Origin of the sequence: Paenibacillus antarcticus, assembly GCF_001637225.1 — a bacterium.
GTDB classification, from domain to species: Bacteria; Bacillota; Bacilli; order Paenibacillales; family Paenibacillaceae; genus Paenibacillus_AQ; species Paenibacillus_AQ antarcticus.
In genome coordinates this window covers 115,343-173,013 of the sequence record NZ_LVJI01000048.1, presented here as the reverse complement: position 1 = coordinate 173,013, position 57,671 = coordinate 115,343, and the positions used below count along the sequence as shown (strand labels likewise).

The following is a 57,671-nucleotide window of genomic DNA, read 5'->3' as shown; positions in this document are numbered from 1 at the left end:
TACAATGACTTATTAACAAATTCCTTATGCGGTGCAGGAATGGACATTAGGGATTTGAAGCATGGCAAGCTCATGCTGAAGGTAGGCCAAGCGAAACCGGGAGACATTGTCCATATTCACTGGATGCACCATGCTTACCAGAATCATAACCCACTATTATTTATCGTGAAATCGTTCATTTTTATTATAACGATGATGTATTTGAAGATACGGAATATACAGTTGATCTGGACGATTCATAATTTGTACCCACACAACGCGAAGTATCATAGAATGGAGCGCTTTATGCGTCGCTTGATTTGTCGTTTTTGTAGTAAATTGATTGTTGCCTCCGAGTCTATCAAGCGAAAAGTAATGGTTGAATTCGATGTTCCAGCTAAGAAGTTATTCGTGGTGAAACATGGCCATTATTTGGGAGTGTACAAGCGTAATGGTACAAATTTCAGACAAGTCTATAACATTCCCAAGGATGCCGATGTCTACTTATTCCTCGGTGCAATTAAGGCATATAAGGGTGTCGAGGATCTAGTCGAAGCCTTTAATGCTGTGAAGTCGAAACAATCCTATCTAATCATTGCAGGTAAAGCAGACGTAGAGATGACGAAGTATCTGAAGTGTGTTAAGGATATCGATAATATCATTGTGGAGTTAGAGTTCATTCCCAATGAATCGATTGCCGATCTAATTAGCGCCGTGGATGTTATGGTGATGCCGTACAAAGAGATTACAACTTCAGGTTCAGCGATACTTGGTCTATCGTTCAAGAAATTGATCGTTATGCCTAACAATGACTTCATTGATGAATATTTCACGGAGAACATGGTCGTTAGTTATGATCCAACAGATGATAACGGACTAACTAACGCAATGAAAGTGGCATTGAATGTGAAAAAAGAAGACAAATCACCAAATTACGAAGAAGTACTGAAGGAATTGGAATGGAGCACCATTGCCCAAAAGATAAAAAACGTTTATCAAGGATGGGGATGAACGATGAAGATGAAGATAACGGTAACAGTTGCCATTTGCACGCATAACCGAGCGAAGGATACAGGAGAAGCCATTGAGAGCGCCTTGAATCAAAGTTTCCCTAAAGAGGAAATTGAAATTGTCGTCATCGATAATCGATCGACAGATAATACCGTCGAGGTAGTGAATAACTTAAGACTTAGGCACGGTTCAAAGATACGATATATATTCGAGGATACACTTGGATTATCCGTTGCACGTAATCGAGCTATTCGGGAGGCAAGAGGTAAGTACATTCTCTTCTTGGATGATGACGCTTTGGCTTCGAACGAGTGGGTATGCAACATCGTAGACGTATTTGAAAGTGATTCAGCCATTGGATGTGTAGGAGGAAAAATCGAACCGATCTGGGAAAACAAGGAACCGGACTGGATTCCGCAGGAGTATCGATCGGTATTCACTATTCTCGATTATTCGAGTGAGGTGATGGAAATGCCGACTCCAGCAATCCCATATGGGGCAAATGTTGCTTTTCGATTAAGCGTCTTCGATCACATTAAGCCATTTCGTGAGGATTTGGGACGGGTCGGAACAAACTTGTTGTCGAGCGAAGAAAGCGAACTGATCGCGAGATTACGTGAAGGATACAAGGTGTACTATACTCCCTTTGCCCCGGTCAAGCACAAAATAGCAAAGGAACGAACGACGAAGAAATGGTTCTTGAAAAGGATGTTCTGGCAGGGAGTGAGTGATGCGGTGAAACGGAAAGATAAGAGCTCCATAGCGATTCTGAAGCATACGATTCGTATGTTCCAGGCCATTCTTTCATCGATACTTACGATTTTTCATTTCAAAACGTTTATCCGACAAGTCGTAAAAATATGTTACCGCAACGGATCACTGGTGGGTATCTTGCGATATAACGGTAGGGGTTGAAGTTAGGTTATGGCAGAGCTCACCATTCACAAAGAAATGAAGGTTAGCGGACTATTTCAGACGATTCTTCGCACAAGCGCAACCAATCTCCTAGTCATGATCATCAGCACAATGACCTCGATTGTGACGGCCCGCATGTTCGGTGTTGTGGGTAAAGGAGAGTTCTCGGCTATTCTATTTTGGCCAACGTTACTTGCAGGTCTTGTAGGGTTTGGTCTTCCAACCTCATTAATTTATAACCTCAAGCAAAATAAAGGTAGTGCAGCTGATTTCGTTCGAGCGGGGTTTCTATTCCAGATTCCCGTCAGTGTGATTGTCGGGTTCGTCGCTTGGATGTGGTTGCCAGTATGGCTTGGTAATTATCCGGAGGCTGTAATTCAGACCGCTAGATGGTATACGGTGCTGATGCTTCCCATACTGCTTGCAGTCAATTTAATCTCGGCTCTGGCTCAGAGCACAGGCAAGTTCAACGTATATAATGGCGTTCGATTATATTTCCCATTGATCAACCTGATTGGACTTATGGTGTTATGGTCAGTGGGTAATTTAAGTCTTCATTCAGCTGCACTGGTGTTTCTCGTGACCAGTGTATTTGTTATATTGTGGGCTTTATACAGTGTAAGAGACGAGCTTCGAATTCATTGGTTCAAGGGCTTGGGAAATCTACAGGCAGCAAAGACGCTATTCGGATACGGTAGTAAAGTATTCGGAGTAGAGCTGCTAGGAACGCTGTATTCTCAGTTCGATAAAATCATTATCCTTTCTATGCTAACAGCAAGAGATTTAGGATTGTACACCGTCGTCTATGCATTATCACGTGTATTCAATGTTGTGCAGACAGCCATTACGAATGTTATTTTTCCTAAGGTCACTGGTATGGATAAGAATACGATTATATTAACAGTAGGTAGGGCATTCCGATTATCCATGCTCTTGATGACCATCGTCGTTATTCCGTGCATGTTCATCGGTCGTTATCTAATGGGTGTACTGTTCGGTGCACCTTTTCTAGAGGCGAGCGGAGCCTTTTATATTCTGTCTATTGAATGCATTCTTGGTGGTGGATCATGGATACTTGCCTCTTCGTTTAATGCGATGGGAAGACCGGGTCTTGTATTAGTTCGTCAACTGATCGCTCTAGCAGTAACAATCGGATTGTTCTTCGTATTGACGCCATTATACGGGTTAAATGGAATCGCATTTGCCTTATTAATGGGTGCTATCATCCGATTGGTGGTAACGATGGCTGCCATGCGGATCGTCTTTCACGTGAAGTTAAGTGGGATGTTATTCGATAAGGATGACTTTCGTTTTCTAATAGAGCGCATGAAAGAAAAAACTAAAAGTAAAGGAGCGCGCTAATATGCAAGTGAAACCTAATGGTCACCCGATGGATATATTGAAAAACGAGCTGCGTAAAATTCTGAATGTGATCCCGTCGGGATCAAGTATTTATTATATAGATTACCCTGTATATAACAATGGAGGGGACTTATTGATCATGAAGGGCGCCGAGGCGTTTTTTAGAGACCATAATATTCATGTTCAAGCGCGATACAGCGTTCTGGATTTTCCAGATGAACTAATCATACCGAAGGATCAGATCATCGTTCTTCAGGGCGGGGGGAACTTCGGAGACTTATACCCAGTCCATCAGAGATTGCGTGAGAGAATCGTTGCTGAGTATATTCATAATCGGATCGTATTACTTCCTCAGACGATCTATTTTAAGGAAGAATCGGAATACGACCGCACGGCGCAACTTTTTAATAACCATGGGGATGCTCATCTTTTTGTAAGAGATACCTTGACCTATGGGCTAGCTATACAGAAATTTCATAACTGTCATGTCTACTTATCACCTGATATGGCGCATCAACTGTGGCCGATTGCTCCGAAAAGTAGACCTGATAAAGACCTACTCTGTTTCTTCCGGACGGATATTGAGAAGACAATCGAGCAGTTACAATTCGAATCGGATGGACAGGGCGATTTCTTAGACTGGGCTTCCTTATATAATCGAGTGGAGAAAAAGGCTATCAACATGATCGCCAAAGCCATGAGAAAAGGGAGTAGCCCCCTACCGATGTATGTTATCTGGGATAAGTATAGTGATTACTTAGTGAACAAAGCGGTCAGACGCTTTAGCAGTTATCGCAACGTACAGACCTCAAGGTTACATGGTCATATTCTAGCCTGCTTAATGGACAAGCCAAATACATTACTCGATAATTCATACGGGAAAAATTCCAATTACTATAATACCTGGACTAGCGGAATCGAATCAACACAACTCGTAGTGAAAAGTTCTAAGATTACGAGATTATATGAAGAGGCGCTGCTTAAAAAAACGAAGCTGATGCTATCGAAGTAGAGTTACTGTGCGGAGATGTCCGCTACGGTGACGGATTGTCCTTACGATCGCTGTTGCCCTCTAATTTTTTTATTAGACCGCGATTGCGGTATAAATTAGAGGGCAAAGGCGAACGCTAGCGCTTCTCCAGGACAATTCCGCCCCCTTCGCTAGAATCTGCACGATATGAGAGATTAATGGTTCACAAGAAGAATTGCTCCACAAAAATTTAAGCTCATGCTAACGACGTAAGATTTGTTACGAAGATAATCAATGAAGAGATGCTAAACAAAAATTTAAAAACTATGCTTTCGAAGTGAATTTTTATTGCGAAGTTAATCAGGAAGCTAAGCTTCATAAAAACTAAGCATATGCTTACGACGTAAGTTTTGTTACGAAGTTAAGCGATGAAGAGATGCTAAACAAAACTTTTAGGAGGAGTCATCATGAAAATTGTTCTTCTGTCCGGGGGATCGGGCAAACGCCTGTGGCCGTTATCGAATGAATCACGTTCCAAACAGTTCTTAAAAGTGTTGGGAAATGCCGAAGGTGAACGGGAATCGATGGTACAACGCGTGTGGGGACAGATTTCTAATGCTGGACTTCGCGATCATTCATATATTGCAACAAGTAAGTCACAGGTTGAGATGATTCACAGCCAGCTTGGAAGTGAGATCGAAGTGATTGTGGAGCCGGAGAGAAGAGATACCTTTCCAGCCATCGCGTTGGCAGCTACCTATTTATATTCGGTGCAAGGCGTTAGCTTAGATGAGACTATCGTTGTGATGCCCGTTGATCCGTACGTAGAAGAGTCATTCTTCCACAAGACAAAGGAGTTAGAACATGTTCTTAACGAGTCGGGTGCGGATTTGGCACTTATGGGCGTGAAGCCAACGTATCCTTCTGAGAAATATGGATATATCGTTCCAAATGTCGGCACTAAGGCTGATGTGCCTTACATAACCGTTCAAAGTTTTCGAGAGAAACCCCGTGAGGAAGAAGCGGTAGCCATGATTGAGCAGGCTGCACTTTGGAACTGCGGTGTTTTTGCTTTTAAGCTTGATTTTCTCATTAACATTCTGATCGAAAAGGGTTATCCGATCCAATACGATGAGATGTCCAAACAGTATGGAAGAATTCCTAAGAACAGCTTCGACTACGAAATTGTGGAGAAAGCGACTCACATCGTTGCCCTTCCTTATGAAGGTGATTGGAAAGATTTAGGAACGTGGAACACACTGACTGAACAGATCGAATCCTCACTCATTGGTAAAGGAATTATCAGTGGTGACTCGACAAATACGCATGTTATCAATGAACTGGATATACCGATTACACTCCTTAACTTATCCAACGTAATCGTTGCGGCAAGCCCGGATGGGATCTTGGTGTCGGACAAGGCATCAAGTCCGATGATTAAGGAAGTGATGAAACATTCGGATCAACGACCAATGTATGAAGAGCGGCGTTGGGGACGTTATCGCGTACTCGATTACTTGAAATATCCAGACGGACAAGAAGTGTTGACGAAACGAATCTGTGTCGCACCGGGTCAGAATTTAAGCTACCAATATCACCTACTTAGAAACGAAGTATGGACTGTCGTTGCTGGTGAAGGTGAAATGGTGCTGAATGACAAGCACCTTCTAGTGAAGGCTGGAGACGTTTTAGTCATTACCAAAGACACTAGACATAGCCTACGGGCAAATACGGAGATGGACATCATTGAAGTGCAGACGGGTATTGAACTTATTGAAGAGGACATCGTAAGACTTGCGTTCGATTGGAACGAGATTATGCAACTGTGCACTGTGTAAATGAAGCAAACTTAATGAAGGAGTGATGACAATGAACATTACGGTTATCGGAACCGGTTATGTAGGTCTCGTGTCGGGCGTCTGTTACGCGGAGCTGGGCAACCAAGTCATATGTGTAGATAAGGATCCACGTAAGATTGCTATGTTGAATGCGGGTGGGATACCCATCTATGAACCGGGATTGCAAGAATTGGCTGCGGCCAATCGCGAGGCTGGAAAACTTTCATTTACGGGGGATTTACCCAGTGCTGTACGACAATCGGACATTATTATTATAGCCGTTGGAACGCCTCCATTACCCAATGGAGAGGCAAATCTTGCTTTTATTGATCAAGTAGCGCTTGAGATTGCAGAAGCGATGAACGGCTACAAGATCATTGCTGTGAAAAGTACGGTGCCAGTCGGAACAAATGAACGACTTGCTAAATTAATCCGATCCAAATCCGACAAGGTCTTTGACAGTATTTCATTGCCAGAGTTTCTTCGAGAGGGTTCGGCGATTGGAGATACCTTGCATCCAGACCGAATCATCGTTGGTGCGGAGTGCCAAAGAGCTGCTGACACGATGACTGAACTTCATAAGCCACTAACGGAACATATCGTTGTGACGGATATTCGTAGCGCTGAGATGATTAAATACGCATCTAATGCCTTTCTAGCGACAAAAATATCATTTATTAATGAGATTGCCAACATTTGTGAAAAGGTAGGCGCAGACGTGACCAAGGTGGCGGAAGGTATGGGCTACGATAAACGCATTGGTCCATCATTCCTGAAAGCGGGTATCGGATATGGAGGTTCTTGTTTTCCCAAGGATACCAGTGCACTAATTCAGATTGCTGGTCATGTGGATTATGAATTTAAGCTCTTACGCTCCGTTGTGGAAGTGAATCAGGGGCAACGCTTTAACGTCATTCGTAAGCTAGAGAATATATTTGACGGTAAGTTGGAAGGGAAGACGGTTGCTGTGTGGGGATTAGCGTTCAAGCCCAATACGGATGATGTTCGTGATTCGCCCGCCTTGGAGATCATTCAGCATTTAGTCGATAACGGTGTGAAAGTGAAAGCTTATGACCCAATTGCGATGGAAAGCTTCCAAGCTTTATTCGGTAAGGAGGGCGTCGAATGGTGCCATGGAGCGCTAGAAACTGCTAGAGATGCGGATGCTTTGTGCTTGTTGACGGAGTGGGATGAATTCGCAAAGGTAGATCTATTACAGCTACAAAATGTATTGAGACAGCCTATTCTCATTGATGGTCGAAATGTATTTAATGAAGAGCATCTGTTGGGAACAGATTTCATTTATTATTCGGTGGGTCGTCCTAATCTAAATCAAGGCGTCAAACAACAGATGCCCGTGCTACAATTTTAGATTACTAACCATATTCATATCCATATTAAGGGGTGAACGAAGTGACATTTACAAAGAAGATGACCGTATCCGTGCTCGTGCTATCTATGATTACTGTTTCTCTTGGAGGACTACCAATGAGTCAGAAAGGATTTACGAAGAAAGTAGGCTTCATTCAGAGTGCGAATGCTGCGGAATTGGAACCACGTTCGTTCCCCGTTTTTGACCGAATAAGTGAGTTGTACGCTACGTTGATATCTAGTGATCCAGCCGATATGCAGGCTGTAATAAACTTGAGGACTGAACTAAATGCGCTAGAGTTTAGCGAAAATCAATACCTCATTGACCCGATATGGAACAAAATTAGTGCTAAGATTCCACCATTCGTAGATCAAGTGGAATTGAAGGCGAGTCTATTCCGTCTTCTGAAGGCGATTGGTTCGATCCAGTCGTTGGCGGATGTGGAGGCATTTAAGTCGGATCCTGAGTTCCAAACAACGCTTAAATTGATATCAGCTGCTAGTGGCAATATGAATGCCAATATAGATGACCTTCTCGTCTTCCTATTTGGTGACGGCGGAAGCCGAGTTGGAGTAGAAGGAGCGGTGAGAAGTAGTCTGGCAAATATGCCGCTACTCCAATTGGTGGGATTAGTAAGTAACACCCAGGGGACTACGGAAATATTGCTACAAGCCATTGATAAGCAAATGAGCGAAACAGATACCTATAAAATGAGCGCCATTCTGAACAAACTGGACATTTCATCTCAGGATATCAGGACGTTAGTCACTAACGTTCAGGCTAAACTTACAAATGATGATGCCGCTCTTCAAGCGATAAGCTTCGCTTATATTCGTTCTGCCACACAGGCAACATTTGAGAATAGTGAGAACGGTCGTAAGCAAAGTTACAGCCTGAAGTTGTTCGAACAGGAAATTCCTTCTCTTGTATTGAAATGGAGTAAAGTTTCAGGAAGCAACGATGTGATAGTAGCTCCAAATGGTGTAATCACGATTCCCGAAGGTGTTCAAAGCGGATCAGCTGTTATTCGAGCGATGATTGTGAATCCGTATGGCGGATTTGCCAAAGTGATTTTTGAGAAAGAGGTCACGCTAGTAGATGACACCGTAGTGCAAGAGAATGTATTCCCTGTAGAGGAGTTCCTGCAACGGTGGAATAAGATAACTGATGCGTTAGTTGCAGGTGGCTCTTCGGATGTAAACAATGTCCGTAAGTTACGTGATGAATTGATCGGGCTAAGCTTCGCTAAAGATCAAGCATGGATTGATCGGATCTGGCATCCGATTGTTCAGAATTTACCGGAGTCTGTAGATCAAGTTGCGTTGAAGAACAGCTTGTTTGATATTATTAAATCAGTGGGATCCATTCAATATGACGTAGAAGCTGCTCAGATGGAGACGGTTCGAGCAAACCCAGAATTCAGAGCAACGTTGAAGACGCTTGCGATAGCTGCTGAAGTTCCAACGCTTACAATCGATGATATTCTTATCATGATGTTTGGTGATGGTCGCGAGAATGGTGGAGTTGAAAAAATCGTCCGAAATACGCTAGCGAATATGAGCTCGAATGAGTTGGATAAGCTATTAAGTAATAAAGATGGGCTAGATACAGTTAAAAGTTCAGCGTTGTCAGAGGTCCTATCGGACAAGAATGGTTATGCTGTAAGTGATGCAATGTACAATCTTGGTGTTAGACCGGATGATTTTGCTTCCATGGTAACTAAATTTAAAAGCAAACTTAAGAACGATGAGAAGGCTATTAAAGCAATGAATGCTGCTTTTATTCATTCTGAAGCTGAATCAACCGTTAAAATTACGGATAACGGACGTCAACATGTATATGGTATGACGTTTCTAGGAGTTGAGATTCCTGCATCTAGCTTGAAATGGAAGAAGGTCTCCGGAAGCAAAGATGTTAAGGTAGATTCGAAAGGTGAAGTTAAGATATCGAATAAAGTGGAGACGGGAACGGTAGTTATTCAAGCATCGCTGGCTCATTTCCTTGGAGGCAGTTCAAAGGTAGTCTTTGAGCAAGAAGTGACGCTTGTTAACGATGACTTCGGGAAAGACCCAGCTGCAGAGATTCAAAAGATCGTCAAGACATTCGATAGTACGGTTACCGAAATTAAAAAGAGACTTGGTGTTGCAACCACAGATGCGGAAAAAGTACAATTGCTTGTAGAAGTTATTCAAGCTGGAAATGATAGTTTTGAACAGATTAGCCCTATCGAAATTACGAAATCGATTAAGACTAAAGCCATTAATAATATCAAGAAACAGGTCACTCAAATGAGTAATCTCATCATCGAAAGTTTAATGAAATTCTAAATAGTAGCCAGTTCTCCTTTGAAAGGAGGGCTGGCCTATTTCTTTTACTATCCATGGTAACGTAAAATTCGGATTGGTTCCTACGGAAGTGGTATCGAGGGTATTGAAAAGATCGAAATTTGATAAGAAAGTGGTGTTTAACATAACGATGGGAACACAACGTATACGGAAAAAAAGACGTCGTCGAATTCTGAAACAGAATCCTCTTATAGTTATTTTGACCTCCATCACGATTATATTGCTTTTTGTATGGGGTGGATTGTATTGGAAGGAGTCTTCAGAGAAAGCTCAAATTGATGATCGAACCAATGGGGAAGACAGAAGCGAAACATCGCAGCTAGAGGCAGAAGAACGATCAACAAATGAACCGTTAGCCATGAATTTAGGGGTGGAAGAGGAACCGCTTATGATAGATGAGATGGGTGATTCTATTGGGATAACGGATGATCAACTGGAGGATAGCGGCGAATCCATAGCACAGTCTCCAAATGAAGCTGACGAGAATGTAAAAATGGGTGCGCAATCTATCATTCAGCCTCCAACGACGTCGGGTACATCTGTTCTAACTCAGCCCAAACCTCAGTCTCAACCTCAGTCTGGAACCCAAGCCACAGTTCAACCTCCAATAAAGTCTCAAGCACAGTCTCAACAACAAACCAATACTCAAAGCAACGCGCAGAACAATGCGTATACAACACCTACGACGAAGCCGGATTCGTCTAGTTCAGTGGAATTAGATTCGCCTAAAACAGGAGAAACGGACTTATCTAACAGTAAGCAAACCGAGGCGGTCGTAACTCCACTACAGAAATACGAACAAGAAATGAAAAATATTGAGGCGAATTGTAGGAAGGATATGAATGGGGTCTTACATGGTGCAGAGAATAGTTTCCAAAAGTTGGATGTTAGGGAATTTGTTAGCGTTCAATCATGGAAAGAAAATACAACCAAGGAGATAGCAACTGCAGAATCTACATGTGAAGTTACTTACCAAGATTTAATTCGAAACGCAGAGAAGGATGCTATATCTACAAGTGTAATTAATGAGTGGAAACAAACGTATAACATGTTAAAGGTAGGGCTTCAAGATGAATCAAGAGCGAAGATGCAACGATTAATGGGAGGATAAGTTATTCATCCTTTGGTAAGTTTCGGTCACGGATCACACGTTCAAGCAATATGCGTATCAGGTCGAGATCATCTTTTTCCAAGGGAACTCCATCCCAATGAAGCTGTTCGTAATTTAAATATTCTTTTGCATTATGATTGAGTTCTGCTGTGGGCTCAGGATAATCAGTCAGCCCAAGAAGGTAATCCGCAGAAGTACGTAACTTTCGAGAAATCGTATGAATGGACTCTAACGTTGGCTGACGGTATCCAGATTCATACCCAGCATATGTACTTTTTGCAACTCCAACATAATCCGCTACTTCCTGCATAGTCAATTTCCTTTGTTTACGCAACTGTTTCAGACGCTTGGCGAACATCACATGGCCTCCTCTCAAAAGAATTATAAAAGTAATTTCTTTAAGTGAGATACTAACAAGAACTCACTAGTATTAAATGCAACCATAATTATAGCATGTTCACCAGTTCTATGCGCAATGACTAGTGAAATATTTTTGAGTATTTCAATTTATGAAATATGAATAGAGCTATTCGAATCTCTCTGCTAGAGCCGCATGGGATAGACATCTTCCAAAGAGTCTTGGGAAACGATATATGCCAGTTGTCTTTCCACTCGGATATTCCTTTATGTTATGGGCTGTATGTTTGTCAGTGGTGGATCTTATGGAAGCTCCATACGGGGTATGCATACCTTCTTGCAAATCTCATTTCTCTCGATTAGTTTTATGACTTCATTATTGCAGGGTATATAGCTAGAAAACCGCTAAACACAAGTATTATTAAGTGTTTAGCGGTTTTCTTTGTGTTTTCAAATATGAATAGATCCTCTCTATTGTATCAGATCGTGATCTCTTTGCTTGTTAAAGACGACGAAGGTAGCGCATAGCAGTAGAATGATTCCTGTGATTGTAAACTCATGGACAATGGTGAAGGGGAGCCAGCCTAATACGGTAGATCCGGCAACAACACCTAGGGAGAAGCAGGCGTAAAAGTAACCATAAGCTTTCCCACGCATATCTACCGGTGTAGCTTTAATGAGCAACGTATTAATAGAAGGGAATAAGAATGCAAAGCCCACCCCATAAAGACCTAACACGAAGTATAGTTCTAATATCGTCGTTGATTGGCTAATAAGCAACTGACATAATCCCATTATTGCTATGCCGATGGCCATCGTTATTGATGGGGAAACACGATCGAATATACGATTAGTCGGAAGAACAAAGACCAGAATGGCAATGATTCCAAACATGCTCATTAATGTCCCGCTAATTTTAGAATCGAATCCAAGTGTCTGAACATGCAGGGGTAACAAATAAGCAATAACGCCTTGAGAGAACATGAGAATAAAGGCTCCGACAAAAGCTTTTATTACACCCGCATTGAAAATTGACCCGGAAGATGAAATAACATCATTGTCTTTCTCTTTCTTCGTGGGCTTGTACTTACTGAGAAAAATGGCAGATAGGATTGCAAGTGCAAATCCTAATATGGATACATAAGTAAAGACCGATGGTACGGAGGTTTTACTAGCCATAATACCACTGAAAGCAGGGCCGATAATGGCTGCTAGTCCCACGAATGTACCAATAAAGGCTACTTTTTGCCCTTGTTGATTGTTTAATGTTGAATTCGCAGAGAATGTAAACGCAGCTGGAACAATTAATCCGGCGACAAAACCATGTATGATGCGAACGATGATTAAAAAGTTGGGTTCCTCGACGAAATGGTAAAGTAGAAGGGCACTGCTTGATAAAAGCAATCCGACCATTAACATTCGGAAAGGCCCAACCTTATCAGTCATAATACCAGATAAAATATTACCTAGCGTATTAGATAACGAATACAGTCCTATAACAAAGCCTGCAATAAACGAACTGGCACCCATAGAAGTCGCAAATGTACTCATGACTGGCAGTTGTGCGAATAAATCAAAGAAAGAAAAGAACACGATACTATACACGAGCAGGGAGTGGTTGAAAGGCTTTACGTGATATTTGGTCTGGGCGTTCTTCAGCTTCCCATCCAGCAAAAAGTTGCCGAGTGGTATAAAAGCGGCACATAATGCTGCTACTGACCAAAGCAGGCTCCACTTTACTCGCATTGCAGCATAAAGTATGGCAAGTACATATAGGATGAAAATTACACCGTGAACACTTCCTATAATCGACACTGCTTTGTCTATTCCCCATATATATTTCAAGGGCATAGCAATACAAAATAAGACTAGTAATGAAATACCATCTAAAAGACCTGTTTTACGTAAGACGTAGATTGGATGTGACTGCACATTTACGCTCCTATTTATCATTTTGGACGAACTTACCCTAGTGTAACATTTTATTAGTTTAGAAAAATAAGAGTATTGAGTCAAGACGATGGCAATCTGATAAATTCTGTTATGTTTATTGAGTACAGTAGCATATAAAGCTCTAGCGGTTGAGCTGATCGAACCGACAACAATTCAGTTGCGGATGTTTCGACTGATTCAACAAAATAGCAGCAGCTAATGGCGGAAGAGCGCATCATAGCAGCGATGCGCTCAAGGTTTAAGTTAATCCTTCTTTATGAATCTGAAATCTTCGGTCAGTGAGATAGGAAAATGAAAGTAGAAACCTTTCGATAAATAATAATCTAAAGTTATATTAATGGCGGCTAGCGGACATTAGCTACTTCCATCAGTTTCTTGAGAAGTTGTATTTTACCACGTACTTCCGCTTTCTTGTAAATTCTGCCGAGGTGCTTCTTGATCGCCGCTTCGGTAACATTTAAGCTCTCCGCAATTTCCGCGATGGACTGGGTTGACATGACGAGTTGGGCTACCTCACGCTCTCTACCTGTGAAGTTGAATATTCCTTCAGGTAGTAATGGAGCCAAGGAGACACCGACCTGTTGGAGTAAGAGGTCGAAATACTTTCGTTGTCTTTCCCCACGCAGGTCGAGTAGATAAGTGGGTGACGGAAGATTTGGACCAAAGTCGAAATGGGTGGCACCTTCCACCTGATGAAAGCCCATCCGCTTCGTAATCTCCTGATGATAGGGAAGCGGGCTTAAGAACAGAAGTAATCCGCGCTTCATGAGCAAAGAGAGCAGTAGATGCATTAATGCCAAAAGTTAAGGTCAATGCGACGAGGGAGAATATCACTTTAAGCAAAGATGACAAAGAATTCACGCTAGTATTTAATAATCCTTCAGATGCGATCTATATCTCGAACAATCAATTATTTCTACCCATACGTGAGCTAGCTGAACAGCTTGGCATGGATGTAGAGTGGATTCAAGATCAGAAAGTAATGATCATCCGAGATTAATGGGGAGGGAAAAGGCGAATGTTGAATCATAATAATCATCGTAAGACTCCGTTGATGAATTCAACAGTGGGGATCGTCCTGGCAGCTGCTATTACGTTGCCTGTATGGTCAGTCGGAGCATAGGAAGCTGCTGCAGCTTCGATTTTAACACAGATATCGACCTCAGTTAGCCTGAAAGAGGGGGGCGTATTCTCAGCATCGGCTGCTCGCGGCATGACGATAGAGAGTATAGATGGAAGTGCATATATTAAGCAGGGTGGAATAAGTGAAACACCGGCATACCCTGGGATGGTATTACACAGTGGAGATTCAATCATCAGTGGTTCGGGTGGATTAGTACTTGTCATTAAGGACGAGGGAGATCGTATTACACTTGCGCCCTATAGTGAACTCCAAATTACGACATTAACGGCCAATGATGTATTTTCAACGACAATACTTCAGCTAGTTAAGGGTGGAGCTTATCTAAGTGTTCACGATTTAACGAAGACGAAAGACATATTTGAATGGAGCACACCTGAACAACAAGTACATGTGAAAGGGACACATTTCTATACGAGCGTCGATCCACTGACAGGAACGGCTATGATTTGGGTAGGAGCAGGAGTGGTACAGGTCAATTCAACAGACTCATCTGTTCAAAATGTACTCACGTATCTCTTACCAACTCAGCTGAGTTCGATAGATTCAGGAAAGACCCCTTCTATTCCCTCAATGATGGATATTGAAAGCTTTATTAATTCTGTTACTCCTGATGTGATTAAAGCCATTATCCAAGCTAAGGCGGATATTGATCAAGAAAATGCAGAATTTATTGCCAAGAAGAAACAGGAGATTGCTGGGGGAGCGACTGGGAATGACGCGAACACATCACTGTCGAATAAGGATGAGGCTGAACTAGCTAAAGTGAAAAGTAACCTAGATTCCCTGATTGCAAATATCGCCCTACAAGCTATTAAATCAAATAAAATATCCGTGACGGAAATGGATAAAATAATCCAAGAGGCCAATCAAAAGATTACAGATTCTAATCGGAAACTAGATTTGAATCACGTTACACCGTTAGATCCTTCTGCAGGAGTGGATACAGAACTTCAGAAGAAGAAAGAAGAGGAGCTTCGTAAATTAGCGGAGATGAAGAAGGCAGCAGAAGAGAAGAAACGCCAAGAGTTGCTTGAAAAGCAAGAGGAGTTAAAGAAACAGCTTAGTGCTACTGAAGAAAAGCGTAAGCAATTAGAGGGAAATAATCGAAAAGCCAAGGAAGAGGAAGATCGAAAAGCACAAGAGGCTTATTTAAATCAATTAAGCGAGTCCGAACAGGCTCGGTTTAAGGAAGAGGCTATGAGGCGGGGGCAGGAGCAAGCTCAAATACAAGGTGTGCAACTTGCACCACCATTGTCTTCAGGTCATAATGCTGGAGGCTCGACGGTTACTCCGCCAACAGGACCACCTGTTACTCCTCCGGTGATTCCACCAGTAGATCCACCAGTGACACCGCCTGTAGATCCACCGATAGTTGACCCAGTGCCAAAGGACTTTAGCGTTGTGATCGATTCGACGTTTCAGGATACTGTACAGTTGGGCAATGACCACATGTTTGATTTTGGCTTCAAATCAGACACCTTACCCGAGGAAACAAAGGTAAAGGTTAAACTCACTTATAGCACAGAGAAGGACGTAGATTTCACTGGACTAGGTTATTACTACAGTTTCAATGATAGAATCACTTCCGGGAACTTGACCAATAATGAAAGTGTTACATTAGGTACGTATGCGTTCAAGGACTTGAGCGGAACACCAATCAATTTCCGAACTCATTGGAATACGCTAGGCAAATATGACGTAACTATTGAATTAGTTAATGTCGAAGGAAGCGCCGGGGCTATGGTAGAAACATCTTTAGGATTTGTGAGGAAGAAGTTTGAAGTGACTGAGCCTGTTGAAGATATTATTGTTAAAGAGAACGCGGGCGAAACCCTAGATTATATATTGAATACACCCGATTCAAGCATGAGTTCTACTGAGCTTGGATTGGATTTAAGTATACGAACTGAAGAAGGGAATAAAGCACCAGCAGCGCATTTCGTATTATTGTATGGAGATACAATAATAGCAAATGCAGAAACGGATAACGATGGTAAAGTCAGTTTGTGGCCAAGCAGTGAAGAGGGGCGCATCTTAGCATCTATGGGGCTGTCTGATTCCCCTAAGCAGTATACTTTGCAGTGGAGAGAACCAGCGGTGGGTAATTACAAGGTTATGTTGCAATGGATAAATTTAAAGAATGAGAAGGCTTTTAATCCCATCCCCGTTCATTTTATTTTCTTTGACTAATTGGAAAGTCAATTGGTTACTGATTCGAGCGAGGACACTAGACATTTCCTAGGTCGGGTGTGAATGAGATTTAGGCGCCGCATACCGAACGTGAGTTGTGGTCGTTCATTAGACAGAGAGTAATTTTCGACAGATGAATAAGACTACGAGGGAAGAAGTTAAGGTATCCAACATAGAAACAAGACTAAATAGCAGGTCAAGGATAACACCTTGATCTGCTATTTGTAGTGAACTACTTTCTTTTAAGGATATCGGGTGTCTCATCAAAATATTGTATTTGTCCTTTGAGGACGCTGGCACTTTGACCGCGGAACTAGCAGAAGGAAGTAGTAGGTATGGGTATGGGGGGAGTTGCGGTAAAGGATAGAGTTATTTTATAATGTTAAGTAACAAAGGAGGCGATAGGAATGGCCAATCATTTAGCCAGATTAATACCGACTCATGCAAAGCCTAATATTAGGGCGATACTTTGTATGGGGTGAACAGCTATCGTTAGCATTATCGCCTAAGCGTGCTTATATCGTTTCTAATAGTGGGCTTTGCACCTTATTTTCTTGTTAATAAACAATAAGGAGCTGAAAAGCAATGGTCAATCCATTCATTAGAAACCATCAATATAACTTAATTAAGAAGCAGACTGGTCTGCTAGAACATGCTTGTAACACTGTTTCCGATCGCAAAGTAATAGACGCGGTAAGATATAGTGCGCAATCCAAAATTATGGAGGCATTACCAGATACGAATGATCTTCAAAAGCAGGTATTGGAGAAGATTTCGACGTTAAATACGCCTGGAGAATTCCAACATTATTTGAGTTCGTTGGTACCTTACATGGCGGAATTTGCCCCATTGACGGAATCGCAAGTTAAGAAGCTCTTTCCCAAAATCAAAAAGTTAAAGGTTCCCGAGTTAGCTGAAATCGATTACCGCTATATGACTTATCTTGGCTGGATCGATATCGCAACGAATAAATTGTTCATCGTGTATCATCTGAATGGGCAAATCGTAGGTGTAGTAGGAAAATATACTCCTGCGAATAAAAAAAGCTATTGCTGTTTATGTAATCGGCATGAAGAGGTTGCGTTTTGTGTGGTCACTACGAAATCGAAACCTGCTAACGCTTCACCGGATTACTACAAAGCAATTGGTAAATATGTGTGTCTAAACAGCGAGACATGCAATAAGAATATCACGGATGTTACCGCATTGGAGAAATTCATTCAAGACGTGGAATAAGAAATAGTTATACTGATCTTTGGGTTCAACCTCGTGTATACGTGGGTTGAGCCCTTTTTTCATTTAGCTGGGAAAAGGAGTGCTATGAACATGATTCCTAAGCGGTTGCATAGATGAGATCTTCTTTATTATGAATGAAGACAGGATGTGAACCTAGGATTTCAGTATGGACTTCGGAGTAATTTGCATGATTAAGACCCCTTTGAATTGAGTTTCAATCTTTGTTTAAATTCAGTTTACAAATGTAAGTTATCATCACGGTATAAACAGTTTATAGGAGGAATTGCAATGGTTCATGTACAGAAAAGGATAATAGAGCCAGACCGTGGTGATTGGGCCATCGAAGCGCGCGGACTCGTCAAGAATTTTGGAGACAATCGGGCGGTGGATGGCGTAAATTTAAATGTTCGTGCCGGTACAATCTATGGTGTGCTTGGTCTCGAATGGAGCAGGTAAGACCACAACAATTGGGATGCTTGCGACTTTACTTCGTCCGGATGCAGGTTCAGCGCGAATCTTCGGGCACGATGTGGTGAAGGAGTCGCAGATTGTCCGTCAATTGATCGGGGTCACAGGTCAGTATGCATCGGTCGATGAATCACTTAGTGCTACTGAGAACCTGATCATCTTCTCTCAGTTGCTAGGCTTGGGGCGTGTAGAAGCACGGCAAAAGGCAGACGAATTACTTGAGGAATTTGGCTTGATGGAGGCTGCGAAGAGACCGTTGAAGAACTTCTCCGGGGGCATGCGTCGTCGATTAGATCTGGCGGCAAGCCTCATTGCGCAGCCACCCCTTATTTTCCTTGATGAGCCAACTACAGGGTTAGATCCACGCACACGTACACAGATGTGGGATACAATTCGTCGGTTGGTGAAGACGGGGTCAACCATATTGCTTACAACACAGTACCTCGAAGAGGCAGATCAACTAGCAGACCGGATCGCCGTTATCGATCATGGCCGAGTTGTCGCTGAAGGCACTGTGGATGAACTGAAGGCGTCCGTAGGTACTTCGTCATTACAATTGAGTGTCCAGAATTTACAAGACATCGAGGTTGCCCGTCAGATCGTTGAACGGGTGCTCCAAATCCAGTCAAATGTATCGTACGAAGTCGGAAAGATTACAGCACCGATGGCGAACGCCGACCTAGTTACAGACCTTCTTATCGCTGTGCGTGAAGCGGGAATTCACTTGGCTGAGATGAGTGTACAAAAACCGACGCTTGATGAGGTATTTCTAATAACGATCACGGGTCATGGTGTTAAGGAGGATGCGGTATCGGCATCCTTTGAATCGAAGAAAGTGAAGGTTGGAAAAGCATGAAAAGTACTTTAATTAAATCGGGTTTCGATCGTGAACTAAAAAATCACACGAGCTTCAGACAGACAATTCGCAATTCGTTGACGATGGCCTATCGAGGTCTACTGAAAATTCGACGTACACCGGAACAATTATTTGATGTTACACTTCAGCCAATCATATTTACCCTGATGTTTACCTACATTTTTGGTGGGGCAATCTCAGGTGATATCGTGAGTTATTTGCCCGTCATCATTCCAGGTATACTCGTACAGACCGTAATTACTACCTCAGTTGTCACAGGTGTCCAATTGCGCGAGGACATGGATAAAGGTGTATTTGATCGATTCAAGTCATTGCCTATTGCGCGTATTGCGCCATTGGCAGGAGCATTGTTGGCAGATACCATCCGATATAGTATTGCTACTATTCTTACCTTAACCATGGGATATATCATGGGCTATCGGCCCGAGGATGGTCTGGAGCACGTCGCTCTTGCTGGGATTCTTGTAGTTTTCTGTGCCTGGTCGATTAGCTGGATTTTTGCCTTCTTCGGCGTAATAGCTCGTACTGCCTCAAGCGTACAGGGTATATCGATGATAGTGCTGTTTCCGCTCACATTTCTATCCAACGCCTTCGTGCCAGTCAATACCATGCCGAACTGGCTTCAATGGTTTGTTAATATCAATCCGATTTCGCATCTCGTCACTGCAGTAAGAGATCTTGCCAACGCTGGAACGATAGGGTGGGATCTAGTCATTTCTCTGATTGGATCTGCGGTTATTGTTGCGATCTTTGCACCCATTACGGTACGTGCATACATGCGTCGGACATAGTAGATCGACTCTCAGCATTATCAACTAAGGAGCAGTGATGCTATTTCTTATAAATATCATGGTAATAAAATTGTCTATTTCTATTATTTCCGTTCAAGCTACTGAATGGTATGATAGAAAGTGGGGTGAATATAAAATGAATATGAAAATGAACAATGAGACAACCAGCGAAGAAGAAAACAATAATCAAGAAACGATGTCTGAAGAAAACATGGTTGAGCTTCTAAAGGCTGTTCACCATAACGGCATCGTATCTTTGAAAAAGCACTTTAAAGAAGTCCAAGGACAAGTGCTGAATCTGGATGCTTATGGTCCTGTTTTTGTGTATCATGTGAAGGATGATTCGGATGATGTGTATTCCTGTGGTTTCTTCCTTCGAGAATTGGTTGCAAGATTCCAGTCAGGCAATGATCCGGCAATTTGGATGGCTTCTTTCTTCTTTGAGTTGATGAAGATTAAGGGAGGCAAAACCCTACCAGAACCAGCCACAAGCGAAGACGAAGCGAAAGCAATCATTGATAACGTGTTAGTTCCCAAATGTATACAAGAAGTACGTGAGGAATTTGCACCCGAGGAAGTACATGCGGGTCTAGGCTGGAACCAAGAGTACGGCCCGATCTTCGAAGCTGGATTCCCTGCGATCAAAGAAGGAAATAACGTGTGCGCTTTCCCATTACATCTATTGTTCACACATTTGCAATTGAATCGTGACCCATCAGAGCTACTACTTCAAGGATTGTATAAGATCCGTAAAGAACATGGTATGGACTAAGATGTTAACCTAGGGAATCTCGTTGTTCTACTAGTAGCGATGAAGTAAGCGGAGAAGGTTCATTAGGTTCCATAAAAATAAAAGTCGACCTTTGGGTCGGCTTTTATTTTTATATATTCGTAGGGGTGTGCCGTACTAGTGTGCATAGGCATTTCCTTAGTTATTTCATCAAATTCCTCCGATTTCAATTGTTCTGAATACCATAATGCGGTCACATATGCTCGCAACTTGGGATTACTGTAATCCTTTCCTCTATAGCAAGCTCACAATAGTTTCAATAAACAATACTTTAGTATCTATATTTCATTACCGGGTTGCATATATACTCAATGCAAATTGAAATTTAGGGAGGTAACTCGTGATGAGAGCTATTATATGCACAAAATACGGATCACCAGATGTTCTTCAGCTTAAAGAGGTAGAAAAACCTACACCCAAGGGCAATGAAGTACTTGTAAAGGTTCATGCGACAACGGTAACAGCAGGTGACATTCGAGTTAGAGCCTTCAATAGTCCAGTCTTACTTTGGATTCCTATGCGTTTAGTATTAGGGATTATAAAACCAAGAAAACCAATTCTTGGTGTGGAGTTAGCTGGAGAAATCGAAGCGATTGGTAAAGATGTACAACGATTCAAGAAAGGTGACCAGGTTTTTGCATTTAGGGGTATGCGATTTGGTGCATATGCGGAGTACATTTGTCTGTCTGAAGATGGAATGATAGCAATTAAACCGGTCAACACCTCCTATAAGGAAGCCGCTTCTGTTCTTTACGGAGGAACTACAGTATTACATTTTTTTAGAAATGGTAATATCCAGAGCGGTCAGAAGGTGCTCATCTATGGGGCTTCTGGTGCGGTTGGAACTGCAGCCGTACAGCTTGCTAAGTACTTTGGGGCAGAAGTTACGGGGGTATGCAGTACTACGAATATAGAATTGGTGAAATCACTAGGAGCCGATCATGTTATAGATTACACGAAAGAGGATTTTGCGGAAAGAGAAGAGCGGTTTGATATCATCTTTGATGCCGTTGGGAAAATCTCGAAATCGAATTGCAAGAAAGCACTGACACGAAACGGGACATACTTGACCGTAGATGGTCAGGGGATCGCAAAGGTCCTTAAGGAAGATATTATTTTCTTCAAAGAGCTTCTGGAGAAGGGGAAGATCCGATCAGTCATAGATAGATGTTATCCACTGGCACAAATTCCCGAAGCACATCGATATGTAGAAAAAGGACACAAAAAAGGAAATGTAGTGATTACGCTGGAACAAGATAACGACATCTAACAAAGCCGGTATAGATAGCTTCGCCAAAAGTACGACATGGGATTCTTTATATTTAAACAACCGAAAATGCGAGTTTAATTTACCGCCTATTTAAGTAGGCGGTTTTCTTTTGTTAGAAAATTAATATGAAGCGCAAATGATCCATTTGGATTACGATTGGTTAATCGCGGTCTTTCTACGATCTGCATTCATTATCATTCATAATGTGCCGATAATAAGTATATGCTTTCACACATTTTTCACATCTAAGATCCGAAGGAAGGGAAAAGTCGATGAATCACACGATGGAGCATTTACAGGGCACTTATAATATGTCGATTGTAGCATTGTCCTATATAATTGCGGTCGTATCCTCATATGTGGCACTAGATTTAACTGGTAGAGTCAGTGCATCCAGAAGTAGAAATATTCGAATGATATGGCTTATTGGTGGTGCAGTTTTTATGGGATTTGGGATTTGGTCGATGCACTTTGTTGGGATGCTTGCCTACAAATTCTCCACACCTGTCTCGTATGATTTCGTATGGGTTGTTATATCAATTATTACTGCGATTCTATCGTCGTTTATTGCACTATATGCCGTTGGAAGAGATAAGCTTGGCTTCAAGAGATTATTAGTAGGTGGAACGTTAATGGCGATTGGTATTGCATCGATGCATTACATTGGGATGACAGCAATGAGAGTAAGTATTTATTACGAACCTCGGTTGTTCAGTTTGTCCATTGCCATCGCCTTTTTCGCTTCAGTTGTGGCCTTGTGGCTCTCGTTCTTTTTTCGTAAGGAACATTCATGGAAAGGTGTACTTTATAAGCTGGGTAGCGGGATAGTCATGGGCGCGGCAATTGCCGGCATGCACTATACCGGAATGGCAGCGGCTCGTTTCCGTCCTGGGAAAAGCGTAGAAATATCGAGCATGAAGATAGATCAAGAGGTACTTGCCTACATTATCGCTTTAGGGACGTTAATTATTCTGGCTTTTGTCATGTTCGGTATATTTCTTGATAAGCGCCTAACAAGCAAGGACGATGAGATTATCAATTATGAAAATTGGTACAAATCATTATATGATAATCATCTGGATGGGATTATTACCGTGGATATTTACAGTAATATTATCGATATTAATCTTTCCGTCAATCGTATTATGGGAATCACTATGAACGATTATCTCAATAGGCCTGCTTCTGTATTATTAGAGCTTTTTGCAGTTCAGTATCGAGAGCGGGCAAGAGAATTATTTATGTCCTCTTTGCAGCAAGGGCAATTACAGACGATGGAAACAGAGATTATTCATCGCGATGGTCATCTTATTCAATTGAATTCAATATGCGTTCCAGTTATTGTCGAAGGAGAAGTTAAGGGAACATACCTCATTTTTAGGGACATCAGTGTGGAGAAACGGTCGAAGGCAAAGATTCAGCATATGGCCTACCACGATGAACTGACAGGCTTACCCAATCGAAGGCTATTAAAAGTAACACTTGAGGAAGTAATCCATCATTGTAAACTGGGGAACACGCAGTTTGCTCTGCTGTACTTGGATATTGATCGATTCAAAATCATTAATGACTCGCTAGGACATTCTTACGGCGATCAATTTCTACTGATGGTATCCGAGCGTTTGCACAGTGCTACCACGGGTATGCAGGTGACGATTGCTAGAATGGGGGGAGATGAGTTTACTCTTATCTGTCATGCAGACCAGGTCAAGGATACGTATACTCGGATCGCAGAACGATTAATAGACCTCATTCAAATGCCTTACCGCCTAAAAGATAGTGACTTCTATGTATCAGCCAGCATAGGCGTTGCGATTTACCCAGAGCATGGAGTGGAAGCGGAGCAACTAATCAAAAATGCGGATACAGCAATGTATGAAGTCAAGCGCAACGGAAAAAATGGTTTTCAGTATTATTCTAGCCAATTGGATGAACATGTGATGGAGAAAGTAGAACTTGAAGCAGACCTCCGTAAAGCGATAATACAAAATGAACTACTAATACATTACCAGCCTCAAATTAATCTAAGAACGATGCAAATCATCGGAGTAGAGGCCTTATTAAGATGGAAGCATTCGAAGAAAGGTATCATTTCACCAGAAATTTTTATTCCAATTGCTGAGGAGACAGGCTTAATCGATGAAATCGGTGCTTGGGTTTTACGAGAGGCATGTTTTCAAATGAAGCAATGGCAGCAGCAGTATTATTGGAATATTCCTGTATCTGTAAATCTCTCCACACAGCAATTCCATCAAAAGCACCTCGTCAAAGATGTAGAGAACATATTGAATGAGACAAGATTATCCCCGAAGTTTCTGGAGCTTGAAATAACAGAAAGTATGATGATGGATGTTGCTCGCTCGAGTCAAATTTTGAGTGAGTTATCGGGTCTGGGTATAAGACTTAGCATGGATGATTTCGGGACAGGTTACAGTTCGCTCAGTTACTTGAAATTATTCCCGATTCATAAGATCAAAATTGACCGTTCCTTCATTAATGATATAACGACAAATGATGAGGATCGTGCGATCGTAGCCACAATTATTACGATGGCGAACAATCTTAAGATGAGTGTAATTGCGGAAGGCGTGGAGACGAAGGAGCAAATTCAGTGGCTAATGGAGAACGGTTGCGATGATATTCAAGGGTATTATTTCAGTAAGCCTATTCCTGCCAGTGAAATAGAGCGTTTGTTTATAGTTCCATTGATAAGCAAGGATTTGGAGCAGTCCGCAGATAAAGTGGGGTGAATGCGTATCTACTCCAGATTTCAAAACGGATATCCAATAAATTATCCAATTCAGTTCTCACCAGATGATGGAATAGGTTGTTTGCTTCACAGTGTTGAGCTGATAACGGACCAGAAACATAATGACATTCATAAAATACTTTAGTTGCAAACAATTGGGTCTGTATATTACCAACCGATTTAGTAACCAAAACAGTCTTATCCATTATAGTTCACTCCGATATCTATTAATGCTAAATGAAACAATGCTTAATTAATTTTTCAAAAAGGTAACGAAGTCTTAGTCCAACTCTAAGTACGGTGTTTATAGTCGGAGTTAGTTGGACTGATTTCAAAACTTTGATGGTGAGGACCTATAGTTTGACCTCATCGCTGGCAGCGATGAGGTCAGGGGTTCGATCGTTGTGGATTTTGCGCGTTACAGGGATAAGAAGCTATAGGATAAGGTCAACATACTCTTTATACATGATTCTCACTATTTCAAATCAAGTCCATTGCCTTTTACGTATTCCGTATACCCACTAACGGCAAATCTTTATCCAGCATGGCGATGAATTTCCCGGACCAGCTTGCCTTTTGGTTATTATTCGTTCGTGCGCCGTAGTACTCCTCGATTTCCCGGTCATACCGGTTTTCAAAAAAAGACGGCGGACCGCGGCAGCCGCGGCTTTTGCTCGGGGAACTCGTCGGGAACGCCTACTGCAAGACCTGCCAAAGGAATGACGAAGTCCGGCAGGCCAAGCCATTCGTCTAGTGCGGGCAGGGCCTCGTTAATTCATCCGATATCACGGCTCCGAGCCCCATCGATTCGGCCATCACATTGGTATTTTGCAAGGCAAGCGCGGCGCTCAGCACCGCGGTTTGGTAAAAATATGAGAAGCTCAGGTTACGGGCCATTTTTGGCGAATTGAATGATAAATTAGGAGAGTTAGATATCCTAAGAACTACTCTGTATTTGTTGGCGGTGAGAATGAGCAGAGAGATACTGCGTTCAATTCAATCGTTAAGCTATGGATTTTAGTTATATTACTTATTTATATTTTGATGGTTATGCAGTTTAAGTCGTTATCTATACCGATCATCATATTATTGTCCGTTTTCTTGGTTTTGGGCGGTGCATTAATTGGATTGTTTTTAACAAATTCGCCATTAGGCTTCATGGCATTTATAAGGATTGTGAGTTTAACAGGAATTGTTGTACATGAACTGTATCAAATGTCGGTAAAGTCAGGTTACGACCGATATTGATTACAACATTTACTGCGGTGGGGGCTTTAACTCCAATGGCTATTGGTGGTGGATCTCTGTACAAGCCAATGGCTGTAGCTATTATTTCGGGACTGCTGTATTCTACCTTGTTGACCTTGATCGTTGTTCCTGCTATGTATATCGTTGTGAAAAGAAGAGAAAAGGTGCATACCAAGAATGGGCAACGAACTTTAAAATTGAAGCAGTAGATAAAACGAAAAGGGGAGTACATGATGTTGATTTGGGATTGTTTAGGATAGGGGTTCCAGACAGGCCTTGACCTTTCGCAAAGGTTTCGTGGTAAACGACATCTTGTTCTACCGGTGTTCCTGGTTCTTCTACAGGTGCTGGTCCGCCAATCCATTTAGCGATTTCGTTTAGGGTAGTGCTCATCTTAATGTAATGACGGCCTATTGCATGATCGCCTTGATTCGGATAGCCTACTTTAAAGGAGTATTGAATGTCGTTGGCTGCAGCTGCGGCTTGAACATCCGCATTATAATCGCCATACGGATAAGCCAAAAGAATAGGATCTTTGCCCGTAACAGTTTTAATGAAAGCATTAGCTTCGGCTATTTCGGCTGAGGCTTCTGACTGTTCTATAGTCTTCCAAGCATTTTCTGTATGTTTTTTAGAATGATTCTGAAGGCTGATATTAGGAAGTTTTGCAACTGCTTGCAAATCAGCTTGGGACATACTAAATCCGGCACCAATCCAGTCACTAACAACGAATTGAACTGCATTCATGCGGTACTTATTCAATATCGGCACTGTATTAGCAAGAAAGTCTGGTGTAGCATCGTCAAATGTTAGTAGAATCGGTTTTTCGGGTGCTGTAGCATTACCTTGCATAATATTTACATACTCTTCTGCAGACAAGGTTTTATAATCGTTTTCAACAAGGTATTGCATGTGTTTCTCGAAATTTTCTACACTTGTATCGGTCCACTCATTACTCGGATTGGGTAGCACCCGATGGTACAAAAGTACTGGAATATCCGGTGATGCCGCTTGAGCCTTCAGTGAGATTATGCCTGACGGGATAATCAAATCTGCTGCGAGTACGGTAGAGATAACTTTTTTGAGAATGCTACTCATTTCTTGAACCTCCTATAGGAAAATTATAAAAATAAAACAATTTCAATTATTTGGATATTCACCCCCTAAAAGTGAATTATAATGCGTGGCGAGTTATATGTATATGGATTCTGGTGAGAATGCTGGATATTTCGTCTGGTCTTGTAACAACGATGGTTCGCGGCTGGCGCACGGACCCGCTCCAGACAGTGAGGAGTTTTTCGCGATGGCACTGTTCTTCGCATCCACCGTTCGGGAGATGGCAATGAATGCTCCATTCAATTATGGTACACAGGCGCGCGATTTGCTGCGCACTTGTCTTCACAAAGCTCAGGACGGTATTGGACATCCAATGTGGGATCCACACAACAAGCTGATCAAGTTCATACCGAACTGTGACTATTCCGATCCATCATATCAACTACCCCATTTCTATGTGTTGTTCGCACTCTGGGCTTACCCGGAAGATCGTCCGTTCTGGACAGAGGCGTGGGTATCTGACAAGAGCTTGCCATCCTGTGACGGGGCTAGCGCCAGAATATGCTTATTATGATGGAACGCTGAACAATGAAAGGGGCTATGGGCACTTTTTCAGTGACTCCTATCGAGTTGCCACTAACGTTGCCTCAAGACTACCGTAGATATACCGTAGCGGGTGAGCCCTTTGAAGAGAAGGCGTTGCATCCGTTGGTCTACTGTCTACGAATGCCATGGCATCACTTGCCGCAACGGGACCTTATGCACGTGCGAGCGTCGATCTGTTCTGGAACACGCCGGTAAGAACCGGTACTAGGAGATATTACGACAACTGAATAGACTGGATACAAAAAGAAAGACTATATTTGGCTGATATGGACAAGAAATCTTCCATCTGCTGCATGTAAAGCGGAAAGTTGAACTAAAATAGAGACGATTATATTAAACAGCTATATCAAAGCGTGAGTAAAAGTTTAAGTATTTAAATGAACCAAAAAAAGGATTGTTTTGTCTAATGTAAATGAAAATTAGACAGCAATGGCGAATACTAATACTCTCTTCTGTGATATTTGATAAGGCATCATATGAGCTAGAAGTAAAAACCTATGAAGAATTATTGAAAAAGAAGGGAATCAGTAGATCGGAATACTCACGAATTTTGGAAAAGTATATGGATAACACTGATACAGCTGTAATTAAATCTAAGGAATACATTGATAAATATTATTGTGATAAATTTAAGATTAGACTTGAATTAAATAAGGCATTAAAACAAGTCATAATTGATTTGCCAACTAATAAAAGTATGAGAAGGTTAGAATTAAATATTGCTGATTTTATTATTGGTAATTATGAATCACTACCAGATGCTGACTCATAGAGGTTTTAAGAAAAGAAGAAAAACATTTATTTGATGAAAAACTAATAATTGAGAATATGTTGGAACGAATTAAAGGTTACTTGGAGGGAATTGATGCTCCAACCGATCTGGCTTTATTAAATGTTGAACTCGATAGAAAGAAGGATGAATACTAAGATATTGTAACTAAGCTAAAGAAGGTAAGGCGAATCATTAAAAAAAGAGATGTCAAAATTTAATATGATAGTTACTTGCTTGAGAACGAAGATGCAATCTAATTATAAAAGTACAAGGATGGTGTCATCACTCCTTGTACTTTTTTATATGCTCTGTAACATTTCTTTGACTTAATAAATATACCCTCTCCGCCACTTGCCTGTGTCAATTCATATTTTGGGTAATCAATTTATTCATATTCGCATAAAAATTTAAACTTTTTCAAGATAAAATCACATCGTGATCTTCCATTGAGGAAGTTATAATAAAAACAAATTATAAGGGATTGATTAAGCATGATGATTACTGGTATGGAACAGCTTGGATAAAAATTAATAAGTTTGAGGAGGTGAAGCAGCATATGAGTTTTGTGTGTTACTAGTGTCAGTATATTCATTTTTAAAAGCGCTTACAAATACTTGAATATAAGTTTTTCTACTATTTGGTGTAGGGATGCTACATTCCTCCACTGTTCTGATGAAAGGGAGATGGATATGAGAATAAAGAATTTTATCATTTTAAAATCAATTATTGCAGTTATGGTAGCAGCTATTTTCATTCCGAATGTAGTGTTTGCCGAGGTAAGAACTACCGACTTTAGTCTTAGTATGAAAGCAGAAATCGCTGTCCCTGATCAAAAACTTGAAGTTACGTTGAATGGAAACAACTTAAATGGTCTCTATGCCTATGAAGCTTTGATTACGTATGATCCTAAACAAGTAGAGTTCGATAAGGCAGAATCAAGGTTGAAGGGCTTTTTTATTCCTCCAAAGATAGATAACGGAAGAATGATGATCGCCTTCACCCATATTGGGAACAAATCTGGAGAACAGGGAAATACAGTCTTGAGTAATATCGTCTTCAAAGGGAAGGCACGAGGAGATGCGAAAATTAAGCTAGCCTATGTAAAGGCACTTGATCCTAAATTAACAGCAACAACGTTTATCTATACCATTTTTAACGATCTATCGGGTTATGACTGGGCCAAGAAGGAGATCGAATCTCTAATGGTTTCGGGAATAATCAAGGGAATTTCCGCTACTACCTTTAATCCGGGAGCCAATATTACAAGGGCAGATTTCATTAGTCTGCTAATTAGAGCATTGAAGCTAAGTGCAACAGTCGATGGCAATTTCAATGATATCAAACAGTCCGACTATTATTATAAAGAGGTAGGAATTGCGAAAAAACTTGGGATTGCTCAGGGATTAGAAGACAACCGGTTCGAGCCGAAGAAGAGTATTTCCAGACAGGATATGATGGTGTTGGCTGCTCGAGCAATGAAGATCTCCGGAAAACCGCTGGATGAATCAGCTTCAGATCTAAGTCACTTTAGTGATTCCGGAGAGGTAGCAACATATGCTGCAAGACAGTTGGGCCAAATGGCCAAAGAAGGAATAATCAAGGGTGACAATGGCATGATTAAACCAAATGGTAAGGCAATAAGAGCGGAAGCTGCAGTTATTATTTATCGGATAATGAACAATTAGCTTAATCAGCAGTGAAAGGAGGTGATGGTTTTTGAGAGAGTGATGTGCTGTCAATGATTTAGAAATTCAAAGGCACAGTGAATCAAAATAAAAATGAAGGCGGGGAATATAACATGATCATTTGGAAACGATTTATAGCTATGATGATAGTTGTCACACTTGTAATCTCATTAAGCCCCTTTGCGGAAAGAACATCTGCAGCAACTACGCTCACTCCAGCACTGGCTAAAATGCCTGGCAACGGCAATCCGCTTTTTACACAAAAGTTTGGTGCTGACCCATATGCTATGGTGTATGACGGCAGAGTATATGTATACATGACAAACGACGTATTAGAGTATGATGCTAACGGAAAAGTTAAGGACAACGGCTATAGTTCGATTAATAAAATCACAGTTGTTTCATCAGATGATATGGTGAACTGGACAGATCATGGTGAAATACTTGCAGCCGGAGCAAAAGGTGCGGCGAAATGGGCAAATAACTCATGGGCGCCGGCAGCTGCTCATAAAACGATTAATGGAAAGGAAAAGTTTTTCCTATATTTTGCGGATAATGCAAGCGGCATTGGTGTGCTCACAGCGGATAGTCCGATCGGACCGTTTTCGGATCCGATTGGTAAACCACTAATCAGCAAAAGTACTTCCGGTGTCGAGAATGTCACATGGCTCTTTGATCCTGCCGTACTTATTGACAATGATGGAAGCGGATACATTTATTTTGGCGGGGGGATTCCGGCCGGAAAGGATGAAGATCCGGGAACCGCACGTGTTGCAAAGCTTAGCGATGATATGATCAGCCTTGATTTGGCAGCCAGCGGCGGTAAAGCTCAACCGATTAATCCGCCTTGGCTGTTTGAGGATTCGGGAATCAACAAATACAACGGAAAATACTACTACTCCTATAGTACAAACTTTTCCGGTCAACACCCGACGGATATTCCAACAGGAACGATTGCTTATATGGTGAGTGATCATCCATTGGGTCCATTCACCTATGTAAAAACCATATTACCTAACCCTGTTGTTTTCTTCGGTGTCGGTGGCAACAATCATCATGCCATGTTTGAATTTAAAGGCCAATGGTACATTACTTACCACGCGCAGACCCTTGCAAAAGCAATGGCAGAGAGTGGTTCATATCCACAAATGAGCGGGCAACCTCATGGATACCGTAACGCACACATCAATAAGGTAAGTTTTGATGCAAACGGAGTCATTCAGAATATTACAGGTGATTATAAAGGTGTTCCGCAGTTAAAAAATCTTGATCCCTATACAAGGGTTGAGGCTGAAACCATAGGTTGGAATGGAGGAATATCCACTGAAAGCAGTACCGAACCCGGAGGTATGGTAAGCAGTATAAACCTGGCTGTGAGCAACATAAATGATGGGGACTGGACGGCCGTATCCAAAGTTGATTTTGGAGCTACAGGCGCCGGAACATTTAAAGCCAATGTTGCAAGTGGTTCGGGCGGCGGAAACATAGAGCTGTATCTTGATAGTGCTGATGGCACATTGATCGGGACACTTCCAATTTCCAACACAGGCGGAGAAAATAGTTGGAAGACAAAAACAACAAGTGTTTCTGGTGCTACAGGAGTCCATGATCTATACATGGTATACAAGGGAGCATCAACTGGTAATCTCTTCAAGGTAGATTCTTGGCAGTTCGAGCAAAAGAGCGCTGCTCATGATCTAGTTGCAATCAACGCATCCATCGATAAACAAAAGATTGATATTGTTGCAGGAACCAATCATGCAAACATGAAGGTTTCAGCCATATACGCCGATGGAACAAGTACAGATGTTACTGCTCAGGCCGTTGCAACACCGGCACAAAGCGGTATTGTAAGCATAAATAACGGAGTTGTCACTGGGGTGGGCTATGGCTCCACAAGCATTGACGTAAACTACGGTGGAAAATCTGACACTCTTAATATGCTTGTGAAAGATTTGAACAGTGAACTGACGGTAAAGAAGATTACCGTTGACAATGCTTCAGTTGTGTTGGATTCTGGCAAAACTGCAACATTTAAAGTAACAGCAGAATATGTTGATGGACAGACGGAAGATGTAACAAAAACAGCAACTTATAGCAATCCAAGTCCTGCTATTGCAGATGTTGCTGGCGGTACAATAACGGCTAAAGCAATGGGAACAACCAATGTTACTGTAAGCTTTAAGGGGGCATTGGGCGCTGCTGTAACAGCTCAAATTACTGTAGCTGTCAATATGCCTGCCGTAGTGGCCATTGAGGTCGAAACAGCAGCAGAAAACTCAGTCACTGCCTATGTATATGGCACCATAAACGACCATACCTGGTCGCTTGTTGACGGAAAGTCCACGAAAGCTATGTTTTTCGGGCCTAACAATGGGTTCACTGCGTCAGCTACGGATGCAGCCTCTCTCGCTGCCAATTCCAGACTTGGGTATAAAATCAACTTTACGACTGCAGGAACCTACAACGTTTGGATACTTGTCAAGACGCTTGGATTCGATTCGGACTCCATCCATGTTGGATTAGATAATCAGTATAAATTCACTAGCAATGGTATTGAGGGTGTTAGCGGTGGTCAGTTTAAATGGGCTAATATCAGTGGTAACAGCGGCGGTATATTTGGTGGAGCTACTTTGAATGTTACTGCTGGCGTGCATGAATTGAACTTCTGGGGAAGGGAAGATGGACTTGCAATAGACCAGATCTATTTAACCACAAGCAACTCAACCGCAGATCCTGTCTGGCCATCCAACAATGTAGCCGTGACAGGAGTAACACTTGACAAGAGTACATTAAGCTTGGCGACAGGTTCAACCGAAACCATTACTGCAACAATAACCCCTGCAGATGCAACAAACAAAACAGTAACCTTCTCATCAAACGATACAGGTGTTGCAACCGTAACGGGTGCTGTTTATGATTCTTCAACAGGTACAACAAGTGTAACCGTTCATGCAATAGCTGCAGGAAATGCAGTTATTACGGTAACAACAGCAGATGGTAATCAAACAGCGGTAAGTAATGTAACGGTAACACCATCCGTTGAGCCTCAAGTACCTACAGCTGCACTTTCAGCAGACAGCAGTGTGAATCCTGGAAGCAGCTTTACAGTGGCAGTAAGCCTGAACAACGTTGAACAAAGTGTTTATGCTGAGGACATCACCCTGACCTATGATTCCAACGTATTTGAATATGTGAGTGCGGCAGGTGCAGACAAGAACATCCAGAATGTGACAGAGGACAAAGCCACTGCGGGAAAAGTTAGACTCATTACCGTCAATATCGGAGGGGTATCTGGAGCGAGCACGCCGGTTCTGAATCTAACCTTCAAGGTAAAGGCCGGTGTCCAGAACACGAGTGGAACGATAGCGGTGACCCGGGCAGAGTTGGGAACGTCCGAGGGAGCCGTGATCCAGGCGGCACTGGACCTTAAGGTCATTTCTGTAGGAAGCATCGATGTGGGCGTAGACAAGACCGCGCTGAACGCAACGATTACGAATGCGCAGAACTTGTATGCCACTGCAGTCGTGGGTACTCTGCCTGGCCAATATCCGCAAGCGGCCAAAGATGCCTTCGGCATTGCGATTAACGCAGCCAAAGCGGTTAAAGACAACTCGAGCGCGACACAGTCTCAGGTTGACGACGCCGTAACCGATCTGATCCGTGCGGTCGATACCTTCAAGTCCGCAGTAATTAAAGAAGTATCCACGGATCTAAACAACGACGGAATTGTCAATGTGGGCGACCTTGCGATTGTTGCTTACCATTACGGCAAGGACTCCACCAGCCCTGATTGGGTGAAGGCCAAGATCGCCGATCTGAACGGCGATCAGAAGATTGACATTACGGATTTGGCGTATGTCGCATCTAAAATAACTAACTAAAAATGCCATGAGTGAGAATGGGGATGGGGTGTCTTGCATACCATCCCTTGTTTTCACGCTAGATTTGATTCGATCAATCCTCATATAAAATACAAGGAGAGATGTCAATCAATGAAACGTCTAAAAGGTAAAAATGAGTCGCGGAGAAAAACGGTAACTAATATCTTATCTATAACATTGGTGGCGAATCTGATGTCCGGTTTTTTAGGTTCCACGATTCCGGCATATGCAGCAGGGTTAGATGATTCAAAACAGCTGGAATTCAAGTTTGAAAATAATATTGAAGATTCCTCTAGTAACGGGATTCGAGGGATATTAAATGGGACGGCAAATTATGTTGATGGTAAGGTTGGTAAGGCTTTACAACTAAACGGAACCAATAATTATATTGATTTAGGTACGTCATCGGCATTACAGCCACAAAATCTAACTGTTTCTTTCTGGGTGAAACCTGACTCTACGTTAACAGGCGAACACATCATTATGTGGAACAAGCCAAGTGGAAACTGGATGGGAGAAGGATGGTATTTAAGCATCCTGAGTGATACAGTTCCGTTGAAGCTTTCAAGTGGAACAAGCGTACAGGAATCGTATGTTACCGGGAATCGAAGCACCTTCTTTCCCGTTGGAGAGTGGACGCATATTGCGCTCACCTATGATAATGCAACAAAAAATGTGGGGATTTATCGTAACGGTCTAGCTCAAAAGGTTATTTATAATAAACAAGGCGGCAGCATTGCAGCAAATAATACGGATCACAAGTATTTGGGATTCAACTCGCCATTATATGGGGGAGGCTATGCAAAACTGAATGTGGATGAATTCAAGATTTATAGTGTAGCTGCGACAGAAGGAGTGATCCGAGACGTTTATAAAGCAGAAGGCGGCGTAATAGATGAAAAGAGGATTGCACAGCAAGACTTAGATGCAATCGTTCTGCCGGAGACAACGAGGGGGAATCTTGATCTTCCAACAAAGGGCATAAATGGTAGCAAAATCTCGTGGAGATCTTCGAATACGGATGTTATATCAAATACAGGAGTGCTTACAGATCCAGGGGTAGTTACTCCGGTTACTATACAAGCCACTGTAACGTATGGTTCAGTAACCTTAACAAAAACGTTTTCTATTGTTGTGAAAACAAGTGTATATTTAGGCGATTCAGCAAAAATCAAAAATTTTGACATGGAGCAGGTAGATGTTACCGACCCGTATTATGTGAATGCATTTAATAAAGATGTTGAATATTTATTAAAGCTTGATCCGGACCGTCTTTTGTCGGGATTTAGAACGGTAGCAGGTTTACCTAAGAAAGCAGAGCTATACAACGGTTGGGAAGGGAACTGGAGTTATCTTAGAGGGCATAGCCTGGGACATTATATGACAGCGCTATCACAGGCCTACAAACAAACGAAAGAGAATCCGACACAGAATGCACAAATCAAGAGCAGAATTGATTACGTGATTAGTGAACTGAAAGCATGTCAAAATGCAAGCAGTAACGGGTATGCTTTTGCTACACCGGAAACGCATTTTGATGTTATTGAAGGAAAGGTCGAGGGACAAAGTTGGGTACCATGGTACACCATGCATAAAATAATAACCGGGCTTGTGGATGTCTATAAATATGAAGGAAATGGAGACGCCTTGGAGATTGCAAGTAAATTGGGGAATTGGACATATCAAAGAACTCAAACATGGAACGATTCAACGCACACAAGAGTATTGAATATTGAATATGGCGGTATAAACGACGCATTGTATGAATTATATAAATTCTCCAATAATCAGGATCATTTAACTGCGGCCCATATGTTTGATGAAGACTCCCTGTTTACGTCAATTGCTAATGGGCAAGACGTATTAGCGAATAAGCACGCTAATACACAAATTCCTAAGTTTATTGGCGCACTGAATCGATATCGCACATTAGGTGAGGCAGAATCGTTCTACCTAGAAGCAGCGGAGAATTTTTGGGAGATGGTGGTCAATGACCATATCTATGTAACAGGTGGAAATAGCGAAAATGAGCATTTTAGAGAACCTGGGCAGTTAGATAATTATAGGAATAACATTAATGATGAAACTTGTAACGCGTACAACATGTTAAAGCTTACTAGAGAGTTGTTCAGGCTTACCGGAGATATAAAATATGCAAATTATTATGAGAAAACATTACAAAATGAGATTATGTCCTCCATTAATCCGGAGACCGGCATGAGTACGTACTTTAAGCCTATGGGTACAGGTTATTTCAAAGTATTCTCTACCGAGTTCGATAGTTTCTGGTGCGATACGGGAAGCGGTATGGAGAATTTCACGAAACTGGATGACAGTATCTATTTTCACTCCGATCAAGATCTTTATGTCAACATGTACTTGAGTTCGAAATTGAACTGGACCGAAAAGGGCCTTCAATTGACACAACAAACAGATATCCCACAAAGCGACAAGGCAACGTTTACAATTAATGCTGCACCTTCCGAGGACATTACGATTAAATTCAGATCTCCTGAGTGGGTTGCAACAGGTAAAAAGGTAGCTGTAGCGATAAACGGAGAAACATTTAATGGGGAAGTATCTGAAGGGTATATTGATATCCATCGAGTATGGAAGAAAGGGGATATTGTTGAACTGACGTTCCCTCTTGAAGTCCAAGTAGCAACTCTTCAAGATAATCCTGAAGCGGCAGCATTTACTTATGGTCCTCTTGTTTTAAGTGCAGGCCTTGGAACAGAGAAAATGGTCGCCATTCCACATCTTGCTTCACAGAAAGCAAATATGCCTTCGGGTGTTTCCTTCAAGGATTACATCCTTATTAAGGATGGTAATGTTAATGATTGGGTCCGTGAAATTAAAAACAATTTGGTTAAGACGGAAGGGAAACTGGAATTTACCTTGCGGAATACAGATGAAGATAACCATTTGAAATTTACGCCCTATTATACTTTATACAAGGAAAGATACGGGATTTACTTCTATTTATCCGCATTGGATTCACCGACTTTCCAGAAAAATATTTTGAATAAAAAGACGGCTGCTAAAAAGGCAATCGCCAAGATCGATGAAGTACAAATTACGAATGATCAGCACGAATTGGCACATAATCTGCAAGGAAATACAGGGGGAGGTTCCTTCGGAGGGGAACAGTACCGGCAAGCTTGGAGCGGGTCATCAGGAGCCGCCTGGCTTAGTTATGATATGGCAGTCGATCCTTCAGTAACTAATTATATATCTACCAGATACTATAGCGGTGATAAAGGAAGAACCTTTAACGTTTATGTGGACGGTAGTTTAATTAAGGAAGAAACCATAGAAGCTAAAGCCCCTGATCAATTTTATGATGTAAGATATCAAATCCCGGCAAATTTGTTAGTAGGAAAAACAAAAGTAACCGTAAAGTTTGCCAATAGAGGCTCGAGCTACGTCGGCAGATTATTCGGAACGGTTTCCATTTTGAAAGATTATAACAATAGCACGAACCTTCATAGTATCACAGCTGATGGAACGCCAGGGGCATTGACGGATAATCACTATTCCATTTCTGTTCCCAAAAATTCTACAGAGTCATTAGTCAAATTCACTCCTGTAAATGCGAATTCTTTGGTATATGTTAATGATGTATTAATTGACGATACTGCGAAAAGAAAAGTATCTTTACAAACCGATATGACTACTTTGAACGTTAGAGCGGTAGCTGAAGATGGAGTAACAGAACAAGCTTATACCGTTAGCATCAATAAGCAAGCACAAGAAGTAGTATCCGCTACACTTTCAGTAGACAGCAGTGTGAAAGCTGGCAGCAGCTTTAAAGTGGCTGTTAATCTGAACAGCGTTACCCAGAGTGTTTATGCCCAGGACATCACTCTAACCTATGATGCCAAAGTATTTGACTATATGATTGCGGCAGGTGCGAACAACAACATCCAAGTTGTGAAAGAGGATAAGGACACTACCGGGGAACTTCGACTGATTACTGCCAGTATCGGAGGTGTTTCGGGAGTGAGTACGCCGGTTCTGGATCTGACCTTCAAGGTGAAATCCGGTGTCCAGAACACGAGCGGAACGATAGCCGTGACCCGGGCAGAATTGGGAACGTCCGAGGGAGCCGTGATCCAGGCGGCCACGGATCGTAAGGTCATTTCTGTAGGAAGCGCCGAAGCGGGCATTGACAAGACTGCGCTGAACGCAACGATTACGAATGCGCAGAACTTGTATGACATCGCAGTCGTAGGTACTCTGCCTGGCCAATATCCGCAATCGGCCAAAAATGCCTTCGGTATTGCGATTAACGCGGCCAAAGCGGTTGAGTACAACTCGAGTGCGACACAGTCTCAAGTTGATGGAGCCGTAACCGATCTGCTCCGTGCGGTTGATACCTTCAAGGCCGCAGTAATTAAGGAAGTATCCGCGGATCTGAACAACGACGGAATCATCAGTGTAGGTGACCTTGCGATCGTCGCTTACCATTACGGTAAGGACTCCACCAGTCCTGATTGGGCGAAAGCCAAGATCACCGATCTGAACGGCGATCAGAAGATCGACATTATGGACCTTGCGATCGTCGCCACCAAAATATTGGAATAATTACATGAATTGAACTTCTGGGGCAGAGAAGATGGTCTTGCTATAGACCGAATTCTATTAACCACAAGTAGTGATACAACTGATCCCGTGTGGCCTTTAAACAGTGTTGCAGTTACAGGAGTAACACTTGACAAGCCTACATTCAGCTTAACTGCAGGTGCAAACGAAATACTTACTGCAACGATTAACCCTGCAAATGCAACAAACAAGGCAGTAACCTTCTCCACAAATGATACGGGTGTTGCAACACGTTTAGTGCAGCGGTCATCAAAGAAGTGTCTGCCGACATCAATAAGGATGGAGTCATCAAATTAGATGACCTTGCGATAGTCGCTTACTACTTCGCTAAAGATTCCACTAGCGCAGAGTGGGCAACATATAAGATTGCGGATATGAATGGCGATAATATGATTGATATTGTGGATCTTGCTTACATTGCAATCAGGATACTCGAATAAGATCCTACTGCTCATGCTTAATAATTAAGTGAAATACAATTCTAATTCTGCCCTATCCCGAGAGTCATCATGACCGGGTAGGGCGAGCTAGTAATTGGGTGATATTATACGGTGAAAGAAAAGGAGAATAGCATTAATGCCAAATGAAATGACAAGATCAAAAGCTGTTTTGAATATTTTTCTTTGTCTTAGTCTTATGGTAACTTCCATGATTAGTTTTAATCAGACTTCCCATGCTGCATCCGTACCTACCGTTCATATTGATTATAATAATGAAAAGCAGGAAATTGACGGTTTTGGTGCATCAAACGCTTGGTCAACGGGGATTGTTCAAAATCTCCCGAACCAAACACAGAAAGAAATATTAGATGCGCTTTTTAGCACATCGAATGGTGTAGGGCTGAGTATGGTTAGAAATCGGCTTCCCTATGACTTATTATCAGAATCTGGCGACTGGAATTGGAACAATTGGGACATTAACGGTACATCATGGCTTTTTAATAAAATAAAAGCGGATTATAATGTCACCAAATTTTTCACAACACCATGGACACCGCCACCATTTATGAAGACCGGTAATCGAGGAATAAACGGTGAAATCGGAGGAACGCTTAGAGCGGACAAATATCAAGCCTATGCTGATTTCTTAGCGGACTATGTAAATGGTTTTAAGACGAATAAGGGAATTGATATATCGGCCCTTTCGATCCAGAATGAACCAAACTGGGCGCCGGAATATGAATCTAGCAGTTGGACAGCCGCTGATTTTCATCATTTTGTAAAGGATTATCTTAAACCTACCTTTGCACAAAAAGGCGTAACTGCTCAGTTGATTATGCCAGAAGGGTTGAATTTTAGTGAAGATCTCGCTCTTCCAACCTTGAATGATGCCGATAGCAGGGATCGAGTCGATATTGTTGGTGTGCATCAGTATGCCGTTAATCAACAAGATCCAGATCTCGGAGCAAAATGGCTGACTCAATCGAAACTATATAATAAAAAGCTATGGGTGACAGAAGCTTCGACAGGCGAACCCAATGATCCGAGCATTAATGATGGTATCTATTGGGCGAAAATGATCCATAAGGATTTGACGATTGCTGAAGTAAATGCGTTTAACTATTGGTGGCTTTGGAATAGCACCAAAGACAGTGTCAACACTGTTGGAGATAAAGGCGCACTAATTACTTTTCATACCGATGACAACGGTGCTGTCAAAAGCTACGATTTGAATAAAAGATTGTTCACTCTTGGACAATACAGCAGATTTGTCAGACCGGGATATAAAAGAATTCATTCGGATGTAAGTCCGGCAACAGGCATCTATACAACCGCATACAAAGACCCTTCCAACGGAAAGTTGGTTATTACAGCTATCAATGAAAGCGACAATGACACTGCACTGGCTTTCGATATAGATGGTAAAGCAATAAGCTCATATAAGACTTATAGAACTTCGTCAAATGAGGATATTGCCAATTTAGGTGATACCACTGTAAATGGAAGCTTATTTCAAGCTACTCTGAAGGGGAAAAGTGTGACAACCTTTTATGCTGAAGTATATACACCAGAATTAAGCAACGCTAAGAACCCGATTATATGGGCGGATGTACCGGATGTTGATGTGATCAGGGTAAACGATACCTACTATATGACCAGCACAACGATGCACATGAACCCTGGAGTTCCAATTATGAAGTCTAAGGATCTTGTAAATTGGGAAATCGTCAATTATGTATATGATATCCTCGAGGCTACGGATAAACAAACTCTCTCAAATGGGAAAAACATATACGGGAAAGGCTCATGGGCAAGCAGTCTTAGATACCATAATGGCAAGTATTATGTCGTATTTGCTTCCAATGATACGGGTAAAACGTATATCTTTCAAACCAATGACATCGAAAATGGCTCATGGGAAAAGTACGAGCTTGCTGGCGGCGTTTATCATGACATGTCATTGCTGTTTGATGATGATGGACGCGTATATTTAGTTTATGGCAGTGGATCCATAAAGGTTATTGAGCTTACTTCAGATGCCACAGCGATTAAAGCAGGCGGTATGAATAAAACGATCATTCAAAATGCAAGCGCCCCCGGAGGATCAGGAGGTCTTGGAGCTGAAGGTACGCACATTCATAAAATTAACGGAAAGTATTATATTTTCAATATTTCATGGCCAAACGGAAGTATACGTACTGAACTGGTACACAGGGCTGATACGATAGACGGCACTTATGAAGGGAAAATAGCATTAAGATCGGGCAGCACTTCAAACAGTGCCGGTATAGCACAAGGGGGCATCGTTCAAGCGACAGATGGAAAATGGTACGGAATGCTCTTCCAGGATTACGGCTCAGTAGGGCGTATCCCGTATATTGTGCCAATGACATGGAGTCAGGATGGATGGCCTGTGTTCGGGAATGTCAATGACACTGGGATCCCTGCAAAACTTTCAAAATCCTGGGTTTCATCAGATAACTTCGATCAGAGAACGGAAAAAATCGGCGCTTATCATACGGAAATTGCCGGTGGAGAAAATGACTACAATGGATCCAATCTTTCATTAGTATGGCAATGGAACCATAATCCAGACAACAGATTCTGGTCTCTTGCGCAGCGACGGGGGTATCTAAGACTTACAACCGGAACAACGAGCACCAGCATACTTGATGCCAGAAATACGCTTACACAAAGAACCTTTGGTCCGGAAAGTTCCGGTACAATTGCTATCGATGTAAGCCATATGAAAGATGGGGACTATGCAGGAATTTCTGCATTTCAACAGAATTACGGGTTTGTTGGGGTCAAAATGTCCGGTTCTTCAAAATCTGTTGTCATGGTGAATGGGAGTTCTGGGGTAGGTGTGGAAGTAGCTAGTGTTCCGCTTACACAGAATACGGTTTATTTAAGAACAGAATTGGATTTTAAAAATCGGACGGATAAAGCAAGCTTCTATTACAGTCTTGACGGTAAAAAGTGGGCATCTTTAGGAAACAAACTCCAAATGTCGTATACACTGCCTCATTTTATGGGTTACCGTTTTGCCTTATTTAATTATTCGACTAAAACAACTGGGGGTTACGTTGACTTCGATTATTTCCAAGTCGATGACAATCTGGTTGGATCAAACTTTGATACGAATTTGAAGTCTCTCCAGGTGGACGGTGTACAAGTGAATGAGTTCAGTCCAAGTACTTACACCTACTCCATAGATGTTCCGGCAGGTTCAGCTCCGCCGCAAGTTAGCGCAGCTCCCAACGATCCTAGCGCCACTGTTACGCTAACACAAGCGACAGCGATACCAGGAAAGGCCACGGTAACCGTAAGTAGGGAAGGCTTGCAAACTGCCGTTTATACGATCAATTTCACTAAGCCTGAGATCATTGCAATAGAGGCAGAAACAGCAGCAGAAAATTCAGACGAAGCATATGTCTCTGGTATGATAAGCAACCATACTTGGTCCCTAGTGGATGGACTGTCCACGAAAGCGATGCTGTTCGGGCCTAATACTGGCTTAGCTGCATCAGGTACAGATGCAGCTTCACTCGCTGCCAATTCCAAACTTGGTTATAAGATTAATTTTCCGACTGGAGGCACCTACAATGTTTGGATTCTTGTCAAGACTACAGGTTACGATTCGGACTCGGTCCATGTTGGATTGGATAATCAGTATAAATTCACGACTAACGGCATTGAAGGGGTAAGCCTCGGCCAATTTAAATGGGCTAATATAAGCAGTAGCAGTGGCGGTATGTTTGGCGGCGCTACATTGAATGTTGCAGCTGGTGAACATGAATTGAACTTCTGGGGAAGAGAAGATGGTCTTGCTATAGACCGAATTCTATTAACCACAAGCAATGCCACTACTGATCCTGTCTGGCCTTCTAATAGGGTTGCAGTTACAGGGGTAACGCTTGACAAGAGTACTTTAAGCTTAACTGCAGGTTCAAACGAAATACTTACTGCAACGATAAATCCTGCAAAAGCAACAAATAGGGCAGTAACCTTCTCATCAAGTGATACGGGTGTTGCAACAGTAAGTGGCGATACTTATGATTCTGCAACAGGTACAACCAGTGTAACTGTTAATGGAATTGCATCAGGAGAGGCAGTTATTACTGTAACAACGGCAGATGGTAATAAAACAGCGGTGAGCAATGTAATGGTAACTCCATCCGTTGTACCTCGATTGCCCGCCGTGGGCCTTTCGGCCGGAAGCAGTGTAAATTCTGAGAGCAGCTTTATTGTGGCACTTAGCCTGGATAATTTGAAACAAAGTGTCTATGCGGAGGACATCACTTTGACCTATGACTCCAACATATTTGACTATGTGAGTGTGGCAGGTGCATCAAGCGACATTCAGATCGTAACAGAGGATAAAGCAACTGCAGGAGAAGTTAGATTAATAGTTGCCAATATCGGAGGGGTCACTGGAGCCAGCACAACGCTTCTGGATCTAACCTTCAAGGCAAAGACGGGTGTACAGAATACATCCGGAACGATTGCAATTACCCAAGCAAGTCTTGGCGTAGCTCCTGAGGGCAGCGTAATCGAGGCGGAGCTTGACAGTGTGAACATTTCAGTAGGCAAAATTGTAGTGGTCGTAAATAAGACAGCTTTGATTACAGCCATTACGAATGCTGAGAGCCTCTATGATGCAGCGGTAGTCGGCACACTGCCGGGACAATATCCGCAGTTAGCCAAAGATGCATTCCGCGTTGCGATCAATGAAGCAAAAGCAGTCAAAGAAAATGAAAGAGCGACACAGTCAGAGGTTGAAAATGCTCTAACAGCACTTGTCAGCGCAAATGCTGCCTTTAGGGCGGCTGTAGTTAAAGAAGTGTCAGCCGACCTGAATATGGACGGAAGCATCAATGTTGGTGACCTCGCAATGGTCGCTTACTATTACGGTAAGGATTCTACTAGCGGAGACTGGGCAACCTGCAAAATTGCAGATATGAATGGTGACAATAAAATCGATGTTGTGGATCTTGCGTTTGTTGCCACGAAGATACTTCAATAAGTGTAACATTTAATCTAATGGCTTCGCCCTTTGTCATCAGGGGGCGGAGCCATATTTATTGGTTGACTTGGGCAGTCTGGGATGTTATTTTTTTTACTAATTTTGGATCGGATGCACTACCTATGCGCAGAGGCTTGATAGAACGATTTTTTTAAAAACACTTACCGAATGTCGTGGAGAAAGATTAAAGAAATTACAAAATGAGATTCAAGCCAGAGGAGGACAGACAAACTTTGGTGTCCAAATCGCCTGGATAATATATATGCGGACAAAAATCAATATCAATATACAAGGTCTTCCTGTATTGATAACTAAAAAATCTCACTTTTTAAAAAAGATATTACATCGTAATATTCGCAGGGCCAAGATATAATGAATTCGAATTTGACCAAAGGTAACCAGAGGGGAGTGCAAGCGGATAAAATGAGCTTAAACGTTTACTTTTTTTTACAACACATTAGAAAGCGCTTTACTTCCTGCTTATATTAAATTAAAGGAGAATCAGCTAATGAAAAAAAACTATGTTCTTTTCTTATAACTATTGTATTATTGCTGAATTTGGTGCCGGTAGGAATCATTTATGCAGAAGAAGCCCCTAAAGAAAAGGGAGCTACCAATAACCCCATTGTTTGGGCTGATGTGCCGGATCCTGATGTCATTCGTGTTGGTGATGCCTATTATAAGACCAGCACGACTATGCACATGAACCCTGGCGTTCCGATTATGAAATCTTATGACCTAGTAAACTGGAATATTGTTAATTATGTATATGATATTCTGGACGAAGGCGATAACCACAGATTGAGTAACAATGAAAATGAGTATGGAAAAGGCTCCTAGGCTAGCACTCTCAGGTATCATAACGGAAAATACTATGTAGTATTTTCATCCAGTATAACAGGAAAGACGTATATTTATCAAAATGAAATTGGATCGAACTATTATTGAACGGGAACGAACTGGGGACAGAGAGGAATTAACATTTCTGTGCGTTTCACTATCAAAGAAGTGCTCTAGCATGAATTCCACTTAATATCATACCTATATATTGTTTTATATGGAAATTATCGTAAATTGTTGAATAGATGGAAAATAATAACCATAAAATGTAATAATTTAACTTTATTTGTTGAAAGCGTTTACAAAGCGATGTACATCATATATATTTCACTAAAGAAGTAAATGAGAGTTTAGTAGACTTGTGGTAACGAAATAGATTAGCCCACGCGTAATAGGAAATATTGAAAGGAGGTGAATAATAATGGCTTGTCCTAATCGTTGTACAGCAGGGCAATGGGTTACGTATTGTAATGAAAAATGCCCTAGTAATATCAGCACTCATACCAGAAGAAGAGTAATGTTTTGTCCATCTGAAAATTGCAGTGTTACTGGAGCATGTGATTGCTGGTAGAACTCATTAGTGGAGAATCTCTCAGTTTAGTGAGAGATTCTCTTTCTATATATACAGACACGTGATGAAGGGAGAATATTCGCAATGAATCAGATTGAAAAAGTAATGCCGTCATTTCTGCAAGTTGAAGAGGGTTTGCAGATCGGGGATTATATGCCCAATATTAGAATTCCGAACAATGACGATATGGAATTGTATGATTGTATTACCGATTACCTTTTACTGGCGACTATTAGCACTTCCTGCGCGCCTTGTCTTCCGGCAATGGAAGCAATTAATATATTTATTCAACAATACCCCGGAATCAATTTCCTACTGTTCATAGATACGGAAGAGAGTACATTCGAGAAAGCCAAACATATTTTCCATCATTCCGCCCAAATTTATCATGCCTCTGATGATTTGCTGTTCGGAGAACTAAAAACACGAGGTTATCCGTGGGGATACGGATTAAATGCAGAGGGGCAAATTATTACGATAGAACATGCGGGCAGTCTCGAATATTTGGAAAAACTCGTATCCCCTTTCAAAAGGTTTTTGGATTCGAAGGAGGAATCATAATGAGCAAACTTAGCTTTCGAGATTTATTTAAGCATGAGACACTGGAGAGAGAAGAAACTTCTTTTGTGCCGCCACTTGATGAAGAGCTGCTGATGGAATCTCATTTGGTACAAGGTCAGCTTTTTCGTGGTCTTGAGCTGGATGATAGGCTTGCCGACGCTGCTATGGCAACGATTCTTTTTATCTCTTTGACCTGCACCAGCTGCATAGATTTGCTGTCTGATCTTGCCGAGTTTGGCGCTAGACATGAAGGCTTGCTGCTTGTTGTCAGTAGTGGATCAAATGAGGATAACGAAGAGCTTGTGCGGTATTACGACTATTCCTTCCCTGTTTTGACGATGCAGGAGAGGGCATATAAAGCGCGCTTTGAACTGGAAGCGACACCGGCGGCGATTATGCTAGAACATGGCCGTGTCATGAAACAGTTTACAATCTTGGATATTGGACATCTTTATGATCAGAGCGCGGTACGAAAAGGAGGCGATTAGTTTGCTTTCAATTATGATTTTTCTACTGGATTACGTTATGGGTGGTCTGTTTGTGGTGGCATTTTACTTTAAAAAAAATAACTTTCGCGATTTAGAGCTTTCCGTACAGTCCTATCGTGTCCTTCCTTTGTCTCTTATTCGTATAGCTTCTATCGGGTTACTTCTATTTGAGTTTTGTCTTTTTATTTCCTTTGCATCTGGACAGGCCTTGTATTATAAAGAACTGGGCGCTATTGCATTGTTACTTGCTTTTAGCTTTTTTGTTGTCAGAAAGCGCCGATTGGATAACGATTTGGGGAGCACATGCTCTTGTTTCGGCTCAATCGGAATTCTTAATCGTTATCCTTTGAGTCGTAATTCGATTCTAATCGGGCTATGTGCAAGCAAATGTTTACTACCGGCCGCCGCCTTGTCCGCTCAAGCTTCCTTTCGGCAATTCATAATCCATAGCGTAGTGATGGGTAGTTGCTTGTTTCTTGTTGATTATTATCAGACTCGAAAACGATACATCGCGCTGCAGGTGAGGGGATGATGATCTTGTGGATCGTTGGCGCTTTGATGATTTTGTCGGTAGGTCTGTTGAAAGTGTTGGTTATGAAGTACAGGCTGAAAAAGATGGAGCGGCGTCTGGTAAAAGTTGCAATCCAAGACGAGTCATGGCAGGAATCGGAACAAATGACGTTAATGGGTATTCATTACACGCATCCATCGTTCAAAAGACTGGATGAATTATTGTCTTCGAAAGATAGGTCTTTTCAGAATGTCGTCGTATTCTTGGACGCGCCTCCGTTTATCCATCTCTTAAAGCAGCGTGCATGGAATAGTTGTCGTAGTGTTCGCCATACGCCCGAATGGTCCAATTCCAGGTGGCTTGCACTGCTAAACGGGGAAACGGTCGCCTATCAGTGGGACGGTCAGAAACTGCATCACTACACAGAGGTAGAAATGCTCCTGGAGCGAAAAATCAGGGTATTCCAATTGGAGGAGGAACAATTATGCACGCAGCAATCAGCGGACAACTTCTTATAGCTGATCAAGTGGTTGATAACCATGAAGCAAGGGCTCATTGTATTCAAAACGTGCGCAATGAAGTACAAGTACGGACATTTCCTTCAGTTACACTTTTTTATTTATGGGCGAAAGTGTTGTTTTTTGGTGTGAATCAGGGAGTTGTGTGGATTAAGGTATACGACTCGGATCAAAATACGGTGTGGCAAAAAAAATGCGAAGGTCTGGTTAATAGAAGGACGGAGTTGCTTCCCGCAGGAATAGATATGGCGTTTCAGCCGCGTTTTGTTGTGCATGAGGAAGGATTGTTTCACTTTGTAATGACAGACGAAGAGGGTGCGACGCTGGCACATTATCCTCTTTATATATCCCGCAAGGAGTCCTGATGGAACCTTCATTCAGCAAGCTGCAGACGCTCCGGTTCTTGCTGCCAATTCTGTGGAAAATATCTGGGGTTGCCCTTGTGTTATTAATTGGAATCACGTTGATTCAGGCTGTTATACCGATTGCGCAGCTTTCGCTCACAAGCAAGCTTGTAGAGGAAGCTGCGCAATTGTTTCAAGGAAATAGCGTGAGCGGCCTTCGAGATGTATGGCTCCTCGTGATACTTCAATTTGTTCTGCTCCTAATAAGCGCACTCTTGGGAAGTGTTTTTAAATATACGCAGCAATTTTTTAATGAGCGAGCCACCTTATATTTCGACGAGATGATGTCGACCAAGGTGAATCGTCTCCCGTTATCATATTTTGATAACCATCTGAATTATGATCGGTTGCAACGAACGTCCTTCAGCATACAGATGCAAGGAATCAGTATCGTGTTTATCATGTTGACAATGATCCAAAGCATAATTACCGTGACCGGTTTCATGGTTGTGTTATATCAATTTCATTGGCTCCTGTCGGTGGGGATGTTTCTTCTGGTTGTTCCCATGCTATGGACTTATTTGTATGAGAGCAAGGCTTCTTTCAAGCTTTTCGTTCAACAAACACCGGATGAGCGTATGTCATCTTTCCTTAGCTATTTGTTGAAAAGCCGGGAGGGCGCTAAGGAGCTACGCGTATTTGAATTAGCTGATTATTTGATAGGAAAGTGGAAGTTGATTTCCAAGAGAAATATTGAGAGGAAGCTCGCTTTGGAACGGAAAACGATCGGCATTTCGTTAGGCATGCAAATGATTTCATTGGCGCTGCTAAGCGGTATGCTGTTATTTGCTTTGAATACTGGAGCGAATGGGAGGCTTGAAATCGGACAATATGTAGCCTTGGTTCAAGCATTGTTCAGCACGCAGACGCTCATTCAAGGTCTTGCGCAAGGGTATTCCAACCTTCATCAAAACTTACTTCATGCGAGTGAAGTGGTTTCTTTTGTCAGGCTTGCGGATAAGAGTGATCAAAGAGGCAAGGCGGATTTCCCTTCTCCTATTAAACAGGGCATTGTTGTGAATAATTTGTCTTTTCAATATGACGGGGCCCCTAGTCCTAGCATTGAAGAACTGAGCTTTACTGTTAAAGCGGGAGAAACGATTGCCATTGTGGGAGATAACGGAGCTGGTAAAACCACATTAGCCAAATGTTTGTTGGGTTTATACAGTCCCAGCAGCGGTTCCATAGCAATAGATGGTATGGATTATGCCGAGATACGAGCAGCCAGTCTTCGCAGCCGGATGAGCGCCATTTTTCAAGATTTTGTGCAATATCCATTCCCAGTATGGGAGAATATCGGATTAGGAGAATTAGCGGAACTGAATAATCGGGACAGGCTTAAGCAATCCGCAGAACAAGCGAATATAGTGTCTTTTATCGACAAACTTCCAGAAGGATGGGACACGGTGCTTGGGATTCAATTTGACGGAGGACATGAGCTATCCTACGGACAATGGCAACGAATTGCGTTGAACAGGGCATTTTTCCGGGATTTCGATGTTATTGTGCTTGACGAACCGACTGCTTCACTTGATCCGATGACGGAAGCTGCTATTTTTGAGAATCTGATGATGTTGACACGTGGTAAAACAGCTTTTTTTATCACCCATCGACTTGGAAGCTGTCGTTTTGCGGATCGAATTATTGTTCTCAAAGAGGGTCGATTGGTCGAGAGTGGAGATCACGAGACATTAATGAATAAGGATGGGGAATACGCTGCGATGTTCCGCAAGCAAGCGGGATGGTATACGAAGGAGTGGAACAAGCAGAAGCTAGGCGTCTAACTCTTATAGCGGCATTGCCGACAATTCATAAATACTAGATCTGAGGAGACGTATCCATTCGGTCAAGTATATCGCTTAACGTGGGTCGCAAAAACAATATAAAGAAGGCTGTCGAGACTTCTCGACAGCCTTCTTATATTATTTTACCAAGCTATGATTTGATTGTTTTTCTTTCCACATCATTGTAATGAGAAGACCAATAAACATAATGACAGCAGCAAAGAGATATGGATAGTTGATGTTTACATCAAATAATATACCGGCTAACGCGGGCCCGACAATATTACCCAAGCTTGTATAGGTTGAGTTCATTCCAGCGATAAATCCTTGTTCTTTTTCAGCCGATTTTGATAAATAGGTCGTTAATGCTGGTCGTAGCAAGTCAAATGCGAGAAAGATGAAGCAAGTTACTAGCAAAATGGCTAAATAGCTAGAGATCATGGTGGATGCTACTGCTAATACTACGCCAGTGATTAAGCATAACTGGATGAGTTTCTTTTCACCGAGTTTATTTACCATTTTACCAAACATAAAGACTTGAACAACAACCCCAAATATTGAACTTATTGTAATGATTGTAGCAATATCTCGCGGAGTGAAACCAAATTTATGATCAGAATACAGACTAAATACAGTTTCATATTCTGATAAACCAAAGGCCAGTACAAACACAATAATGAAGGCAATTAAATATTGTGGATGAAATGATCGTTTGATATCACTTACAAAGTTTGTATCTTTTTTAAGCTGTGTGGTTTCCAAAAGCTGCTGTTTGGTTAATGGCTCTTTTAAAATGAATAGGGATGAAATACATGTTATTAAAGCGAATCCACCAGCAAAGTAGAAGGGTGCACGCACACCCAGCTCAGCGATAAAACCTCCAATGCCTGGACCAATAATAAAACCGAAACTAATAGCCGCAGAAATATATCCCATTGCTTTTGGTCTTTCCTCTATTGAAGTAATATCTGCAACATAGGCAGTAACGGCTGGCATAATAAATGCACCACTAATGCCTCCTAGAATTCTGGAGAAATAAAGAACGGATACTTGTGTACTTAAACCAAAGATCACCTCGGATAGACTAAAAATAAATAATCCGATGATGATCATTTTCTTTCTGCCATACGTGTCGATCCATCGTCCTGCCAGAGGCGACATGAGTAATTGTGCGAATGCAAAGGCCGCCATAAGATAACCTATCGATTGGCCTGATAAATGCATCATATTCATAAAGGATGGCATAACAGGGATGATAAGTCCGACGCCTAGGAAAACAATGAATATATTACTTAATAGAATGAGTAAGACTGCTTTTTGTTCTTTCAATGGTTTCTTCATGAAGTAATACCTCTCTTTTGTAAAATCATAGCTGTGAAATACCTCTCCAAAATACGGTCCATGAGGCATTTAGTTTATCGTTTAAACGTGGTTCATTATTCCCATATGCTAGCTCTAACATGATCGAATCAACAACACCTAAGAAGGCAAGAGTAGGAGTGGAGGCGGTATCTTTTATGATAGCTTTGGCATCGATCCAATCTTGGAATTTGCTTTCTAGAACGGTTTGAATCTTTATCTCCGTATCAATGACTTCCTCATTAATCGCTGATGCCAGATGGAGAGGTGGGAAGAAAGACATACGCAGCCAGAACTTTAACTGCTCGCTCTTTTGAAACAAGTCAATGACCAATTGTAAATATCCAAATAAATCCACTTTGGGATTATGGGTATCCACTTTACTCAAATATTGTAGTTTTGAAGAGATTTCTGCCTCTTTGGCATCTTGTAGAACTTGTAGAAATAGATCATCTTTCCCTTTGAAATGAGCATAAAGAGACTGTTTTCTCATACCAACATTCTCGGCAATTTGAGACAGTGATGCTCCCTCATACCCATGAATGGTGAAAAATTTTAAAGCGACTTCCTTAATCTCCTTACTTTTCAATAGAATCACCTCGATATTAACGAACGTTCGTCAGTTATTTTAGCAAATTTATTTTTTTTATACAAATGTAAATTGCTCTCAGTATTTAAGGTCTAGCGATTATTATGTACTCAGTTCTTCCTTTTAATGTACAGAACAGAAGCTCTCTTACTTGCTAAGGGAGTTTTTTGTTTATAAAAAGAATTCTTTAATGTGTGTGGGTTTCTGAATCTTGTATTTTTAACAAATTATAAAACTAACATCATCAAAACATGAATTTGTATCATTTTTCGAAAAAAAGTTAATGTCAAAGCGCAAAAAATCGTGCTTCTATTATCTCGTTTCGTTTATTTGAAGACAGTAGAATGTTTGTAAGAGGGAGATGATAAATTCCAATCAATCCATAAGTAGTAATTTTTTGTAGTGATTTGAAAGGGATTGCAAAATATTAGCAGGGGGGATGATTATGTCGGAGGTTACGGCGAAAGAACACTACTCTTCGATTCCACCTGAACGGAGATTGGTGAACGAAAAAAGTTTTTTCCAGCGATTGTGGAAGCAAATGGATATCCAGTTAATGGTCTGGCCAGGGGTTGTACTTATATTTATTTTTGCATACATCCCGATGTATGGCGTGCTTACAGGGTTTATGGATTATGACATTTTTACGGGAGCAAACATTTTTGAGAATCCATGGGTAGGGTTCAAGCATTTTGAATCATTTTTTAATGCTCCGCAGTTTTGGACGATTATGAGAAATACGATTGTGATCAGTCTTTTGAAATTGCTTATTGGTTTTCCGGCTCCGATTATTTTGGCGCTTATGCTCAATGAGGTTCGTCATAGGGGGTTCAAGCGTGTTATTCAATCGATTACATATTTACCGTATTTCATGTCATGGGTCATCGTAGGAAGTATTGTTATGAGTTTGCTCTCGACTGAGAACGGGAGCATCAATATATTGCTCAAAGGGATTGGGGCTATCGATGAATCGATTAACTTCCTCTCCATTAGAGACTATTTCTGGGCGATACTCGTGTCAACGAATGTGTGGAAAGACATCGGTTTTAACTCCATTATCTTTATGGCTGCGATAGCGGGTGTGAATCCGAGCCTATATGAAGCTTCAGAAATCGATGGTGCGAGTCGTTTCAAACAAATGTATCTGATTACGATTCCGACGATTATGCCGATCATCATTATCTTTATGATTTTGGCTATGGGAAGTCTGCTAAGTGCTGGTTTTGAGGATATATTGATCCTGGCGCAGAACCCAAGTCTAAGACCCGTATCTGATGTAATAGACACGTATGTATACCGAGCTGGTTTGCAGAATCAAAGGTATGACTACGGGGTTGCTGTTGGTTTATTCCGTGCAGTAGTAAGCGTTACCTTGTTAACCATTGCCAACTTTTTGGCGAGAAGAACGGGTAACAGTCTCTGGTAGAACATTCGCCAATAAGGGGGGGGAATACAGTGCTTTTCAAGCGTTTGGGATATAGTGACCGCATCATGATTGTAGTGATATACGTGTTTCTTATTTTGTTATCTTTTACTGCTCTATATCCGTTCTGGAACACACTAGTTGTATCTTTAAATGAAGGTCTTGATACAGCGAAGGGTGGAGTTACGTTTTGGCCAAGAATATTCACATTTAGCAATTATGCAACTGTCTTTGATGACGACCAGATACTTAATGCATTTATGATTACTATACTTCGAACCATTATTGGTACCATTTCCGCGATCTTTATGACAGCGTTGCTCGCCTATGGGATGAGTAAATCTTATTTAATGGGTCGTAAATTTTTCACCATATTTTTTATCGTCACGATGTATTTTGGCGGGGGGTTGATTCCTACCTTCTTGCTAATCAAGTCTTTGGGTCTGATGAACAATTTTCTTGTGTTTATTATTCCTGGGCTAATCAGCGTATGGAATATGATCATATTCAGAACATTCTTCAAAAGTTTGCCTGTTGGTCTTGAAGAGTCGGCTCAAATTGATGGTTGCAGCAACTGGGGCGTTTTTCTGAAAATTATACTTCCGCTATCCGGTCCCGTTATTGCGACACTCGGTTTATTTACAGCCATTGCACATTGGAATGACTGGTTCGCACCAACGATTTATATTACCAACCAAGACTTGATGCCTGTTCAGACGGTTCTGAGACGACTACTGAATGCCAACCTGTTTAACCAAGCTAGTGGTAGCGGCAATGTAAATAGTTTGACCTTGGAGACGTTAGGTCAGAAGAGCTTAACTGCCAAGTCAATTATAAGTGCTACTATCATGGTTGTATCGCTTCCGATTATTGCGGTATATCCGTTTGTTCAAAAGTATTTCGTCAAAGGCGTCATGGTAGGATCCTTGAAAGAGTAGTTTTTGATTCGGTGTGAGGCGCTTGCGCTTTAGACATATAGAATATGAATGAGAGGGGTAATATTTGGATGAAGAATATGAGAAAAATGCTATTTATCGTTACAACCGCACTCCTTCTAACTACTGTGGCCGCAGGCTGTAGCAAATCAACTAACGAGACGAAGCCAAGCACACCGAAAAACTCGAATGCCACTGCAGATAAAGGCAAAGAGACAACAGATGATAAGTCCTCAGATGTATGGCAATTGGGTTCAAGCGAGCTAGAGTTCACAGCCTATGCTCACTATGGCTGGATGGATTTTCCAAAGAAGATGGAGGATGTTCCATTCTGGAAGTATTTGAAAGAGAATAAAAAAGTTAATATTAAGACAAGAGCTGCTCAAGGTAACGAGGCCCAGCTTATGACGACCATGATGGCAGATGATGACCTACCTGATATGATCTATGGAAATCGGTTTGATCCGGATATTCTGAGACTTTATGCAGCTGGCAAGCTAGTACCGCTCGACGATTACATGGAGAAATATCCGAATCTTAAAAAATGGCTTAACGCCAATACTTCGAATATGCTTCGTTTCCCGGATGGAAAGTTGTATCAATTCCCGAACTGGTACACATCTAGACCAAACGGAAGCGCAGGCTATGTCGTGAACAAAAAGATTTATAAAGAGCTAGGTTCACCAACGTTGGAAACGATGGATCAACTCTATGATTACTTAGTTAAAGTGAAAGAAAAGTATGGAGAAGAAGTTATTCCTTACGAACCAGACCGTGCAGTAGACGGTCAAGGTGTTGGTCTTATTTATACGGGATTCAAAGAAAATGCTTATTACAGATCCTTAAACGGCAATACGCTTGCCGTTGTTGACGATACCAACAATAAGCTCGCTTCCCTGTTTACAGATCCAGCTTTCCACGAATCACAAAAGTTTGTGTCTAAATTGTATCGTGAAAAATTGATTTCTCAGGATATGTTTACGATTACGGATAGAGGACCGGTACAAGAGAAATTAATGTCTGGAAGAGTTGCTGTATTCGGTAGTTCGGATCCAATGCCTTACGCTTCGGCAGCACATTTGACTCTTTCTAAAGAAGATCCGGATGCTGGATATTTCATGATCTGGCCATTCCATAAAGCGGGTCTGGACAAAAACAAAATTTATACAGGCGGTTATGACCAACTGGGTTGGAATGTAAACGTCATAACAACTGCGGCCAAAGAACCGGAAAAGATCTTTGCATTATTGGATTATATAACAGGACCAGAAGGCATGGTGGTTCAGTATTTTGGACCTGAAGGTGGTAATTGGCAAGGACTTGACGAGAATGAGCAACCTATTTTTACAGATAAATACAATGCGGATCAAGTATCTGAAATTCAGGCAGCCAACAATCCGATAATGATCGCAGGTAACACGGCATATATTGACCCAGCTAAGATGAAATTTGAATTGCTTAAGCCTGAGGAAGAACGCAACTGGCTTGCTCGTTATCAAGAATCGGTTACATGGAAGACGCATATTGATCAAACAGCGTTGGCTAACAATTTGACGCCAGAGCCAGGTACGGATTTAGCAGATGCTAGTACGAATATTATTGATATCTTTACACAAGCATTATCCGCTTCATCTACAGCTAAGTCTGATGAGGAAGTTGATAAGATTCTAGTGCAAGCGGAAAAAGATGCTCAGGCATTAGGTTATAACGAACTTCTTGAATGGCGTACACAAAGATGGTTAGCGAATAAGAAAGCGCTTGGCCAGTAATTTTCAATAGAAAGAGAGAGTCCATCCCAAGGAATAGATAGAATAACTTGGGGTGGATTTTCTCAATTACTAAGGTTAGCGTCAAAGACTATATTTGATGCTAACTTCAGTAATTGAGAATCAATAGAATTGATTTTCAAAATTTATGTGTATTGTTATCGATTCTATTGATATAATTTTACAAAAATACCTTTATATAAGCGAATTGTAGGGGGTTATACTTTGAATGAAAATAAAGAAAGATTTCTGTTGGTAATGCTAGTCGGAGTTGTCCTATCTTTACTTGCAGGCTGCAGCTTCTCACAATATCCAGTTCGTAAAGAAGAGATCTTAATCCAACCAGTTCAACTTGAATTACAAGATAGAGATGTTGAGAAGACATTGTATCCCTTAGGACATGAACCCCTTAACATTAGTTTCTATGGTCATTATAGTTACTATACTATGCCACAGTGGGGTACAGATCCTTCATCGAAGTGGATTCAAGACAACTTGAATATACATATCAGTGGAATAAGCGCGGATGGAAATGCGAAGTTGACTTTGCGTAAGATGATCGCAAGCAAGAAGCTGCCAGACATCGTATGGGGAGAGAGGGATTTAGATCTAGAACAGATGCGTGAGGAGGACCTGCTCGTTCCTCTAGATGCTTATATAGAGAAGTATCCAAATTTAAAGCATTGGGCAGGCGAAAAAGTACTGAATTTGCTCCGAGCTTCGAATGGGAGAATATACTATTTCCCGAATTATTATTCGAATAGAGCTTATGGTAATGCTGGTTATGTATTAAACAAAAAGATTTATAGGGAACTCGGTTCTCCGAAACTAGAGACGACGGATGACCTATATCAGTATTTAATCAAGGTGAAAGAAAGATATCCGGATGTTGTTCCCTTCGAGACAGGGCAAGCAAAGGAAGGGCATGGGATCGATCAGCTTTTCTCCGCATTTAAGGAAGATAATTTGGGTTTTACACGTTTATATGCTGTTGCGGAAGGGGGAAAAATGACTTCCATTTATTTGGATAAGGGGTTTCGAGAATCTGCGTTATTTGTGGCAAAGTTAATGCGTGAAGGGCTTATGCCGTCGGGAGCTATGATCCAGACAGGGGATCAGGTCACCGAGAAGTTAATGAAAGGCAAGGTGGCAATTTACGCTAGCGCAAATCCAATGTTAGATGCGATGCGGGCCGATGCTGAACTGCGTAAGTTGAACTCAGATAATGGCTATATGTTCATCGACCCGATTTATAAACAAGGCTTGGATCGGTCGAAGATTTATCCGGGTACGTACAACAATCTAGGCTGGAACGTCACCGCAATCACGAAAAGTGCGAAAAATCCGGAAGCTATCTTCGCAATGCTGGATTGGATGACGGGGCCGGAAGGCTCAGCCGTACAGATGTGGGGACCTCCGGGACCCGAAGGTTATTGGAACGGATTTATGGAAGATGGTATCACACCAAATTTCACAACCAGATATGGTTCTGACATGGATGAATTAACGGAGATCCAAGCGGTCTCGAACCAAATGATATGGGTGGGAAATACGCTCTATTTGGACCAAACCAAAAGCAATTATGAGCGAATGTTACCGAAGGAACAGCGCAACTGGGCGACCTACTGGCAGCAAAATGTGACTTGGAAGTCCCAAGGGGACGCCACGCCGTTCATTAATGTTCGGCCAGCATCGAACTCGGAAGAAGGACATATTATGCGTAACTTGGAAGAAATATGGCTCGATGCACGAGAGGGCGCACTTTTCGGTCAGAACGACGAGGAGGTGCTAAGCATTTTGGATCAAGCGCACCATGCTTCTATGGAAGTCGGTTTTCAGAAATATTTAGAGTATATTACGAAGAGATGGCAT

41 protein-coding genes and 2 pseudogenes (2 of these 43 running past the window's edge) are annotated in these 57,671 nt (G+C 41.8%); 37 read left to right on the top strand and 6 right to left on the bottom strand.

Annotated elements, in window-relative coordinates; genetic code table 11:
- The 8 genes from PBAT_RS21700 to PBAT_RS21665 all read left to right on the top strand — a co-directional run.
- Positions 1-990, top strand: partial view of a glycosyltransferase family 4 protein gene (locus tag PBAT_RS21700; protein ID WP_068652773.1) — the 3' portion only. 42 nt of this gene lie to the left of the window's left edge; the window shows 990 of its 1,032 coding nt (coding positions 43-1,032); its start codon lies beyond the left edge, outside the window; its stop codon occupies positions 988-990.
- A 3-nt stretch (positions 991-993) separates the two neighbouring features.
- Positions 994-1,905 (top strand): glycosyltransferase family 2 protein, encoded by a 912-nt coding sequence (locus PBAT_RS21695; protein ID WP_246168257.1) that lies wholly within the window; start codon positions 994-996, stop codon positions 1,903-1,905.
- Positions 1,906-1,914: 9 nt separating this feature from the next.
- Positions 1,915-3,267: an oligosaccharide flippase family protein gene (locus PBAT_RS21690; protein WP_068652772.1), complete on the top strand. Its 1,353-nt coding sequence runs from the start codon at positions 1,915-1,917 to the stop codon at positions 3,265-3,267.
- Between the two features lies 1 nt (position 3,268).
- Positions 3,269-4,279, top strand: a complete 1,011-nt coding sequence (locus PBAT_RS21685; RefSeq protein WP_068652771.1) for a polysaccharide pyruvyl transferase family protein — start codon at positions 3,269-3,271, stop codon at positions 4,277-4,279.
- A gap of 425 nt (positions 4,280-4,704) precedes the next feature.
- Complete coding sequence (locus tag PBAT_RS21680; protein ID WP_068652770.1) at positions 4,705-6,075, top strand: sugar phosphate nucleotidyltransferase; 1,371 nt, start codon at positions 4,705-4,707, stop codon at positions 6,073-6,075.
- A gap of 31 nt (positions 6,076-6,106) precedes the next feature.
- Positions 6,107-7,447, top strand: coding sequence for a UDP-glucose dehydrogenase family protein (locus PBAT_RS21675; RefSeq protein ID WP_068652769.1), 1,341 nt, complete (start codon positions 6,107-6,109; stop codon positions 7,445-7,447).
- Between the two features lie 41 nt (positions 7,448-7,488).
- Positions 7,489-9,774 carry a hypothetical protein gene (locus tag PBAT_RS21670; RefSeq protein ID WP_068652768.1) on the top strand — a complete coding sequence of 762 codons (2,286 nt, stop codon included), beginning with the start codon at positions 7,489-7,491 and terminating at the stop codon, positions 9,772-9,774.
- A 148-nt stretch (positions 9,775-9,922) separates the two neighbouring features.
- Positions 9,923-10,903, top strand: a complete 981-nt coding sequence (locus tag PBAT_RS21665) for a hypothetical protein (RefSeq protein WP_169810156.1) — start codon at positions 9,923-9,925, stop codon at positions 10,901-10,903.
- Between the two features lies 1 nt (position 10,904).
- Here the strand turns inward: PBAT_RS21665 and PBAT_RS21660 are convergent, their stop codons facing one another.
- The 3 genes from PBAT_RS21660 to PBAT_RS21650 form a co-directional block, all read right to left on the bottom strand.
- Positions 10,905-11,261: a helix-turn-helix domain-containing protein gene (locus PBAT_RS21660; protein WP_068652766.1), complete on the bottom strand. Its 357-nt coding sequence runs from the start codon at positions 11,259-11,261 to the stop codon at positions 10,905-10,907.
- Between the two features lie 470 nt (positions 11,262-11,731).
- Positions 11,732-13,192 (bottom strand): MFS transporter, encoded by a 1,461-nt coding sequence (locus PBAT_RS21655; RefSeq protein ID WP_068652765.1) that lies wholly within the window; start codon positions 13,190-13,192, stop codon positions 11,732-11,734.
- Positions 13,193-13,557: 365 nt separating this feature from the next.
- Complete coding sequence (locus tag PBAT_RS21650; protein ID WP_169810155.1) at positions 13,558-13,980, bottom strand: helix-turn-helix transcriptional regulator; 423 nt, start codon at positions 13,978-13,980, stop codon at positions 13,558-13,560.
- Between the two features lie 26 nt (positions 13,981-14,006).
- On the opposite strand from PBAT_RS21650, the gene PBAT_RS21645 reads away from it, so the two are divergent.
- From PBAT_RS21645 to PBAT_RS26270, 10 genes and pseudogenes are all read left to right on the top strand, one after another.
- Positions 14,007-14,213: a stalk domain-containing protein gene (locus PBAT_RS21645; RefSeq protein ID WP_068652763.1), complete on the top strand. Its 207-nt coding sequence runs from the start codon at positions 14,007-14,009 to the stop codon at positions 14,211-14,213.
- 213 nt (positions 14,214-14,426) lie between these two features.
- Positions 14,427-16,547 (top strand): FecR domain-containing protein, encoded by a 2,121-nt coding sequence (locus PBAT_RS21640; RefSeq protein ID WP_068652762.1) that lies wholly within the window; start codon positions 14,427-14,429, stop codon positions 16,545-16,547.
- Between the two features lie 585 nt (positions 16,548-17,132).
- Positions 17,133-17,783 carry a FusB/FusC family EF-G-binding protein gene (locus PBAT_RS21635; RefSeq protein ID WP_068652761.1) on the top strand — a complete coding sequence of 217 codons (651 nt, stop codon included), beginning with the start codon at positions 17,133-17,135 and terminating at the stop codon, positions 17,781-17,783.
- A gap of 288 nt (positions 17,784-18,071) precedes the next feature.
- Positions 18,072-19,107 (top strand): annotated as a pseudogene (locus PBAT_RS21630) (ATP-binding cassette domain-containing protein).
- Positions 19,104-19,919 (top strand): ABC transporter permease, encoded by an 816-nt coding sequence (locus tag PBAT_RS21625; protein WP_068652760.1) that lies wholly within the window; start codon positions 19,104-19,106, stop codon positions 19,917-19,919. The pseudogene PBAT_RS21630 and the gene PBAT_RS21625 overlap by 4 nt, the downstream one beginning before the upstream one ends.
- 58 nt (positions 19,920-19,977) lie before the next feature.
- A complete protein-coding gene (locus PBAT_RS21620) occupies positions 19,978-20,691 on the top strand; it encodes a hypothetical protein (RefSeq protein WP_248912453.1) in 714 nt (237 codons plus the stop codon).
- 361 nt (positions 20,692-21,052) lie between these two features.
- The gene (locus tag PBAT_RS21615; RefSeq protein WP_068652759.1) at positions 21,053-21,979 is read left to right on the top strand and encodes an NAD(P)-dependent alcohol dehydrogenase; all 927 of its coding nucleotides are present in this window, start codon (positions 21,053-21,055) and stop codon (positions 21,977-21,979) included.
- Between the two features lie 272 nt (positions 21,980-22,251).
- Positions 22,252-24,729 (top strand): EAL domain-containing protein, encoded by a 2,478-nt coding sequence (locus PBAT_RS21610; RefSeq protein ID WP_246168255.1) that lies wholly within the window; start codon positions 22,252-22,254, stop codon positions 24,727-24,729.
- A 917-nt stretch (positions 24,730-25,646) separates the two neighbouring features.
- Positions 25,647-25,976, top strand: a complete 330-nt coding sequence (locus PBAT_RS26275; protein WP_276326606.1) for an efflux RND transporter permease subunit — start codon at positions 25,647-25,649, stop codon at positions 25,974-25,976.
- Positions 25,977-25,993: 17 nt separating this feature from the next.
- Positions 25,994-26,185, top strand: a complete 192-nt coding sequence (locus PBAT_RS26270) for a hypothetical protein (protein ID WP_276326605.1) — start codon at positions 25,994-25,996, stop codon at positions 26,183-26,185.
- Here PBAT_RS26270 and PBAT_RS21605 read toward each other — a convergent pair.
- Positions 26,109-27,074 (bottom strand): polysaccharide deacetylase family protein, encoded by a 966-nt coding sequence (locus PBAT_RS21605; RefSeq protein WP_068652758.1) that lies wholly within the window; start codon positions 27,072-27,074, stop codon positions 26,109-26,111. The two genes, PBAT_RS26270 and PBAT_RS21605, sit on opposite strands and share 77 nt — an antisense overlap.
- Positions 27,075-27,165: 91 nt before the next feature.
- Here PBAT_RS21605 and PBAT_RS24985 point away from each other — a divergent pair.
- The 15 genes and pseudogenes from PBAT_RS24985 to PBAT_RS21535 all read left to right on the top strand — a co-directional run.
- Positions 27,166-27,865: pseudogene (locus PBAT_RS24985) on the top strand (glycosyl hydrolase family 8); the annotation flags it as partial.
- A gap of 185 nt (positions 27,866-28,050) precedes the next feature.
- Positions 28,051-28,410 (top strand): hypothetical protein, encoded by a 360-nt coding sequence (locus PBAT_RS21595; protein ID WP_068652756.1) that lies wholly within the window; start codon positions 28,051-28,053, stop codon positions 28,408-28,410.
- 689 nt (positions 28,411-29,099) lie between these two features.
- Positions 29,100-30,095, top strand: coding sequence for an S-layer homology domain-containing protein (locus tag PBAT_RS21590; protein ID WP_068652755.1), 996 nt, complete (start codon positions 29,100-29,102; stop codon positions 30,093-30,095).
- A 77-nt stretch (positions 30,096-30,172) separates the two neighbouring features.
- The gene (locus tag PBAT_RS26265) at positions 30,173-33,979 is read left to right on the top strand and encodes a carbohydrate-binding protein (protein ID WP_149466350.1); all 3,807 of its coding nucleotides are present in this window, start codon (positions 30,173-30,175) and stop codon (positions 33,977-33,979) included.
- 111 nt (positions 33,980-34,090) lie between these two features.
- Complete coding sequence (locus PBAT_RS25835; protein WP_068652753.1) at positions 34,091-38,566, top strand: beta-L-arabinofuranosidase domain-containing protein; 4,476 nt, start codon at positions 34,091-34,093, stop codon at positions 38,564-38,566.
- 9 nt (positions 38,567-38,575) lie between these two features.
- Positions 38,576-38,881, top strand: coding sequence for an Ig-like domain-containing protein (locus PBAT_RS24980; protein ID WP_084403301.1), 306 nt, complete (start codon positions 38,576-38,578; stop codon positions 38,879-38,881).
- Complete coding sequence (locus PBAT_RS26445) at positions 38,842-39,024, top strand: dockerin type I domain-containing protein (RefSeq protein ID WP_068652752.1); 183 nt, start codon at positions 38,842-38,844, stop codon at positions 39,022-39,024. The genes PBAT_RS24980 and PBAT_RS26445 overlap by 40 nt, the downstream gene beginning before the upstream one ends.
- A gap of 136 nt (positions 39,025-39,160) precedes the next feature.
- Positions 39,161-44,050: a family 43 glycosylhydrolase gene (locus tag PBAT_RS21570; protein ID WP_068652751.1), complete on the top strand. Its 4,890-nt coding sequence runs from the start codon at positions 39,161-39,163 to the stop codon at positions 44,048-44,050.
- Positions 44,051-44,599: 549 nt separating this feature from the next.
- Complete coding sequence (locus PBAT_RS21565) at positions 44,600-44,890, top strand: family 43 glycosylhydrolase (protein WP_248912452.1); 291 nt, start codon at positions 44,600-44,602, stop codon at positions 44,888-44,890.
- A 655-nt stretch (positions 44,891-45,545) separates the two neighbouring features.
- The gene (locus tag PBAT_RS21560; RefSeq protein ID WP_068652749.1) at positions 45,546-46,022 is read left to right on the top strand and encodes a thioredoxin domain-containing protein; all 477 of its coding nucleotides are present in this window, start codon (positions 45,546-45,548) and stop codon (positions 46,020-46,022) included.
- Positions 46,022-46,510: a hypothetical protein gene (locus PBAT_RS21555; RefSeq protein ID WP_068652748.1), complete on the top strand. Its 489-nt coding sequence runs from the start codon at positions 46,022-46,024 to the stop codon at positions 46,508-46,510. The genes PBAT_RS21560 and PBAT_RS21555 overlap by 1 nt, the downstream gene beginning before the upstream one ends.
- Position 46,511: 1 nt before the next feature.
- Positions 46,512-47,042, top strand: coding sequence for a MauE/DoxX family redox-associated membrane protein (locus PBAT_RS21550; protein ID WP_068652747.1), 531 nt, complete (start codon positions 46,512-46,514; stop codon positions 47,040-47,042).
- Complete coding sequence (locus PBAT_RS21545) at positions 47,042-47,539, top strand: hypothetical protein (protein WP_068652746.1); 498 nt, start codon at positions 47,042-47,044, stop codon at positions 47,537-47,539. The genes PBAT_RS21550 and PBAT_RS21545 overlap by 1 nt, the downstream gene beginning before the upstream one ends.
- A complete protein-coding gene (locus PBAT_RS21540) occupies positions 47,506-47,904 on the top strand; it encodes a hypothetical protein (protein WP_068652745.1) in 399 nt (132 codons plus the stop codon). Before PBAT_RS21545 ends, PBAT_RS21540 begins: the two co-directional genes overlap by 34 nt.
- Entirely contained in the window at positions 47,904-49,727 is a 1,824-nt protein-coding gene (locus tag PBAT_RS21535) for an ABC transporter ATP-binding protein (protein WP_068652744.1), read from the top strand. Before PBAT_RS21540 ends, PBAT_RS21535 begins: the two co-directional genes overlap by 1 nt.
- Before the next feature lie 138 nt (positions 49,728-49,865).
- Here the strand turns inward: PBAT_RS21535 and PBAT_RS21530 are convergent, their stop codons facing one another.
- Positions 49,866-51,068 carry an MFS transporter gene (locus tag PBAT_RS21530; protein ID WP_068652743.1) on the bottom strand — a complete coding sequence of 401 codons (1,203 nt, stop codon included), beginning with the start codon at positions 51,066-51,068 and terminating at the stop codon, positions 49,866-49,868.
- A 25-nt stretch (positions 51,069-51,093) separates the two neighbouring features.
- Complete coding sequence (locus PBAT_RS21525; RefSeq protein WP_276326603.1) at positions 51,094-51,684, bottom strand: TetR/AcrR family transcriptional regulator; 591 nt, start codon at positions 51,682-51,684, stop codon at positions 51,094-51,096.
- A gap of 436 nt (positions 51,685-52,120) precedes the next feature.
- Between PBAT_RS21525 and PBAT_RS21520 the strand changes: the two genes are divergently transcribed.
- The 4 genes from PBAT_RS21520 to PBAT_RS21505 all read left to right on the top strand — a co-directional run.
- Positions 52,121-53,101: an ABC transporter permease gene (locus tag PBAT_RS21520; protein ID WP_068652741.1), complete on the top strand. Its 981-nt coding sequence runs from the start codon at positions 52,121-52,123 to the stop codon at positions 53,099-53,101.
- Positions 53,102-53,166: 65 nt separating this feature from the next.
- On the top strand, positions 53,167-54,036 hold the full coding sequence (locus PBAT_RS21515; protein WP_068652883.1) for a carbohydrate ABC transporter permease: 870 nt from the start codon (positions 53,167-53,169) through the stop codon (positions 54,034-54,036).
- Positions 54,037-54,104: 68 nt separating this feature from the next.
- Complete coding sequence (locus tag PBAT_RS21510) at positions 54,105-55,802, top strand: type 2 periplasmic-binding domain-containing protein (RefSeq protein ID WP_068652740.1); 1,698 nt, start codon at positions 54,105-54,107, stop codon at positions 55,800-55,802.
- Between the two features lie 222 nt (positions 55,803-56,024).
- Positions 56,025-57,671: the 5' portion of an extracellular solute-binding protein gene (locus PBAT_RS21505; protein ID WP_246168254.1), read on the top strand. It continues 30 nt past the right edge of the window; only the first 1,647 of its 1,677 coding nucleotides appear in the window; it begins with the start codon at positions 56,025-56,027; the stop codon falls past the right edge of the window.

What these genes read in the sequence shown, in the direction of transcription:
- PBAT_RS21555 (WP_068652748.1), top strand. Translation starts at nt 46,022, where the DNA reads ATGAGCAAACTTAGCTTTCGAGATTTATTTAAGCATGAGACACTGGAG.
- PBAT_RS21545 (WP_068652746.1), top strand. Translation starts at nt 47,042, where the DNA reads ATGATCTTGTGGATCGTTGGCGCTTTGATGATTTTGTCGGTAGGTCTG.
- PBAT_RS21685 (WP_068652771.1), top strand. Translation starts at nt 3,269, where the DNA reads ATGCAAGTGAAACCTAATGGTCACCCGATGGATATATTGAAAAACGAG.
- PBAT_RS21595 (WP_068652756.1), top strand. Translation starts at nt 28,051, where the DNA reads ATGAAAATTAGACAGCAATGGCGAATACTAATACTCTCTTCTGTGATA.
- PBAT_RS21645 (WP_068652763.1), top strand. Translation starts at nt 14,007, where the DNA reads ATGCCAAAAGTTAAGGTCAATGCGACGAGGGAGAATATCACTTTAAGC.
- PBAT_RS25835 (WP_068652753.1), top strand. Translation starts at nt 34,091, where the DNA reads ATGAAACGTCTAAAAGGTAAAAATGAGTCGCGGAGAAAAACGGTAACT.
- PBAT_RS21540 (WP_068652745.1), top strand. Translation starts at nt 47,506, where the DNA reads ATGCACGCAGCAATCAGCGGACAACTTCTTATAGCTGATCAAGTGGTT.
- PBAT_RS21515 (WP_068652883.1), top strand. Translation starts at nt 53,167, where the DNA reads ATGATTGTAGTGATATACGTGTTTCTTATTTTGTTATCTTTTACTGCT.
- PBAT_RS21615 (WP_068652759.1), top strand. Translation starts at nt 21,053, where the DNA reads ATGAGAGCTATTATATGCACAAAATACGGATCACCAGATGTTCTTCAG.
- PBAT_RS21535 (WP_068652744.1), top strand. Translation starts at nt 47,904, where the DNA reads ATGGAACCTTCATTCAGCAAGCTGCAGACGCTCCGGTTCTTGCTGCCA.
- PBAT_RS21520 (WP_068652741.1), top strand. Translation starts at nt 52,121, where the DNA reads ATGTCGGAGGTTACGGCGAAAGAACACTACTCTTCGATTCCACCTGAA.
- PBAT_RS21560 (WP_068652749.1), top strand. Translation starts at nt 45,546, where the DNA reads ATGAATCAGATTGAAAAAGTAATGCCGTCATTTCTGCAAGTTGAAGAG.
- PBAT_RS21610 (WP_246168255.1), top strand. Translation starts at nt 22,252, where the DNA reads ATGAATCACACGATGGAGCATTTACAGGGCACTTATAATATGTCGATT.
- PBAT_RS21650 (WP_169810155.1), bottom strand. Translation starts at nt 13,980, where the DNA reads ATGAAGCGCGGATTACTTCTGTTCTTAAGCCCGCTTCCCTATCATCAG.
- PBAT_RS21625 (WP_068652760.1), top strand. Translation starts at nt 19,104, where the DNA reads ATGAAAAGTACTTTAATTAAATCGGGTTTCGATCGTGAACTAAAAAAT.
- PBAT_RS21590 (WP_068652755.1), top strand. Translation starts at nt 29,100, where the DNA reads ATGAGAATAAAGAATTTTATCATTTTAAAATCAATTATTGCAGTTATG.
- PBAT_RS21665 (WP_169810156.1), top strand. Translation starts at nt 9,923, where the DNA reads ATGGGAACACAACGTATACGGAAAAAAAGACGTCGTCGAATTCTGAAA.
- PBAT_RS21620 (WP_248912453.1), top strand. Translation starts at nt 19,978, where the DNA reads ATGGTAATAAAATTGTCTATTTCTATTATTTCCGTTCAAGCTACTGAA.
- PBAT_RS21605 (WP_068652758.1), bottom strand. Translation starts at nt 27,074, where the DNA reads ATGAGTAGCATTCTCAAAAAAGTTATCTCTACCGTACTCGCAGCAGAT.
- PBAT_RS21510 (WP_068652740.1), top strand. Translation starts at nt 54,105, where the DNA reads ATGAAGAATATGAGAAAAATGCTATTTATCGTTACAACCGCACTCCTT.
- PBAT_RS21680 (WP_068652770.1), top strand. Translation starts at nt 4,705, where the DNA reads ATGAAAATTGTTCTTCTGTCCGGGGGATCGGGCAAACGCCTGTGGCCG.
- PBAT_RS21530 (WP_068652743.1), bottom strand. Translation starts at nt 51,068, where the DNA reads ATGAAGAAACCATTGAAAGAACAAAAAGCAGTCTTACTCATTCTATTA.
- PBAT_RS21635 (WP_068652761.1), top strand. Translation starts at nt 17,133, where the DNA reads ATGGTCAATCCATTCATTAGAAACCATCAATATAACTTAATTAAGAAG.
- PBAT_RS21695 (WP_246168257.1), top strand. Translation starts at nt 994, where the DNA reads ATGAAGATGAAGATAACGGTAACAGTTGCCATTTGCACGCATAACCGA.
- PBAT_RS21570 (WP_068652751.1), top strand. Translation starts at nt 39,161, where the DNA reads ATGCCAAATGAAATGACAAGATCAAAAGCTGTTTTGAATATTTTTCTT.
- PBAT_RS21675 (WP_068652769.1), top strand. Translation starts at nt 6,107, where the DNA reads ATGAACATTACGGTTATCGGAACCGGTTATGTAGGTCTCGTGTCGGGC.
- PBAT_RS21640 (WP_068652762.1), top strand. Translation starts at nt 14,427, where the DNA reads ATGACGATAGAGAGTATAGATGGAAGTGCATATATTAAGCAGGGTGGA.
- PBAT_RS21690 (WP_068652772.1), top strand. Translation starts at nt 1,915, where the DNA reads ATGGCAGAGCTCACCATTCACAAAGAAATGAAGGTTAGCGGACTATTT.
- PBAT_RS21660 (WP_068652766.1), bottom strand. Translation starts at nt 11,261, where the DNA reads ATGTTCGCCAAGCGTCTGAAACAGTTGCGTAAACAAAGGAAATTGACT.